The sequence below is a fragment of the Chryseobacterium sp. R2ACT005 genome (assembly GCF_049949215.1).
In the GTDB taxonomy this organism is placed as follows: domain Bacteria; phylum Bacteroidota; class Bacteroidia; order Flavobacteriales; family Weeksellaceae; genus Chryseobacterium.
The window spans coordinates 2,881,942-2,939,612 of record NZ_CP188192.1; the positions used below are offsets into that span (position 1 = coordinate 2,881,942).

Consider the following 57,671-nt stretch of genomic DNA (forward strand, 5'->3'; position numbering starts at 1 on the left):
GAATCACTTCGGTTCAATATTTGGTATTTACTATAATGGCTATCTTAGGATACCTCAATTGGAAAAAAAGTTTTAAAGAAAAAAAAGTACAATAAAGTCATGAAAAATTTATTCAAAATAGCAGTCAGTATTTTTGCTATTACCAGCTTAACCTCTTGTTTAGCATATACCGACGGATACGGAAGCAATGGAAACTATGGATATGGAGATCCCTATTATAACAACGGATATTACTATGCGCCTTCCGGATATTACGGAAATGGAGGATATTATGGTAATGACGGCTATTATTACAGAAACAACGTTAATTACTACTATGATAATGGAATTCCTTATTACTATGACAATTATAATAACTCCAGAAGAAAAGTCTATGTAGAAAGAAGATCTTCTTCTTCATCGAGACCTCAAAACGGATTCCAGAATACCCGTACAACGAATAGTAACGGTTCGTACAATAATAACGGAGGATTCAATAATAATAGAAACTCCAATAGTAACAGTGGATTCAGAAACCAGAACAATGGTAATCAGAACAATCAGGGTAACCAAAACAACAGCGGATTCAGAAATTCCAACAGTAACAGCGGATTCAGAAACCAAAGCAGCGGTAACCAGAATAGTCAGAGTACCCAAAATAACAGTGGATTCAGAAACCAAAACAGCGGCAGCCAAAACAGCACCAGATCAGAATCTTCCGGCGGTGGATTCAGAAACAGTTCCAGCGGCCAAAGCAGTGGTTCAAACAGACAACAGAGCGGCGGAGGCGGCTTTAGATAAAACGATTATAAATAAGGAAACGAACAGTTAACACTGTTCGTTTTTCATTTTAAATATATTAATTTTGCTTCTTCATTTAGACAAAAAAATATGGAATTTTATAAATATCAGGGAACAGGAAATGATTTCGTAATGGTAGACAACCGTGATCTGCAGTTTACTAAAGATAAAAACAGTATTGAAAAATTATGTGACAGACGTTTTGGAATAGGTGCTGACGGCCTTATTCTATTGGAAAACGATCCGAACTATGATTTCAAAATGGTTTACTACAATTCTGACGGAGGAGAAAGTACCATGTGCGGAAACGGAGGAAGATGTCTTGTAGCTTTTGCTTTTTTCCTTGACATCTTTGAAGATAAATGCAAATTCATTGCAACAGACGGAGAGCATGAAGCTGAAATCCATAACGGGATCATTAAATTGAAAATGATTAATGTGAATACCATTTCACAAGACGGAAATGACTTTGTTCTGAATACAGGATCTCCACATTACGTAAAATATGTAGAAAATCTTCCCGATTACAACGTGTATACTGAAGGAAACGGGATCAGAAATTCAGAAAATTATAAAGAAAAAGGAATCAATGTAAACTTTGTAGAAAAAATTTCTGATGATGAAATTTTTGTAAGAACCTATGAACGAGGCGTTGAGGACGAAACTTACAGTTGCGGAACAGGGGTTACTGCTTCTGCTTTAACTTTTCTTCAAAAACACAATCTAACCTCTGTAAAAGTTAAAACTTTAGGCGGAAACCTTAAGGTATATGCTGAAAAAAGCGGAGATACATTCCAGAATATTTGGCTGGAAGGTCCTGCAAAGCAAGTTTTTAGAGGTAAAACAGATCTTCTTTAAAAACAAAAACTTTTAATCAACATTTAATAAGAATGAAAAAAGCTATTCTCATTATCATTCTGCTGGTTTTTGTAGCCGCAGGATTTTTTGGTTTGAGATTTTATAATAAATATTTAGGAAATAACGTAGAAAAAGACGGTTATGTTCTGATTCCTCATAGAGCAGGTTTTAAACAGATCCTCGATTCTATTGCTCCTTATATTAAAGACAGGGAATCTTTTGAAGCTGTGGCTAAAGAAAAAGGTCTTGATTCTAATTTTAAAGCGGGACGTTATCATATCCAGAGCGGAACAGGAAATAAGAACCTTGTCAATATGATCAAAGCAGGTAACCAAACGGCAAATTCTTACAGAATCGGGGATTTTGGAGATATGTATCAGATGATTGGTAAGGTGACCAAAAAAACGGAAATTGATTCGTTACATTTTATAAATGATCTGGATGCTGTGGCACAGGAGAAAGGCTATAAAAATGTTGAAGACTTAAAAAAATATTTCTTCATTGATACTTATAATTTCTTCTGGACTGTAAGCCCACGAGAATTTTTTGCAAAGTTTGAAAATCAGTACAATGATTTCTGGACGAGTGAAAGAAAAAACAAAGAACAGCAGTCTGGCCTTACAAGAGATCAGATCTATGCACTGGCTTCTATTGTTTATAAGGAATCAGGAGGAAAAAAGGATGAAATGAAAACCATTGCCGGATTGTATTTAAACCGTTACAGGAAAGGAATGAAACTTCAGTCTGACCCTACGGTGATCTACGCAATTAATAAGCAGACTAATTTTAAAGAATCTATTAAAAGAGTATTATATAAGCATTTGTCTACACCATCACCTTACAACACTTATGCAAACGCAGGTATTCCTCCGGGCCCCATCTGTGTAGTGGATAAAAATTCGATTGATGCTGTTTTAAATGCAGAAAACAACAATTATATATTTATGTGTGCTGATCCGGCAAGATTTGGATACCATAAGTTTACGGCAAGTGCTGAAGAACATGCTGTAAATGCAAAGGCTTACCAGGACTGGCTCAACTCAAAAAATATAAAATAAGTTTAGAAAAGCACCTAAAAATTTATACAGTTAGAAAAACAATAAACAATCATAATATTTTGAAAATCAAATTGATATAGATATTCGAAATATTATGGGTTATCCTTTTACGATTTTATACAAAAAAATAACCTATGAAGAATAAGACAGAAATTGTCAATATTTTCACCAGAAAAACTTTAGGACTTACGTTAGTACTTTCAGCCGCGGCGATGGCTTTTGCACAGGAGAAGGCTGGAGTTTCAGGAATCATTGTCAACAAAAAAAACCAACCGGTTCCCTATGCCTCTGTAACATTCAGCAATAAAGTAAACAAGGCATTAAGCGATGCTGTACTGACAGATGAAAAGGGGCAGTATAAACTTGAACTTATACCGGGAGATTATGATATCACCGTAGAAGCTATTGATTACAAAAAGAGTGTAGTCAGCAAAAATATTGCAATAGCGGGTAATATCGGGGCATTATCTATAGAGCCAGAAGCGGCTACAACCATTGATGGAAAAACAAAAGAAATCCAGGGTGTTGTAATCACCGCTTCAGCAGCTAAGCCTTATAAAGTAGAACTTGATAAGAAAACATATGATCCTTCACAGGATATCGTGAGTAAAGGAGGAAGTCTTCAGGATGTATTGACCAACGTTCCTTCAGTTTCTGTAGATACAGACGGAACGGTTTCTATGAGGGGAAGTACCAATGTAAAATTTCTGATCAACGGAAAACCTTCTGCTCTTCTGGGAATAGATGATGGTGCCAATGCCTTACAAAGTATCCCGGCTGATCAGATTGAAAGAATTGAAGTCATTACCAACCCTTCTTCTAAATTTGAAGCAAGCGGAACTTCCGGTATCCTTAATATCATCCTTAAAAAGAACAAAAAAATAGGATTTAACGGTAGTGTTGTAGGGTCATTAGGATATTTCCCAAGAACCTCGCTTAATACCAATCTGAGCTGGAGAAAAAATAACTGGACATGGTTTGTAAACGGCGGAGGAGGCTACACGGAAAACAAAACTAAAAATAATTCAGAAACGACTTATCACAATATTACTTTTCCTAAGATTTTTCCTAATACCCAGCCAAATGATGTTCTTGTACATCAGCTGCAAAATTCTACCAGTAAAACCTATAATAAAAATTATAATGTAAGCGCGGGTTTTGTGTATGATCTGTCTGACAAAACATCGATTAATGTAACAGGATTGGTCAGAACATTTGAAGGAGATGGCAATGAACTTTTGCAGACTTATGATAGTTTTCACAGATTTTTCAAAGACCCGTCAGATCCAAATGGAACTGCAGGAACATGGCAATTATTAAACCCTTACGGACAAAGAGATTCTAAAACGATATTTAATAATCTTGCCTTCCAGGGAGATGTAGGTTTAGACCACAAATTTGATGATAATGGTCAGAATTTATCCGTATCATTAAGTTTACAGAGAAACAGAAGTAATAATAATGCAAATATTCTTGAGACCAATGACCTGCTTCCTGATGTACAGGATATTACCAGAAGACATTCTGTAAGTAAAACGATTATTGGTAAAGCTGATTATGAATTACCAATAGGAGAAAAATCTAAACTTGAAGCAGGATACAGATTGGATGTGAATGATAATACTTATAATAATTTTGTAAGCAGTACTTCCAATAATCCTTATATCCCGAACTATAATAACGATACGGATTACAGAGAGATCTTCAATGCTTTCTATTTACAGTTTAAAAGTAAAATCGGAGAAAAATTTGCTTATCAGCTTGGTTTAAGAGATGAGCTTTCCAATGTAAAGATCAATTACATCAATCAAAATCCTAATGATCCACAATTAAATAAAACAAAGAACTACAACAATTTATTTCCGAGTATATTCTTAAGCTATGATGTATCTAAGAACAATCAGATTTTGGTTAATTATTCCCGTAGAATAGACAGGCCAAGATCTTTCTTCATGGTTCCTTTCCCGAATTACAGCAACAGTCAGAATATTTTTGAAGGAAACATAGATCTTAACCCATCATATGTAGATTCATTTGAAGTAGGGTATAATATTACAAGAAAAAAGTTTACTATTAATCCTACCCTATACTACAGACACGCCACTGATGATACTAAAATGTTAGTGTACAGACCTGATGAAAGTCTGGGAGTATTCTATACAAAACCTATCAACCTTGGAAATGATGAACGTTATGGTTTGGATCTTAACTTTACCTATGATCCTTTTGCGTGGCTAAAAATAATGGGTAGCTTAGACATGTTCGGCTATAAAACCACCGGAATTGCTTATTATGATGCTCTTGATAAAAATAAGTTGCAGCAAACCCGAAATATGGATTTTACAGGAAATGGTTTTTCTACCAGAGCACGTCTTAATACAACCTTTAAACTTGATAAAACATTAAGTGTACAGTTACAGGGATTCTATAGAGGAGCACAGAAATCTGCCAACCAGAATACTCAGGATATGTACGCGCTGAACCTTGGTGCTTCCAAAACGATCTGGAAAGGAGACGGAACCATTTCCTTCAATATTCAGGATATTTTCAATACGAGAAGCAGAGAAGTACTTAGTTTCAATGAGGATTACACAAGAAGAAACTATATGCAGTGGCAGCCAAGACAGTTTTCTATTTCTCTAACCTACAGATTTAAGCAGGGTGAAAAAGTAGATCAGCCTAAAAAGAAAAAGGATATCAATTCCAATGCAGCCGGAGACGACCAGCAAGGCGGTCCGATGTAATACAACAAAAATCCCGAAAATTACTTTTCGGGATTTTTTATTATTGTTATTTTACAGGTTCAGCTTTGGAATCTTTTTCTTTTTCAGCTTCATAGATCCTTCTTCTCAGATCACTGGTGGAAAACCTATGGTCTCTTTTGTTGTAAAAGATCTCAATTCCTTTTTCTTCACAGTATTTCTTACCTGTAAAGTCTCTGTCCATATAATCATCCCCGATGATTCTTACATCAATCACAAATGACTTTAAAATATCCAGCAGATCTTCTTCTGTATAATAAGGAATGATCTCATCCACAGCATTTACTGCTTTCAGCTGAATATACCTTTCAACGATAGTCTGGCTTGGCTTATTTTTGTTGGGGCGATCGTGGGAAGGGTCGATCTGAAGTCCAACGATTAAATAGTCACATACCGTTTTAGCTTCTTCAAGCATTTTGATATGCCCGGCATGTAATAAGTCAAATGAGGAAAATGTAATCCCTATTCTCTGTGTCTTCATATTAATTTTGAATTAAAACTTCACTGAAATAAATGTTCTTTTTAAAAAGATAAAACAAAAGATTCAGGGAAGACGTTTTGTAATTTGTTTATATAATTCGTTTTAAATTGTTCTTTTCTATAGTCAATAAATCTTCATAACCATAGAAATACTATACATTCCTTGTATTCAAATACTTCTGCCATTCCCAAACCGTTCTTAAAGCTTCTTCCAGAGAGGTTTCAGACTTCCAGTTGAGTTCTTTCTCAGCTTTTTCAGCATTGGCATACGCGATCGTAATATCTCCTTCTCTTCTGGCACAGATCTGATATGGCACTTCTACATTATTGGCCTTTTCAAATGCTTTCACCACTTCCAACACAGATGAACCTTTTCCTGTTCCCAGGTTGTAGGTATCAATCACAGCTTCAGATGAAGAGTCTTCCATCAGTTTTTTTAATGCTGCAACGTGTGCTTTCGCCAGGTCAACAACATAAATATAATCACGAACGGCTGTCCCGTCCTCTGTAGCATAATCATCTCCCCAAATACTCAGTTTCTCACGTACTCCTGAAGCCGTCTGCATCACATAAGGCACCAGGTTATTAGGAATTCCTATCGGCAGTTCTCCGAGTTTTGCAGAAGGATGGGCTCCGATCGGGTTAAAATATCTTAATAACGAAATTTTACGGTGATAGGCATTTGCAAAATCAATCAGGATCTGTTCTCCCATTTGTTTTGTTTTCCCATACACACTTTCAGGTACTTTTAAAGGGGTATTTTCATCAATCGGCATTACATCTGCCTGCCCGTATACTGTACAGGATGAACTGAAAATAAAGTTGGAGATTTCTCTTTCTTTAAATTCCTGAAGAATATTAATCAGTGAGAACAAATTATTCTCATAATAGTCCACAGGTTTTATCTGGCTCTCTCCTACTGCTTTAGAAGCTGCAAAGTTGATACAGCCATCAATCAGATAGGCATCAAAAACCTGAGTAAGAAGTTCTCTTCTTTTTAGATCAAAAGGATAAAAAGCCACCTTTTTACCTGTAATTTCTTCTATATTTTTTAAAATAAACCTTTCCGTATTGGATAAATCATCTACGATAACTACTTCAAAGCCGCTATTGATAAGTTCCACTACTGTGTGAGAACCAATATATCCAAGTCCTCCTGTAACAAGTATTGCCATTTTATTTTTTAATCTTCGTGTTTGCCTATATTTTCTATTTCGTTTTTCTTTACCTCTTTCTCTTTATCCATATTGTTCAGATAAAGAAGATAAAAAATAATAAAACCTATAACTATTGTATTAAAAGCAATTACAAAGTTGTAATATGAATTATTGGTATAAGTTTTAATGAGGGTATATTCTGCATAACAAACTAAAATAAAGATCATTACTGCAATAAAATTGAGAATAATCTTTGTATACTTCATTTTAAAATAAATAATCCCCCCTGAAATTAAATTTACAATAATGTAAAAAGAGTATTTCAAAATATTTTCAAAAATACTTTCTTTATAGTATTCTGAGTAAGATGAGGAATTATAGGAATTCAATGTATTTATTACATAGATTGAATATAATCCTACGATAAAAAGATGAAACCCTAAAAAGAATTTATATTTCCTTCCTTTTAAAAAAAATTCCGTCATAGTTATTTTTATCCCATAAACTCAAGAACAGCATCCGTAATATACTTCAGTTGTTCTTCGTCTAATTCTGTATGCATTGGTAAAGAAATTACCTGATCCAGCAGCTTATCTGTATTCACAAAGTCTGCATCATTGCTCTCCTGGAAGTACGCTTTCTGCTTTCTTAGGGCCACCGGATAATAGATCATTGCAGGGATTTCTTTTTCCGTTAAAAACTTCTGAAGTTCATTACGTTTTCCGTTCAGAATTCTTAAAGTATACTGGTGGAATACGTGAGTAGAGTTCTCAGCTCTTTTTGGAGTCAGAATATTTGGGTTTCCTTCAAATGCTTCATCATAAAAATCTGCTGCTCTTTTTCTTGCTTCATTGTAAGAATCAAGGTGAGGAAGTTTTTTTCTTAATACCGCAGCCTGAATGCTATCCAAACGGGAGTTTACTCCTACCTCATCATGATAATATCTTTCGTACATTCCGTGGTTTACAATTCCTCTCAAACGGTGTGCTAATTCATCGTTGTTGGTAAAAATAGCTCCGCCATCTCCGTAGCATCCTAGGTTTTTTGAAGGGAAGAAAGAAGTTGTCCCTACAGTAGACATTGTTCCTGCCTGCTTTACACTTCCGTCAGAGAATGTATATTCTGAACCGATTGCCTGAGCGTTGTCTTCAATAACATATAGGTTGTGCTCTTCAGCAATTTTCAAAATTTCTTCCATATTCGCACACTGTCCGAAAATGTGTACCGGAATGATCGCTTTTGTTCTTGGCGTAATCGCTTTTTTTATCTGCTCTGTAGAAATAGTGAATGTATCATAATCTACATCTACCAATACAGATTTTAGCTTAAGCAGGTGAATTACTTCTACCGTTGCAGCAAAAGTAAAATCAGCGGTGATGATCTCATCTCCTTCTTTCAGGTCCAGGGCCATTAAGGCAATCTGTAATGCATCTGTACCATTGGCACATGGAATCACATGTTTTACTTCTAAATAAGACTCCAATTCATTCTGGAAAGACTTTACTTCAGGTCCGTTAATAAACGCTGCAGAGTCCATTACATTCAAAACAGCATTGTCTACATCATTCTTTATTTTGTAATACTGACTTTGCAAGTCAACCATCTGAATTTTTTTCATATAATAAATATTTCTGTAAAAATAAGGAATTTAATATCCTATCAAAAATTTTATTGATTTTGTTTTTATCTTTATACAAAATAATCTTATGAAAAAACTTTTACTCTTTTGTTTCCTAACGGGTTATCTTAATGTATCTGCCCAAACAGAACTTGTGTTTGTTTTCTTTACTGATAAGCCCAACAAAGCTGCATTTTATGCAAATCCGCTTTCTGAACTCAGTCAGAAATCACTCAACAGGCGTACAACGCTGGGAATTCCTCTCAACGATCAGGATGCCCCCATTGAACAGTCTTATCTTCAGAATCTCCAAAATTTAGGATTTACCGTTACAGATTATTCAAAATGGCTCAACGGAGCGGCAGTGAATGCTACTCCTGCCCAAAAAACACTGCTGCAGGCTCAGTCTTTTGTCTTGTCTGTTGAAAGTTTTGCCAGAAACAGTTCAACTACCGTAAAAACAGCACCTGTAAAATGGCAAGATGATGCAAGTCTCAATAAAATACTTACCAACTTTAATTATGGTTCCGGTGCCGGCCAAATCGATCAGGTCAATATACGGCCACTTCACCTGGCAGGTTACACTGGAACAGGGATTTCTATAGCCGTCATTGATGCCGGATTTCCAACTGTGAATACAGGAACTGCTTTTTCAAGATTATGGAACGGTAATCATATAAAAGCGGCCTATGATTTTGTCACCAAAACCGGAAACATTTATAATACAACGCTCAGTCCTCATGGTTCTGTTGTTTTAGGAGCTATCGGCGGATATCTGGAAAACATATTTGTTGGCGCTGCTCCTGATGCTGATTTCTATCTCTACCGAAGTGAAAATGCCACTGTAGAAGTTCCTGAAGAAGAGCTATACTGGATTGAAGCAGCTGAGGAAGCAGACAGGAAAGGGGTAGAAATCATCACCTCATCACTGGGATACAATGTGTTTGATGAGAGCCGTTACAATTATACTTATGCCAATATGAACGGAAGTACTTCTTTCATTGCCCGGGGAGCAGGTATTGCTGCTGAAAAAGGAATTTTTGTTCTGGCTGCTGCCGGAAATTCCGGGCTGCAGCCATGGCATTATCTGATGACACCATCTGACAATGCTAAAGTATTCTCCATCGGTTCTGTAGATTCGGCAGGGAATGCATCCGGATTTTCTTCTTTTGGGCCGAACTCTCTTGGAGTGGTAAAACCTGACGGAAGTACTCAAGGAACTGCTACTACCACAGTGTATGATAATGCAACTACAGTTGTGAATGGAACATCCATTTCTACTCCTATTGCTGCAGGAGGTGTGGCATGTCTTATTCAGGCATTTCCAACGATGGACAGGGAGCAGATGAGAACAAAGCTAAGACAAACAGCTTCACTTTATCCTGCCCATTCAGATCAGACAGGATTTGGCATTCTCAACTTCGGAAGTCTGTACAATATCGTTCTGAATACTTCTGAAACGGTAAAAAAGGAAAAGTTTTCTATATTCCCGAATCCTGCTAAAAACATTCTGAACATAGCATCAGAGCAGGAAGTCCTGTCTTTGGAAATCTATGATAATCTGGGAAGGCTGATCAGAAAAAGCAGCCAGCAGAAATCTATAAAAGTGGAGGATTTTGCCAAAGGAACTTATTATCTGAAAATTCAGATGAAGGATAAGGTTTACTATGAGAAATTCTTAAAGGAATAATTTTTTTGTCTCTCGCGGATTAAACAGATTGAGCAGATTTTGATATGGTGTTTAATTTTGTTGAATGTGCGAGAGATATTCTTCTACAACAGCTATATTTCGGCTAAAGCGGATGGATTGATTAATAAAAAAAGAATGGGCTAAAGCCCATTCCTGTTGATATATTATTGTACACTATGTACAAAACGTTTGTTTAAAACAACTTAAGCAGAGTTTCTGCTCGCGTTAATATTTCCAAACAGTGATCTCGTCACCAATTTTTCATAGGCTTCTTTATTGCCCTCTCCTTTCTGTATTTTCATCAAGGCATATTGTTGAATGCTCAATAATGGAAGCACAATCTTTTCGCGGATCTTCACCGATTTTCTAGACAGTGGATCTTCTTCCTGAAGCATTTTGAAACCGGTCAGCTCCAGCATTATTTCTCTTGAAAGCTCATACTCATCAAAAAGAATATTCCAGAAGGCACCAAACTTCGGGTTGCTTTTAATATAATAAGTCAACGGGAAATAAGATTTGTTCATACTCATCATGGAGTTCAATACTAAAGTCTTAAAGAAATCTGAACCCTTATACAGTTCTCTTACTTCTTCAAACCTTCCCTGCTCTTTCATCTTTTGCATGGCATACCCAAAGCCAAAGAATCCGGGAACATTCTGCTTCAATTGGGACCATGAACCTACAAACGGAATAGCTCTCAGGTCTTCAAATTTAAGTTCGCTTCCGTTTCCTCTTTTTGAAGGACGGCTTCCGATATTTGTTTTTCCGTAATATTCAAGGGTGCTCATCTCCTGAAGGTAGGGAACAAACATAGGATGGGCCTTTAAATCTGAATATTTTCCATAGCTGATATCCGCCAATTCAATGATCAAGGCTCTTTCTTTTTCCGTAAGCTCTTTTTTTGCATTTTTAAATACATCGTTTTCCACACCGGCTGTCAGAAGCTGTTCAAAATTGTATTTTGCCTGTTCTTTATTTCCAAAAATACTGGTAATGGTCTGCCCCTGGATTGTAAGTTCAATTTTATTATTGGCAATAGTTTTTCCCTGAGAAGCATAGAAATCGTGGGTTTTTCCTCCTCCTCTGGCTGGCGGTCCTCCTCTGCCATCAAAGAATACAACTTTAATATTCTTCTGCTCAGAAAGTTTAGTCAATACTTCTTTTGTTTTATAAATTTCCCAGTTGGCTTTTAAATACCCGCCATCTTTGGTTCCGTCAGAAAATCCAAGCATAATGGTCTGCTGGTTTCCTCTTTTTTCCAGATGTTTTTTGTAGACAGGATTATGATACAGTTCATTCATCACATTTTCGGCGTTGGCAAGACCTTCCATCGTTTCAAAAAGTGGCACAATATCCATATTGATATCTTCATCTTTATATCCGCAAACTTTAAAGAATGCATAAACATTCATTACATCTTTCACCGCATCGGAATTGGAAATAATATAGCGGTTCATTCCCCTTAATCCATTCAGATTCTGAATGTCTGTAACCTGTGAAACTGTTAACAATGTATCTTTCACAATATCTTCAAAATCTTCAGCATTTACCGTTTCTGAAGCCTGAATCAGCGTATTGAATTTCCGTTCGTAATCAGCCTCTTCATTTCCAGATACTTTTGCAAAAACATCATCAATCACTTTCTGATGGATTCTGCTGTCCTGGCGGATATCCAACGTCGCAAAGTGAGTTCCGAAGATCATTACACGATCTCTGAAATTGGCCAGAAGATCTAAAAACAAAGAGTTGTGTTCATTAACTAATATTTTTTCCGCTTCTGCAGCTTTCTTTAAAATATCTTCAGCTGTAATACTTTTCCCATCAAAAATGGCAGCATACAGTTCTTCACTTAATTGGGCTAAAACTTCAGAAACGCCTCTGAAACTTAATCTTCTTCTGATATATTTCAAATGGCTGTAATAGGACTTCAGAATTGCCGAACGAAGTTCTTCTGCTACCCTTTTTGTTACATCTGCTGTTACAAACGGATTTCCATCCCTGTCTCCTCCAGGCCAGAATCCAAGCTGGATAATATCTTCATGAAGATGAAAATGCCCGTTTCCGAAAGTCTTTTTGATCTTCGTAAACAATTCGCCAATGGTATCGTAATATACGTATCTCAGGTATGAAATGATACTCAAAGCTTCATCTATAGGAGTAGGTTTTTCTTTGTTGACAAAAGGGGTCTTCCCCAGCTGCTGCAGAAGCGTATCAATCTGAGTAACGGAATCACTGGTAATAGCTCCTCTTAAGTCCTGAATGATCCTTTGTACTGAACTTGGATAAAACTGTGTAGGGTGCGCTGTAAACACGACCTTTACACTAAAATCTTTTAATTTTTCACGTACTTTTTCAATTTTATGATCCTGAAAAGAGCGTTCAAAAAGATTGGTTACGGTACCACTGTCACTTTCGGAGTGAAGATTAGGAAAAGCAGCATCTTCAATACTGTCAAACAAAACTACCTGTCTTTCTATATACTGAATGATCTTGAAAAGCAGTTCGAGTTTCTGTTCCTCAGTCTGAAGATCGGTATGGTTTTTAAAAAATTCTTCGACGATGTTCTCGGGGGTTTTTCCTGCTTCATAGCCGGTTCTGCTTTCCTCATAAAGAAACGGAAGCAGCATTCCGATATTCGTCATTTTATCATAAGGCAGGCTCATAAATAATGAATTGTAGATCTGGAACTTATTTTCCACGATCTGCCTGAATTTTTCTGCGCGTTGGTCGTGTATCATAATAACAAATGTAAGTGATTTTGGAATGAGTTGGGTTGACAAATGACAAAAAAGTAAAGGATTAAAAGCAAAAAAACATATTAATTTTTATTCAAGAATTCCTTAGTTTTGAAAGCTATTTAAATGAACCATGATTAAATTCAATTTTAACGCCAATGTGAATATTAAAAACAATGGAACCCAGCTTGACAAAAAGGGACTGAAAACTATTTTAATCATATTTGGAGTGTTTATGCTGGTCTTTGCTTTTTCAGCAATAGCTTTTAGCTCTTTTGCTTTTGGCAGTATGGAATCAATGCAGGAAAGAGTTGATGAGTACAATAAGCAGGTAGATGTCGTCCACTCATTACCCGTTCTTAAATGCACCGTTTATACAGACCAAACGATCTCAACTCCTCTATCAGGAAAAGATGCGGCATTCTATCTGCTGCGTGTGGGTACCGTCAAACGAAACAAACGATATAAAGAAATTTACGAAAAATTCGATTACGCCATGGCAGCAGGCTATCCCAAAGGAGCTCAACTTTTAATCAATGGGCAATTATATCCTATTGATTTTAATATGTGTATCATAAAAAATTCAGATCAAAGAAATATGCCTTTTGTCTACGAAACTTATACTACCAGCGATAGAACACCCTACTATCTGCAAGATTATAAACCCAGAGGAACTCAAAAAATTTCCTTATTAAAAAATCTGCATCCCTGGATTCAGTCTTTTTTTGAACCTAGCGGGTTAAACAACCTTCTTGTCAATGAATACATTTTCAAGAATGGCGATTCTGTTTATATCAAAGGAAAAATTGAGAATAACAGGATTGTTCCTTTTGTAGAGCATATGGTCAACTAATTCTTTGAGATATATGTAAGAGTCCGTTTAATATAATTTTCATTAATTTTACTCTTACAACATCCATAATCCATGAAAAAAATATTTACTTTTCTACTCATAACAATTCTGTTTATCTCTTGTGAAAAAGATTGTTACAATGCACCTCTACCCATCATTTTTGAGTTCGTAAACTCCAACAATGAGAATCTTATTGCCAATGGAACATTGACCACGTATTCAGTTCAGGATGAAAACAATGTTAATATACAATTAACCAAAACCTCCGACAACAAGGTTATTGTAGAAAATGTAGGCGCCTATAACGGAACAAAAAATTATAAATTTTATTCTAATATTAAAAACCTTGATTTTGCAATACAGTCATCAGAATTTAAAGGAGCTTGTGATGGTTATCAAATCAATAAACTGACTTTTACAGGAATAGATATTGATGTAACTGATGAAAAAGGATATTATAAAATTGTATTGGAATAATTCTCTTTAAATTTGCACTGAAAACACTTTCTCTATGAAACTCATCATCGCTTTTTTCCTGATCCTTTCCAATCTGTTTTTTGGCCAGATCAAGGTTTCCGATGATTACAAGAAAATTCCTGATATCCTTGATACGGTAGATTATCTCTATCCTTTCATTGTTCCTGATAAAGACTATGCCTACTGGCGGGTGCTCAGCAATGATACTGATTATGAAAAAGCAGTGGTCTATGAAAGCCAGGCTCCCGATTTTATGACCATCAATGAGCCTGTTCCGGAAAGAGGTTTTTTCCAGAAATGTATAGGCAACAACTGCTTTTCATACATTCTTGCATGCAAAAATGAAAGATCAGTTTATTTTTCCAATGAACAGCAGTTAAGAGACTTTATCGGAACTGTAGACAACCTTCCTGAAGCTATTTTGCTCGCAAAAACGTATGGTTATTCGGTAGATACAAGCAACCGTTTTACCGGAGCTTATAAAATTGAGGACCGTCATATCTCTATGTATCTTATGCAGTCTAAGGGCTGTCCGGCTGTAAAAGAGTCTTTTTTGGTGAAGATCAACAGAAAAACCGGAAAGTTGGAAGCGAAAAGCAATGGAATCTATGCAAAGGATGAAAACTGCAGTCCATTATAACTTAGTTGGAAAACGCTAAGCCACAAGGATTCTTTATCCTTAATCTGGAAAAACGACTGAATGATATAAAAAGGAATAATATCAATAGTTCAAAAACCATTAACTGCAATAGCTTTCATAAAATATAATAATAGCAATTTTAAAATTTCGTTAACTCAATTTTCCTTTTCCATTCCGTAAATTTGGGTTAAAATAAATTTAGAACAATGCTTAATTTCGAGTTTAAAAATCCAACAAAAATACTTTTCGGGAAAGGTGAAATTGCTAAAATTTCAAAAGAAATCCCTAAAGATGCAAGAATATTAATGATTTACGGAGGTGGAAGCATCAAAAACAATGGTGTTTACGACCAGGTAAAAGAGGCCTTGAAGGATCATAAAGTATATGAATTTGGTGGGGTTCCTGCCAATCCTGAATATGAAGTCTTACTCAATGCCTTAAGCTTTATTAAAGAAAAAAATATCACTTATCTCCTTGCTGTTGGTGGCGGATCTGTGATTGACGGAACGAAATTTATCTCCGCAGCAGCTAATTATGCTGGCGAACCGTGGGACATTCTGAGAAATTCAGTAAGAACTTTTGAAGGAGAAGGAATGCCGTTCGGAAGTATTTTAACGCTGCCTGCAACCGGTTCAGAAATGAATTCAGGGTATGTAATCTCAAGAAGAGAAACTAATGAAAAATTGTCTTCCGGAGGACCGGGACTTTTCCCACAGTTTTCTGTATTGGATCCGGAGGTGATCAGATCTATTCCAAAAAACCAAATTGTGAATGGAATTACAGATGCCTACACCCACGTTTTGGAACAATACATGACTGCGCCTTCTTCTGCTGATCTTCAGGAAAGAATTGCAGAAAGCATTCTGATCAGTCTTCAGGAAACGGCTCCAAAAGTATTGGCTGATGATTTCAACTATGATGCTGCCGGAAACTTTATGTGGTGCTGTACAATGGCGCTGAACGGACTGATCCAGAAAGGAGTCATTACAGACTGGGCAGTACACGCAATGGGACACGAGCTGACTGCTTATTTCGGTATTGATCATGCAAGAACGCTGGCAATTATCGCTCCATCCCACTATCGTTACAATTTTGATGATAAAAAAGGAAAGCTGGCACAATATGCCGAGAGAGTCTGGGGAATCAAAGACGGAAGTGTAGAAGAAAAAGCAGAACAGGGAATCAAAAAAATGGAAGAATTCTTCCACAGCCTTCATATCAAAACCAAACTTTCTGAGTATACAGAAGACTTTAAAGGAACAGCTGAAAAGGTTGAAAAAGCCTTTACAGACAGAAAATGGTTAGGCCTTGGAGAGTATAAAAAACTAACTCCGCAGGATGCTTATAAGATTGTAGAGATGAGCTACTAGAAATTCAAAATTTAAAGTTTAAGGTTTAAGATTATACTGAGCCTTTAATTTTTGACTGGAAGAGTGGCAATTAATTCATATTGAAGCGGGATTTAGCCCGCTTCTTTTGATTTTATATGATCTTGACTAATTAGTTGTATATTCTTTAAATCAATTTCTTATGTTTTAGCGGCTTTTAGACGCCTGAAAATACTGATTACCCTCTCAAAATTATTCAATTTACAAACATTCGTTTAAAAAATCATTATTTCATTATAGATATTTCAAATTTATTTATATTTTAGCATATTCTTAAATTTGTGAAAATGAAAAAACAGCTACTTTTATTTGCCTTTTCTGCCCTGGCACTTACTTCTTGTAAAGATGACAATCTTGAAGCTTACGATATGGATATCATGAAGGGAGATTGGAAGGAAGTTAAAAGGGAAGTAATTTCCGGAAAAGATAATAAAACAGTGCTTTATACTGAGACATTAACTGGATGTGCAGCCAAAAACACTCTTTTCTTAAGAACAGACTATTATGTGAGCTATACAGCCTATACAGGAGAAGGTGCTGACTGTACTCCATCTCCAAAAACTGAAGGAAGATATACTTATGATGCAGATTCAAAAGTTATAGGAATTAAGTTTGGTGAGGAAGAATCACCTATCACCTACAGAGTTGATGTTTTGACGGGTAAAGATTTTAAACTTGCTCAGCAATCCGGAATTTTTGATATGGATGGAGATAAAATTCCTGATATCCCCTATGTTACTTACAAAAGATAAATTATAAAACTCCCGCTAATCGGGAGTTTTTTATTATTTTTATATCTAATTTAAAACTGAATATAATGAAGAAGATTCTATCAGCATTCCTATTGCTGTGTTTTGTTATTGCCTTTTCTCAGGAAAAAAAACCAATGTTCTGGCAGGACATTCAGGAATTCAAAAAGCAAGATCAGCAAAACCCACCACCAAAGGATGCCATTCTATTTCTGGGAAGCTCGTCATTCACAAAATGGACTGATATAGCAGATTATTTCCCTAATCAAAAAATTATCAACAGAGGGTTCGGAGGGTCCAGACTTACAGACCTTAATGATTTTGCGAATGATCTTTTAGCTCCCTATCAGCCTAAGCAGATCATTATTTACTGTGGCGAAAATGATTTTGCAGACAACCATCAGCTAAAAGCAAAAGTAGTGGTTGACAGATATAAAGCTTTTTATAAAAAAATACGTGAAAAATTTCCCAATATTGAAGTTGATTATATCTCTATCAAGTACTCTCCAAGCAGAGAAGTGATCTGGCCGCAGATGAAAATTGCCAACAAGAAGATCGCTGCATTTATGAAGAAAGAGCCCAATGCTGAGTATATTGATGTTACTAAAGCGATGGAAGATGCTAATGGAAATGTAAGAAAAGATATTTTTGTGGAAGATATGCTTCATTTTAAGCCGGAGGGATATAAAATCTGGACCAAAGTGATCACTCCTTACCTGAAATAAACTATAACCCATGATAAAAAAAACAATAACCATTTTATTTTTCGTTTTATTCTACTCTCTTTCATTTTCTCAGGAGAAACCCAATGAAAAAACAGTTCTTCAGGAGCTCTCAGAAAATGCCTGTAAATGTGCTGATTCTATTCATTTGGCAAACAGGAAGAAGGAAGATATCATAAAAGATGTTCATGAATGTATTGACAAATACACGGGAGCACTTCAGATCTCAACACTTTTGAAAGGAGCAGAAAAAGAATCTGAAAAAGCACCTAAAGTAGACGGGAAAAAGCAGATTAACCTGACTTTTAATACGAATAAGAATTCACAGCAATACAAGGACAGCTATAATGAGCTTGAACGTTATCTGATGCAAAACTGCGAGAGCGTGCAAAGAGCTACCAAAACTACTGAAACCAGTTATGACAAGTTCTCAAAAAATGATACGGCTGTTGATTTCTATGAAAAAGGCGTTGATGCAGGAAAAGCGGAAAACTGGAAAGAAGCTATTCAAAATTATGAACAAGCAGTAAAAATTGATCCAAAATTCATTTATGCCTGGGATAATCTGGGAATTTCCTATAGAAGAATAGGGGAATATGATAAAGCTCTTAACGCTTATAAACAGTCATTGGCTGCTGATCCAAAAGGTAAAATGCCTTTACAGAATATAGCAATAACGTATGTTTATAAAAAGGAATATCAGAAAGCTATTGATGCCTATAACGATTTTGATAAAGTATATCCCGGTGATCCGGAAGTTTATTATGGAATGGGACAGGTCTACTTTACTCATCTGAAGAATAATGAAAAAGGTCTTGATAATATTTGTAAAGCATACAGGATTTATTCTGAACAAAAATCGCCTTACCGATCGGATGCTGAAAAAATGATAGGATATATTTATAAGAGTATGAAAGAAGAAGGTAAAACAGATAAGTTTAAAGAAATTTTAAAAAGCAACAATATTCAATTCGATTAAAAATAAAAAACGATTCCCGTATAAGGAATCGTTTTTTATTTTATTTCTTTCTTTTCGATTTTGATATTGCTTTCTGTTGGGACCTGTTAGCTCCAAACTTCTTAGGTGCTTTTCTTTTGGAAGGACCACCCCAGTTTTCTTTAGTATTTTTAGCTTTCTTATCATGGAATGCTCCTCCTCCATCATTCAGTTTTACCTGTGCAGGATTTTTCATAACAATCTGATCTTCTTCATCAGCGATCTTTTTAGGATTGATCTTAACTCCTTCCGGGAATTCATTAAATTTCAGATCTTTATCCATCAATAGCTCAATATCAAGAATCAAAGGTTCTTCTTTTTTAGTTACAAAAGTAACCGCTTTTCCTTCTTTGTCTGCTCTACCCGTTCTACCGATTCTGTGAATGTACTGCTCAGGAATATCCGGTGTCTCAAAGTTGATAACATGCGTAACATTGGAAATATCAAGACCTCTTGCCATTACATCTGTAGTAATCAAACCTCTCACTTCTTCATTCTCAAAGCTTTTCATAGCCTTAAGTCTGTAGTTCTGAGACTTATTAGAGTGAATCACGTCAAACTGTCCAGGGAAAAGCTCATCAATTTTAGTAAAGAGCATGTCGGCATGTCTTTTATTATTATTAAAAATCAAGACCTTGGACATATCTGTATCGTTCTTCAGTAAATATTCAAGTAAGTTGATCTTAGTATTAAAGTTTTCTACTTTATAAGCAGTCTGTTCAATTTTCTCAAGCGGCGTTCCTGATTTTGCCAATGAAATTTCAATCGGGCTTGCAAAGTATACATCCAGCATTTCATCTACTGCTTCCGTCATGGTTGCAGAGAAAAGGATGTTCTGTCTCTTTGCTTTCATCATTTCAAAGATATGAGTAAGCTGCGGTCTGAAACCTAAGTTAAGCATCTCATCAAATTCATCAATGACCAATTTCTGAACTTCTTTAAGAGAAATAGCATTGTCTATGGAAAGGTCCATCACTCTTCCGGGCGTTCCTACCAAAATATCACAACCATCGTTGAACAATAGTTTTTGAGTATTGATATTTTTTCCTCCGTATATTCCGATTACTCTTGCAGTAATATTTTCTGTCAGTTTCTCAATGATTTCAGTTACCTGTACCACCAATTCTCTTGTAGGAACAAGCACCAAAACAGTTGGATTTCCTGTTTTGCTGTATTTCCATGTTTTCAGAACGGGCAAAAGGTAAGCTAATGTTTTTCCGGTTCCGGTCTGCGCAATTCCCATCACATCTCTTCCTGAAAGAATAGGCTTTAAGCTCTTCTCCTGAATGGGTGTGGGTTCAAATAATTCCAAATCTGCTAAAACATCAAGAATTTTAACCGGCAGGTCAAAATCTGCAAAAGTGAGTTTTTCCATTTTGCAAAGATAGGTATTTAATTAGAAGTTAAAAATTAGAGGTAAGGAATTGGTCAATAGTGAATTTTGCTTCTCAAGTGAATTGCCAATTTTCTCGAAGATAAAAAACAAAAAAACTTGAGCTATCCGGAAAAATAACTGATTAACCAGCAACCAGCAACAACTTAACTCTTTAATTTACTTTCACACTTTTACTGATAGTTTTAATATCGTCGTCTTCCCATTTGCTGGAGGTAACGATAACGTATCCTTTCTTTTTCGGATCTTTTTTGATGGGGAATTTATCTTCTTCCCATTGATTACAGTGAGTTGAAATAGAGGGCAATAACGGTTGCCATCCAGTTTTACTTAAAGTATAAACATAAAACGGATGCCAGCAGCTGGTACACCAGTTGGGATAAAAACCAATCTCCTCTTTTCCGTCCCCATTAAGGTCTCCCAGATTATACAGGCTTCCTTGATTGGCTGGTGAAATTGTTATAGGCTTTATATTTTTATCACTGAAGTAAATAGTTGTTTCACACTTTCCTTCACATTCGTCACCACAGTCACTGACTTTTGTATAGACATATTCTTTGGTTCCGTTTCCGTCAAAATCTCCCTGAATATTCTCTGCACTGGCTTCCTGAGCCATACAAAATGAACTGAATAAGGTGATTGCTGTTATAATAATTGTTTTCATGGTAGGTTTTGGTTTTAGTTGTGAGATCCGTGATTCGGGTTTTATGGTGCGGAATAGAAGAATTGTAATTCTTTCATTTTTAGTTTGTGTATCACTTCCTTGTCACTCTCAGTAAAAGTATTAAGACCAGAATAATTGAAAATACAAAACCTAAGACTGCCACTAAAGATAATTCTCCTATTCTCGGACCGGATTCTGAGCTAAAAACGATGGCTGTTGCAATTATATTTGCGCCTAAGACCATAGCCAGAATCAAATTGACAACACTGGATTTAATCAGCTGGTTGGTTTTGTCTATATTCTTGATCTCACTGGATACCGTAAATTTATTTTCATCCAGTTTTTGAAGAACAGAACGGAGTTCTTTTGGGATTTCATCTACATTATCTGTAAAATTCATCATCCGGTCCATACCTGTTTTTAAAAGATTTTTAGGATTTATTTTCTTGGTGAAAATCTTTTTCGTGTAAGGATGAAGACTTTTAACGATGTCCAGATCTGGGTTTATGCTCCTTCCAACACCTTCTATTAAGCTGATACCTTTGAATAAAAGATAGAAATAATCCGGCATATAGAGCCTGTTATCCTTTAAAATATCCTTCATCTTGTTGATGATCACCTGTACATTGATATCCTGCAGTGATGAGCTGTGAACAAAATTCAAAATATCTTCTACGTCATTTTCAAACCTCCTTTCATCAGGTATTTCATAGCTTATGGCCATTTTTTTGAGTGACCGTACTATTTTATGAGAGTTTTTGGCAACAAAACTTACGATAAGATTTTCAAGAATTTCTTTATCATTAGGCTGAATTTTGCCCACTGCCCCAAAATCTATGAAAACTATTTTACCATCTTTTTTCACCAAAATATTGCCGGCATGAGGATCAGCATGGAAGAATCCATAGTCTAAGATCTGCGATACAAACAGCCTTAATCCTGCTTCGGAAACTTTTACAGGACTAATATCATTAGCCAGAAGTACCGATTTGTCTGTTACCTTTATCCCGTCGATGAATTCCATGCAAAGAATATTGTTGTTGGAAAATTCTTCGTAGACTTTGGGAACATATGTTTCTTTATTGTTCTTAAAATTCAGACGGAACTGCAGTATATTATTCCTTTCATTAGTCAAAGAAACCTCTTCAAGCAATGATCTTTCAAAGGTAGAAATGGCCTGTTTCAGATTAAGTTTTTCTCCTATTTCGGAATAGGCAGAGATCAGCTTTTCAATGTCTTTGATCAAAAGTAGATCATCTTCAATAACTGACTGCACATCAGGCTTTCTCAATTTTAAAATCACCGGACTGCCATCCAGCAAAATTGCTTTATACACTTGTGCTATAGAAGCTGTAGCCAGAGGTTGTTTCTGGATTTCACGGAAACAGTCTTTCACGGAAATATTGAATTCACTTTCCAGCGCTTCTTCTACGTCCATATCTACTGTTTCCACTTTGTCCTGAAGTTTCTGCAGCTCCTGAATCAATTCCGGTGGTAATAAATCTTCTCTGTTACTGAATGTCTGACCCAATTTTACAAAAGTAGGCCCAAGCTCTTCAAGAGCCAGTCTTATTCTTTCGTAAACGGTTCCTTTTGAAATAATCTCGTCTGAACCGGAAGTTTCTTCCTGCTTATTTCCTCCATTCATCCTTGCCAGCATATCTTTGAAACCATATTTACTCAATACGGAAATCAGTCTTGCGGATCTTTTCAGTTTTCTTTGCTGTTTGTCAAACATAGTCTATCAATAGTAGGTGCAATTTACTCCAAAAATTGTTCCTTTATAAAAAGAATTATTACAACAACATCAACATGGAAAGTTAAAAACAACAACACGTAATCAACCTTTTAAAGAATAAAATACATCAATAACAACAAAAACCATCATATATCATAAAAATTAATATATTTACAGCGTACAAATAAAACAAACCAAAAGTATTACAACATGAAAAATTTACGTAACAACAAACTTTCAAGAGAGCAATTAAAAGGGATTGCAGGAAGCGGAATCATTATCGGAAACTGCTCCAACCAATGCTGCCCTACAGACGGAAGACCAAGATGTCCAAAATTGATCTGCCCTGCTGTAGTATGTCCTCAGTACATGTAATCAGCCCACTCAAAGAAAATTTTAGGTAAAATAAAAACAGAATGCTAATGCATTCTGTTTTGTTATTTAAGATAAGTTTCATACAGGTCTTTCCTACGGTCTTTCATCACCTGAACCGAGCCGTTATGATGAAGATCCTTCAATAAGTTCAGGTCTACATCAACAATCAGGGTCATTTCTGTATTGGGAGTAGCCTCACCTTTTACACCATTAGAAGGGAAAGCAAAATCTGAAGGGGTAAATACGGCAGCCTGTCCGAACTGAATATCCATATTGTTTACTCCCGGTAAGTTACCTACACAACCCGCAATAGCTACATAACATTCATTTTCAATCGCTCTCGCAGCAGCACAGTGACGCACTCTGATATAAGCATTCTGGGTATCTGTAAGGTAAGGAACAAAAAGAATCTTCATCCCCTGATCAGCCAGAATTCTTGGTAATTCCGGAAATTCTACATCATAGCAAATTACAAGTCCTATTTTCCCACAATCGGTATCAAAAACCCGGATTTCGTTTCCTCCTTTCATTCCATAATACTTTTTTTCATTTGGAGTGATATGGATTTTTCGGTATTCATCAATACGTCCATCACGATGCAACAGATAGCTGACATTATATAAATCATTATTATCATGATCAAAAACAGGCATGCTTCCGGAAATAATATTGACATTGTAACTGATCGCCAGTTCAGAGATTTTATTTTTTATTTCCTCACTTAATTTAGCCAGCTCAATCATACTGTCTCTTTCTGAAAGCTTATTGAAGGGTGCTAAAAGCGGAGTATTAAAAAGTTCGGGGAAAAGAACAAAGTCTGACTTATAGTCTCCCATTACATTAACAAAGAATTCTACCTGCTCATAAAAAGCATCGATATTTTTAAAATGCCTCATCTGCCATTGTACCAATCCTAAGCGGATGATACTATCCTGCATTGTATTGGGCTTTTTGCTGTAATAGATATTGTTCCACTGCAGCAAAACAGCGTTTTCCAGTGATGATTCATCTTCGGGAAGATATTTTTTCAGAATCTTTATGGGAAGGAAGTTATTGGAAAGCTGGAAAGACAATACCGGATCATAAATTTCCTTATCTCTTACTCTTCGGATATACTCTCTTGGAGAAATCTCATCACTATATTTATGATAGTTCGGAATTCTTCCACCCAGAATAATTGATTTTAGATTGAGCAGCTCACACAATTCTTTTCTGGCATCATACAATCTTCTTCCCAGGCGCAGTTCCCGAAATTCAGGATCAACAAAAACTTCTATCCCATACAATACATTTCCTGTTGACAAATGGGTATTGAATGTATAATTTCCTGTAATATCAACATAGGTATGGTCGTCCCCAAATTCATCATAATTCACAATAATGGACAGTGCTACGGCAGCCAATTTCCCGTCTACGGTGATACAAATCTGACCTTTAGGAAATATTCTCGTAAGTTTATCTATACTTTTTTTAGACCAGATAGATTCAGACATCTGAGGATACGCCCTTTTCATTGTCACTACCAATTCATCATAATCCTGAACAGTCAGGGGTCTCGTTTCTATTTGCATTTGATATAATTTTACTTAAATTTAGTGAAAATATTTTACTTAAATCCTTATAGAAAAGTACTTTCCAACTATTTACACAAAATTTAACAGTGGATATCACCGAAACTTTACGAAAAGCAATTTATTCAAATAATTACTGGAAACATTCTGATTTCAGCTCCGTAATGGAGGTACTTTCATTTCATTATGGCATTAATATAGAAATGGATACAGAAAAAATTACGGCTCTTCACTTAGGAAATAAAACCATCGGATATATCTGTTTGAATTATCCTCTGATTTTTATAGAAAGTCAATATGCTTTACAAGTAAAAAATCTTCTTCATACTTTTCATGATATAGAATACATTATGGTCAATACTCTATCTAATCCATATCTGTCTGTAGATCCTGATATTTATAATACTTATTTTGATTTTATGGAAAATTTGAATGCTTTTTCTGCTGAAGATTTTTATTTTTACAACGTAAATTAAAAAGAAAAACAATATTAATATTTTATTAGCTGATGAAGCCATACGCAGTAACCTTACTCATAAGTATCTCAATTATCTTTATTTTAAGAATTTTTTATGCAGACACATCAGTCAATATTTCACATAATTTAAACTTGTTTTCAGCATCTGAAATAGATCCTCAAGAAGCAAAAACTTTCATTTACTTTTATTTAATGATCACTATGTTAGTGAATTATGCTATTTTCCATAAGCATATACTATTCAAGCTGATATATTGTGTATTAATTATGATAAATATTATACTTATCATTTTTTCATTGAAACAGTTTTAGTAGAAAATACCGCCTGAAAAGACAGGATTTTATTATAAATTATGGAAGAATTGCTTTATCAAAAAATTCAGGAGTACGATACTGAAATGAAAAACTTTGAAATTTCATTTACTAATCGTCCTCTATTACTAGATAACTTAATTAGTTTATATAGGTTCAGAAATGAAATAGCCAGAAGTGAAGATGTAAAAAAACTAACACAACAAATTCATGATGATTTCTGTCTAATCAAACAGCAATCTCATGAAAATATTAAGTTTGTCATTGCAAGGTATAATGAAGTAAGTAGAATGTTCTTTTTCAGTGAGGATTATTCTAAAATTTTCTCAGATTTTATATTTTAACAAAAAAATCCCACCCAAAACGGGCAGGATTTATATTTTAAATTCAAGTCAAAGATTATTCCCACTCAATCGTTGCAGGTGGTTTGCTTGAAATATCGTAAGCTACTCTGTTGATTCCTCTTACTTCGTTGATGATTCTGCTGGAAACAGTATCTAAGAACTCGTAAGGAAGTCTGCTCCATGTTGCCGTCATAAAGTCGATGGTATTGGCAGAACGAACTACAGCAGTGTATTCGTAAGTTCTTTCATCTCCCATTACTCCTACAGATTTTACCGGAAGAAGTACTACAAATGCCTGAGATACTTTTTCGTAAAGATCATTTTTGTATAATTCTTCGATGAAGATATCATCAGCTTCCTGAAGGATTCTTACTTTCTCAGCATCTACAGCTCCCAATACTCTGATTCCTAATCCAGGACCTGGAAAAGGGTGTCTGTATACCATGTGGTGAGGAATACCTAATTCTTCTCCTACTCTTCTTACTTCGTCCTTGAAAAGCTCTCTTAAGGGCTCTAATAACTCGAATTCCATATCTTCAGGAAGTCCTCCAACATTGTGGTGAGACTTGATTACTGCAGATGGTCCGTTTACAGACTGGCTCTCGATAACGTCGGGGTAAATAGTACCTTGTGCAAGGAATTTAGCGCCTTCAATTTTATGAGATTCTTCGTCAAATACGTGGATAAATTCGTTTCCGATGATTTTTCTTTTTGCTTCAGGATCATCAACACCGGCTAATTTTGTAAGGAATCTTTCCTGAGCATCCACCATTTTAATGTTCATATGGAAATGCTCTCCATATTGATCCATTACTTTTTTGCCTTCATCCTTTCTCAATAATCCCGTATCTACGAAGATACAAGTCAACTGATCACCGATTGCTTTGTGGATCAAAACTGCCGCTACAGAAGAATCTACACCACCTGAAAGACCAAGGATTACTTTGTTGTCTCCTACTTTCTCACGGATTTCCTCAACTGTTTTTTCAATATAGTTAGTCAGTTTCCAGTTTTTCTCTGAGTTACAGATTCCAAAAACGAAATTTTCAAGCATTTTTCCTCCTTCTTCAGTATGAGATACTTCCGGGTGGAACTGAACACAGTAGATTTTACTTTCTTCGTTAGAGATAGAAGCAATTACTCCTGATTTTGCGTTCAATTCAAAACCTGCAGGCAATTCTCCTACTTCGTCAAAGTGGCTCATCCAAACTACAGAGTTCTGAGTCACCCCTTTCAATAAAGAGCTTTCTTTTACGATCTCAAGGTTTGCTTTACCATACTCTCCCTTTTCTCCTTTATTTACTTTTCCTCCTAAAAGGTGAGCTGTCATCTGCATTCCGTAGCAGATTCCCAATACAGGAACTCCTTGTTCGTATAATTCTTTTTCAACCAGGTGAGCGTTTTCTGCATTCACAGAGCTTGGTCCACCGGAAAGAATAATTCCTTTTGGCTGTTTTGCTAAAATATCTTGTAATGGTGTATTGTAAGGTAAGATTTCAGAGTATACACCCATCTCACGGATTCTTCTTCCGATAAGCTGGTTGTACTGGGATCCGAAATCTAAAATAATAATACCGTTGTTCATTTTGAATTATGATTTATAAATTATAAATAATGAGGATTCTTTTGATTGTTTAATTGTATTAGAGTTTCACGATACTTTTGAGATTCCTACGGAATGACAAAGCCTGTATCATATCTATTAATCAAAATATTCACTCAAAAACTGTTTCAGCAATTTATTTAGGTCTGGGCTAAAGCCATTTCTATCGCTATTTTTTTATAATCAATCGGGCTAAAGCTCGATTCTATTGATAGAATATAAAACTTAGAAAATCTACGGCTTATTGCTACAGCCTACTGCTTATTCAACCGTTTTACAAAAAAAGACTTGGAATGGCTCCAAATCTTTTTTCGTGATTTTATTAAAACTTTCCGATGTCGTCTCTGTAGAAGCCGTAATCGAAATGTACATGACTTGCGTCTTCGTAAACCTTTTTGCGGGCATCTTCGAAAGTAGCACCTGTAGCTACAATGTTCAGAACTCTACCCCCGTTGGAAACCACTTTGTCTCCTTTGCTGATAGCTCCTGCATATAAAAGTTTACTATGTTTCAGCTTATCTTCCCCTGTAATTTCGAAACCTGTTTCGATGTTTCTTGGATAACCTCCTGAACACATTACAAGGCAAATTGCTTTTTCGTCTTTAAACTTAAGCTCAATGTCTTTTCCTTCCATACAATCCTGGATCACATCCAAAAGATTGTTTTCCATAAGCGCCATCAATACCTGAGTTTCAGGATCTCCGAATCTCATGTTGTATTCAAGAAGGTAAGCTCCGTTTTTCGTAACCATCAATCCGAAGAAGATGATTCCTTTAAATCCGAAACCTTCGGCTTTAAGACCTTTAATAGTTGGTTCTAGGATATTTTTCTCAAAATCTGCATAATGCTCCTGAGTAAATTCCGGGCTTGGTGCTATTGAACCCATACCTCCTGTATTAGGCCCTGTATCTCCGTTTCCAGCTTTTTTATAGTCTTTTGCTGCTACACATGGGAACAATTTTTCCCCATTAGAGAAAGCAATGATAGACGCTTCAAAACCTTGTAAATATTCTTCAATAACTAAACGGATTCCTGCATCTCCATAGATTCTTCTGATCATGAAGTCGTGGATAGTAGCTTCAGCTTCTTCAAGATTGTCACAAATAACAACACCTTTTCCACCTGCTAAACCACTAGCTTTGATCACCAAAGGATATTGCTGTGTCTGCACATATTCTTTAGCATCGTTGTATGAATCAAATACTACCGCCTTAGCTGTTTTGATATCATAGGTCTGCATAAATTTCTTAGAGAAAGCTTTACTCCCTTCAAGGCTTGCCACTTTCTGAGTAGGACCGAAAACTTTAAGATCGTGTTTTTTAAATTCGTCCTTGATACCCGCTACAAGAGGAGCTTCCGGACCTACGATCGTAAGATCAATCTTTTCTTTAATTGCGAAATCTCTAAGTTCTTTAATTTCCGATAAATGAACATTTTTCCCTATTACATCGGTAGTAGCATTCCCGTTGGCAAAAAACATTTTAGAAATTCTTGAGTCATTCTGAAGCTTTGCCGCTAAAGCAGATTCTCTACCGCCTTCACCTATGATTAATATTCTCATACTTTTTTATTATCTAGTCTTATTTTACAAATATATAATTTTGAATGCTAAAAATACAATCCCTAATTATTTTTTAATTCTATTTTAATTAGTGGAAAAAGTGTCTAACACCTGTAAACATCATTGGGATACCGTGCTCATTTGCAGCTTCCACACTATCCTGATCTTTTACACTTCCACCTGGCTGAATAATCGCCTTGATACCTTCCTGAGCGCAGAAATCTACCACATCACGGAAAGGGAAAAATGCATCTGAAGCCAATACCAAATCTCCGGAGAATTTTTCTTTTGCTCTTTCGATAGCCTGCTGAGTTGCCCAGATTCTGTTTACCTGTCCGCCGCCGATACCGAATGCCTGAATTCCGTTGGAAACTACAATAGCATTTGATTTCACATATTTTACAACTCTCTGAGAGAAAAGTAAAGCTTTTTTCTGCTCTTCTGTAGGCTGTACTTCTGTAACGACTTTGATATCGTCAGAGAAGTAAGTATCATTATCCTGAACCAGAATACCACCATCTACTTTCACCCAAGTCTGTTTGTCAGAAACAGGGTTTACGATTTTGATAATTCTTAAGTTTTTCTTTTTTCTTAAAACTTCAAGAGCTTCTTCATCAAATTCAGGAGCCATTACAATCTCAAGGAATGTTTTGTTCAGTTCTTCCGCTGTCGCTGCATCAATTTTATAGTTCATTGCAACAATTCCGCCAAAGATGGAAACCGGATCACATTCAAATGTTTTCTGGTAAGTTTCCAATGCTGAAGTTCCGATAGCAACTCCACAAGGAGTAGAGTGTTTTACAGCACAACAAGCCATTTCTTCTTTGAACTCCGTTACAACTTTCCAGCAAAGGTCCATATCACGAAGATTGTTGAAAGAAAGTTCTTTACCACCAAGCTGTTCAAAGTCTTTCATCGCTCCATTCTCGAAAGTAGAAACATAGTAAGCTGCAGTCTGGTGAGGGTTTTCTCCGTATCTTAAGTCAGCAACTTTTTTATAAGAAGCATTTAAATACGTAGGATATTCTTCGTCTAAAAGCATTCTTGAAATAGCTGCATCATATGCAGAGGTAAGGTTGAATACTTTTCCTGCAAGCTTTTTACGGGTCTCAATGTACGTATCACCGTTTTGTTCCATTTCCAGTTTTACAGTTGTGTAATCTTCCACATCTGTAATTACGGTAACAGAATCAAAGTTTTTCGCTGCAGAACGAAGCATTGAAGGACCTCCGATATCAATAAATTCTACCTTTTCGTGTAAAGAAATGTTTTTGTTCACATTTTCAAAGAAAGGGTAAAGGTTTACGATCACCATGTCAATCAGACCAATTCCGTGTTCCTGAACGGTTTTCATGTGCTCTTCATTGTTACGAACAGCCAGCAATCCACCGTGAACTTTCGGGTGTAAAGTTTTCACTCTTCCATCCAACATTTCAGGGAAATTGGTTACCTCATCAATCTGAATAGGATTTAAACCAGCGTCTTTCAAATGTTTGAACGTTCCTCCTGTAGAGATCAACTCATAATTCTGAGCTTCCAAAAACTGCGCGAATTCTATTAATCCACTTTTGTCAGAAACACTGATTAAAACTCTCTTTTTACTCATTTTACTTTCAATTTTTTACTTTTTACAGCTATTTCAAACTGTATCCGGGTCTTTCACCTCCGAATTTACTTTATTTACTTAGATTTCTTTTTTATTAAATGTAACGATTAAATGATCGCCCAATTGTTACATTATCAGTTTCCCAGGACCTTATTGATCGCTATTGGAAATATTTCATATTCAATCTTGTGAACTTTCTGAGCCAATGTTTCCGGAGTATCGTCAGCGGTTACTTCAAAAGATTTCTGAAGAATAGCTTCTCCTTCATCAATGCCCGGCGTTACAAAATGTACAGTGGCCCCACTCTCTGCTTCTTTAGCTTCAATAACTGCATTATGAACGTTCATTCCCCACATTCCTTTTCCTCCGAATTTCGGAAGCAAAGCAGGATGAATATTGATTATTTTACCATTCCAGTTTTCGCAGAATTCAGATTTTAAGATGGATAAAAATCCTGCCAATACAATAAGATCTGTATTTTCAGGGATTACTTTAGCCAGTTCACTGCTGAAATTCTTTCCTCTTGGAATGAGTATGCTTTCTATATTGTGATTCTTTGCTCTTTCCAGTCCGAAACACTCTCTGTCAGCCACTACCAAAGATACTTTTGCATTCTGGATTTCTCCAGCGTCAATGGTATCAATGATTCTCTGCAGATTGGTTCCTGAACCGGATACAAGTACAACGATGTTCTTCATATTTTTTTGGCAGCCTTGTCAAGGTCTAGAACCTTGACAAGGCTTTGAATATTGTTAACTAGCCCCGATTGCAGCGACATCCTTTTTTCGTTGCGGCCGCAGCGAAGCGGAGGCCGTGACGAAAAAGATACAGCGGAAAGCGGGATTAAGCTCCTAAAATTTTAAATCTATCTTTTCGCTTCCTTCTGTGATTTCTCCGATTTCGTAAGCATCATCTAAAAGGTGTAAGATTTTTTCAGCATGATCCGCATTCACTACAATGATCATCCCTACCCCCATATTGAATGTTCCGTACATTTCCTCACGGGCTACTTCACCTCTCTTTTCCAATTCAAGCATTACACTAGGAATTCTGATTTTCGATTCGTCAATAGAAGCACAAAGTCCTTCTGGAATAATTCTTGGAACGTTTTCGTAAAGACCGCCTCCTGTGATGTGAGCAATTCCTTCTACTTTCACTTCTTCCAATACTTTATGAATATCTTTATAGTATAGTCTTGTAGGAACTAAAAGTGTTTCATATAAAGGTTTTCCTTCAAATTCTTCTTCAAAGTTCGGGAATACCTTTCTTACTAAAGAGAATCCGTTTGAGTGGAATCCAGAGCTTGGTAATGCAATAATTTTATTACCTGCCTGAATCTTAGAACCATCAATAATCTGATCTTTTTCTACGATTCCTACGCAGAATCCTGCAACATCATAATCTCCAGGCTGATACATTCCCGGCATTTCAGCAGTCTCTCCACCAATCAATGCACAGTTGTTATCTTTACAAGCTGCTACCATTCCTAAAACAATTTCTGCCGCAATTTCTGAATCAAGCTTTCCGCAAGCCAGATAATCAAGGAAAAATAAAGGTTTTGCTCCGTGGCAAAGAATATCATTGGCACACATTGCGAAACAATCTACACCAATAGAATCATATTTTTTAGTATCTAAAGCTACTTTCAGCTTTGTTCCTACTCCATCTGTTCCTGATACAAGAACAGGATTTTTGTATCCACCGATCTCATAGAAAGCACCAAAACTTCCCAAGTGGTTCAGTACATTGGAATTGTGGGTTTCACCGACCGCTTTTTTGATCTTGTCAACCGTTTTGTATCCTTCTTCTTTGTCTACTCCTGCTGATTTGTAAGTGTTGCTCATGTCTGCTTAGATTTTTAGATATCGGATTCAGATTTCAGATGATTACTTGTCTTGCATCTGATGTCTTATGTCTTTTTATCTTTTAATATTTCAATTACTTTTATACTTGATTTTAGAAAACAAAAAAGCCGACAATCTTTTCAGATTATCGGCCGTTATTTTATCTCAGAATTTCAGAGCCCACAATTTTCCCTTTATGAGAAAAACATTGTTTATAGGAGGTCTGAATTTTCATCTCTTTTCTTTTTGCAAAAATAGTAATTTTAAATGAATATTCAAATTCTATTTTTCAAGGATGGTTTCAATAGCCGCAATCTTGTTTATTTTTTCTTTTAACTCATTGATTTTCTCTTCATTAGAAATTTTTTGAGTTCCTTTGTCAAAATTATCATTAAAGAAAGGAAGTGAAAAAGTTTCCACCACATTTCCTCCATGGAAAGGAAAACGCTTTGATGCAGCTTCCAAAACTCCTGCTCCCCCTCTACCTCCCGGAGCTGTAGACATCAATAGCATTGGCACTTCATTCCAAACCGTTCTGTCTTTGATTCTTGATACCCAGTCGAACACATTTTTGAATGCTGTAGAATAGGTTCCGTTATGTTCTGCTAAAGCCACCAATAGTACGTTGGCACCGTCAATTTTGGCAGCAAAGTCATGAGCTTCCTGAGGAACTCCACTTGCTAATTCTCTTTCATGCTTATAGATTGGCATTTCAAAAGGATTCAGATCTACTACTTCTACTTCTGCATTTTCAAATAATGTGGATGCATAGGCAACCAACTGCTTGTTCATTGAAACTTCCGAGTTGCTTCCTGCTATTGCTAAAATTTTCATAGGTGAGATTTATTTTTTAAGATTACAAATTTAGTTTTTTATTTAAGATATGACGGCAGTTCCATTGGTACTTCCATTAATAATACTTCAGTGTCTTCCACCGCTTCGATGTTAAAGCTCTGAGTATCCCAGATTCCCAATCCGTCTCTTTCATTCAGAACACGGTCTCCTATTTTTGCGCTTCCTTTCAACACAAACGCATAAACTCCGTTTCCTTTTTTGTTAAGCATATAATTTTTGCCGTTTCCTTTTGTAAAATTGGCTAAATTAAACCATGCATCCTGATGAATCCAAACTCCTTCATCATTTTTATTAGGAGATAAAATCTGTTGGAATCCGTTAATCTTTTCACCTTCCTTGATACTTTTTTGATCATATCTCGGTTCAACATCCAGTTCTTTTGGGAAAACCCAGATCTGTAGAAACTTTACCTCTTCATCTTTATTTTTATTATATTCACTGTGCTTAACACCTGTTCCGGCACTCATCACCTGGATTTCTCCTTTTTTGATCACAGCTGTAGTTCCCATTGAATCTTTATGTTCCAAATCTCCTTCCAAAGGAATGGAAATAATTTCCATATCCCTGTGCGGGTGCGTTCCGAATCCCATTCCCTGAGAAACGGTGTCATCGTTTAATACTCTTAAAACACCAAAATTCGTTCTGTCTCTGTTTTGATAGTTGGCAAAACTGAATGTATGGTAGGAATTTAACCATCCGTGATTGGCATGGCCTCTTGAATCTGCTTTATGATATACTGTTTTCATTTCTGTGATTATTTATGGTACAAATGTAAGACATGCAGGCAGTTTAAAAGTTGATGTAGGGTAAGAAAGGAAGTTTATGGGGTAAAAGAGTTGAGAAAGTAAAAATGGTGGATGGGTTGGAAACGCTAAGGCGCAAAGATTTTTATATTCCATATGTTTTAGGGCGCAAGGATTTTATCTGCGATAAAATTTCAAACTGTATACTATTTACTTCTTACTTCATAATTGAATGGACTAAATAGATTATATAAGTAAACGCAAACCTCTGTGTCATTTGTGAAATCTGTGGGAGACTATTACATTCTGTTATTTATTATAAATATGTGTTTCGGCTAAAGCCAATTAATAAACACCTTAAAAGAAAAGCGGGCTAAAGCCCGCTCCTATTGATATTTTGAATTTAAATTTATTCAATTTTTAAAAATGTACCTGCTTGATTTCTTCTTCAATTTCCTTAGGGGTTTCATCTTCTGATTTAACAAAAATCATGGTCACTACAGCTCCTATCAGCATGCAAACACCACCTACAACGACATAATCCATCGCTTGTTTTCCGAAAACACCACTTACAACCGGACCTCCGAATAGTCCATTGATGATCTGCGGAATCACAATAAAGAAATTGAATATTCCCATATAGACCCCCATTTTTCTTTGTGGAATGACTTCAATAAGCATAGCATAAGGCATTGCCAGGATACTTGCCCAAGCAAATCCTAAACCGATCATAGAGATCCATAGGTTATTGACATCTTTAATGAAATACATTGAAACAAGTCCAACACCTCCACACAATAAAGCTAAGGCATGAGTCTGCTTTTTACCGATCAGTTTCGCTATGGGTGTCAATAGAAATGCAAACGGAATTGCCCACAGATTGTACATTCCGAAAAGCTTCCCTGTTAAATCCCCTGCATCATTAAATGCTTTGGAGTGGGTATCTTCCGGAGAAAGTCCAAAATGATGTGTTGCCAGTGCACTGGTCGTAAATACCCACATGGTAAATAATGCAAACCAGGAAAAGAACTGAACGATTCCCAGCTTTTTCATCTGTGTAGGAATTGCAGCAAAATCTTTGAAGATATCTGAAAACTTAGACTCCTGTTGTTCTACCTCTTTTCCATCTTCAAAATCAGCGAATTCCTGTGGAGAATACTCTCTGGTTGTCATGATGGTGTACAAAATTGAGATGATAAGCAATCCTGCCCCTATATAAAAGGAGTAAATAACGTTATCTGCCACAAATCCCGCCGGGGCTTCGTTGGAAATTCCCATTTTCGTTAACCAATCCGGCAGATAAGAGCCCAATACAGCTCCGATTCCAATCAGAATGGTCTGCACCGAAAATCCTATTGTCCCCTGATGTTTCGGAAGCATATCTCCTACCAAAGCACGGAAAGGCTCCATTGCAATATTTACGGAAGCATCCATCATGGCGAGGAATATTACAGCTAACAAAAGCGCATTGGCGGCAAACATTTGAGTAACGGAAGCTGCATTAGGAAGTAGAACCAATCCTATTGCACACAAAACAGCTCCAATCAGGAAATAAGGTTTTCTTCTTCCCAATGGACTCCAGGTATTGTCTCCCATATGCCCGATGATAGGCTGAACAATCAAACCTGTAACGGGAGCAACGAGCCAGAACCAGGATAACTCATGAACATCGGCTCCTAAATTACCAAGAATACGGCTTGCATTTCCATTTTGTAATCCGAACGCCATTTGAATTCCAAGGAATCCCATACTCATGTTAATAATCTGGAGCATGGATAAGTTTGGTTTTTTTCTTTTTCCAAATGGCCCCGAATCATATCTCCCTACCATTTCTGCCATTATGACCTCAGTTTTTGAATTAATGCATCTTCGATAGGTGTTTTTTCAACCACCACTTTATCTACCACCTCATTAGGAACAGTCACAGAAAGAACGTATTGTTTTACCTTCCAGCTTCCGTTGATTTTTTCTACCACTCCGGAACCTCTGCATATTTTCATCTGGGTATCCAATAGTTCATCGAACCACGCCAGTTTTCCATCTTTGCTGAAGTAAATATTTCTTTTAAGGGCTTTAAAATTCCAGGTTTTCTTTTTGTCGAAATAAGGTTTTGCCCATACCATGAATTCTTTTTTATTCCATATTTCGGTAGCGTCTGTTCCAATGAAGGTAGATTCATCCGCAAAGAAATTAAAATATGCATTGTAATCTGCTTTTGCCGCAGCTACGTTGAATGCATCCAGCATAGTACTGATTTCCGATTTTTCTTTTTCAAATACGGTCTTCGACTGAGCATTCAATAAAGAAAATCCCAGTACAAAAAGGATTAATGTATAAGCAGTCGTTAGTTTTTTCATATGTATTAATTATTTTTCAAGTTCAATGATGAATGGAGTTTTTGCAGAAACATTTATAGTATTTTGCAACATAAATTCTTTTCCTGAAATAACTTCTTTTCCTTTTGTAAATCCATTAAGCGATTCGGCAAATCTTTTCAAGTCTAACGTCTGATCTTTTTCATTATTGTTGATGACCACCATTACACTTTCTTTTTCATTGTATCTGAAGTATACAAAAACTCCATCCTGAGGAACGAAATTTTTAGTTTTCCCATTATGGATTACGTCTTTGCCTTTTCTCCAGTTTAATAATTTTTGAGTAAACTGGAAAAATTCTTTTTGCTCCTGAGTCTGAGCAGATGGATTGAAGGCATTCTGAGAATCAGACTTCCAGCCTCCCGGAAAATCTCTCCGGATATCTGCATCACCTCCTTTCGTCTTATCTCCTCTCATTCCTATTTCTGATCCGTAATAGATCTGTGGAGTTCCCCTTACTGTTGAGATCAGAGTAAGTCCTATTTTGTAAGCATCAGGATTTGCATTAAAGATTTCATTCCATCTTTCTGTGTCATGATTTTCAAAGAAAACCAGGAGATTATTGATATCCCGATAAAGGAAATCACTGGTAAAGGAATCGTAAATCCGGATCATGCCTTTATCCCAACCTTCTTTTTCTTTAAGAGCTTTAGGCATATTTTCAAACAGCATAAAATCCATTACCGAGGGCAAATTTGAATTGTATCCTTCTATTTCTCCTATTTTCGAATTTTTCTGCCATGCTGCAATTTGTGCTGCCGTATAAAGCCAGGTTTCTCCAACGATATTGAATTTCGGATATTCATCGGTAATGGCCTTAGCCCATTTTGACATGGCATCTTTATCGTTATAAGGATAGGTATCCACACGGAACCCTCCCAATTCTGCATATTCTATCCACCAGATTGCATTTTGAATGAGATATTTCAGAACCAGTGGATTTTTTTGATTAATATCCGGCATGGTGGTGTCAAACCATCCGTCCAGCGCATATTTTTTATCAATATCTGAAGCATTGGTATCGAATTGCGTTGTCGTTTTATAATTGGAACGTTTAAATCCTTTCTCGCCTTCATCAAACCAATGTATCCAGTCTTTTGAAGGAAGGTCTTTGATCATCCAGTGTGAGCCACCCCAATGATTGGTCACATAATCCATCACCAGCATCATATTTCGTTTATTCAGCTCTTTGGATAAAGTTTTATAATCCTCATTCGTTCCGTATCGGCCATCAATTTTATACAGATCTGTCTGGGCATATCCGTGATAAGAATACACTTTTTCATTGTCTTCATTTACCGGAGTCAGCCAGACTGCTGTAGCTCCCAGATTCTGAATATAGTCAAGATGATTGATGATACCGCTGAGATCTCCGCCATGTCTTCCATTAGGCAGAGTGCGATCTGCTTTTTCTGTAAGTTCCGGTCTTGAATCATTTTTTTCATTGCCATTGGCAAAGCGATCCGGCATGATAAGATACATAACATCTTTTGAGGTAAACGATTCGCGGTTGGCAGATCCGGGATTCCTTTGCTTCAGTTCATAGGCATAGGAACTTAGATTTTTATTGCCTTTTTTAATCGTAATAGTAAACTTCGGAACATTTATTTCGTTGGTGTTTACAGTAATAAAAACATAATTCGGATTATCAACTTTCCGGATGTCTTTGATCTGTATTCCATCTGAAAGTGCAATCTCGTTATGGGCAACGTTTTTTCCATACACAAGAATCTGAAGTTCGGGATTTTTCATTCCTTTCCACCAGAAAGCCGGCTCTATTTTTTCCAACACTTTTTGGGAAAAGGCTGCAGAAGCTATTGAAAGGGCTAATGCTGCAAATATTGTCTTCATATTAGTGTTCAATTTAGCATTTAATTTTCATATAAACATTCAAAATATAGTAGAATGTCCCTTTTTTTCATCCTGACAACTGCAATTTTTCAAAATTTGGCATTCATTTTTTAACTTTTAGAGAAAAAACTTAAATTTTTCATAAAAAATTCATCCTAAAAGTTAATTTATCCCCCTTTTTATTTTTAGTTTTACAGAAAAAATGTTTGATTTCAGTAGTATGTTCCAAGCTGAGGGGCCAGATGTTGTTTACACATGGACCATCCCTGTGTTTGCTGTGATTATTTTTGTAGAAATGGCTTACAGCCACTTTAATAAAGAGAAAATTTACGAAACTAAAGATGTAGCAACCAATGTTCTTTTTGCTTTGCTCAACTATGGGTTAGATATCATCATGAAAGGGTTCTCTTTGTTTGTCATGATGTTTTTTTATCATCACCGTATTTTCGACTGGCAAGAGGGAATCTGGTATTGGATTGCTGTATTTCTCGCTCAGGATTTCGCTTATTATGTTCATCATTATGTAGATCATCACTCGCGTGTCTTCTGGGCTGTACATATTACCCATCACAATTCTGATTATTTTAACATCAGTACGGGATTCAGAAGTCCTGTTTTTCAACCTTTGTACAGGTATTTGTTTTTCTCTCCATTAGCATTTATGGGCTTTCATCCATGGCATATTCTGGTTGCGTATTCTGCTATACAGATTTATGGCACTTTTGTTCATACACAATCTATTAAAAGCATGGGATTTTTAGAATATATCCTGGTTACTCCTTCTCATCATAGAGTACATCATGCTTGTAATATCAAATATCTGGACCGTAATATGGGAATGGGGCTCATTATCTGGGATAAGATTTTTGGAACATTCGAAAAGGAGGATCCTGAGGTTCCTGTGAAATATGGCATTTATCCTAAGATGGAGTCTAAAGATCCGGCAACAACTCTATTCTATGAATGGCGAAGAATAGGAAAAGATATCAGGCAGCCGGGACTTTCCTTCAAAGACCGTGTTAAGTATCTTTTTAACTCCCCGGGATGGAGGCATGACGGTACAGGTAAAACAGTAAAGCAGTTTCAAAAGGAATATCTTGAGAAAATAAAAAATAAGACTTCTGCGGTAAAAAAAGAGCCAGTTCCAGAAACAGAATATGAATATACTGAAGCATTGGATAAGTAAAAAAGATAACCCCGGATCCTGAAAATTCAATGATCCGGGGCACCTTAGTGTATCTTCAAATTATTTTACAGGCTTAATAGAAATTGCGAAACCGCCGCTTCTTACCATTTTAAAATTAATTTTTGACTTGGCTGTAATTTCTTTCTTATAGATATTATAGCTTTGAGGATTATCAATATAATCAGCATCTTTTCCATCTTCATAGATCGTTGCTTCATATTTCTTTCCTTTATCCAGGAATGAGAAGTCTACCGTATATTCACGTTTGTTTTCATCGGTAATACCTCCTACAAACCAGTTTTCAGTTCCTTTTGCTTTTCTTGCTGTAATCACATAATCACCAGGTTCAGCGGATAAGATTTTTGTATCATCCCAATCTGCTGCTACATCCTTGATAAACTGGAATGCATCCATATGCTTTTTGTAGTTTTCAGGAAGATCTGCAGCCATCTGAAGCGGCATATACATGGTTACATAAAGAGCCAATTGTTTTACCAGAGTAGTTTTTACGAAACGGTTATCTCCAGGGAAATAATAGTCTAACTTCGTCTGGAAAATACCTGGTGTATAATCCATAGAACCTCCCATCCATCTTGTAAACGGAAGAACTGTCTGGTGATCAGGCTTGTTTCCTCCGAATGCTTCATATTCTGTTCCACGTGCTGCTTCTGCAGAGATGTAGTTCGGGTAGGTACGGCTTTCTCCTGTAGGACGTACGGATTCGTGAGAATTCACCATGATTTTATAGTCGTTTGCTTTTTCTGCAATTCTATAATAATGATTAATGGTCCATTGAGAGTAATGGTGTTCTCCTCTAGGAATGATATCTCCTACATATCCTGTTTTCACAGCATCATAACCGTATTTATTCATCGTTTGGAATGCTTTATCTGCCCATCTTTCGTAGTTTGTTGCAGAACCTGAAGTTTCATGGTGCATGATCAGCTTAATTCCTTTTGAATGCGCATATTCATTCAACATTTTGATATCGAAATCCGGGTAAGGGGTAATGAAATCGAAAACAAATTCTTTTGAGTGTCCGAACCAGTCTTCCCAGCCGATATTCCAGCCTTCAATCAATAATCCCTGGAATCCGTTTTCTGCAGCAAAGTCAATATATTCTTTAACTTTTGTATTGTTTGCAGCGTGTTTTCCGTTTGGAGTCAATTTAGCAAAATCTGTTTTACCTAAATGAACATTTTCAGCAGTAGAATATGCCCACTGAGATTTCCCGATGATCATTTCCCACCAGACCCCCATGTATTTTGTAGGGTGAATGTAAGAAGTATCGGTGTATTTTGTAGGCTCATTAAGGTTAAAGATCATTTTAGAATCCATTACCTGCTCTGCTTTCGGAGCTACAATAATTGTTCTCCAAGGGGTTACTGACGGCGTTTGAATATATCCTTTTGCTCCCTGTCTGTCAGCCGTCAAATGCGTTTTGAATTTATAATTCTGAGCATCTACTTCCAGGTGTGAAGCCGGATAATCTAATACCGCAGCTTCAGCAACGTTGATATATAAAGGCTCTTTTCCTTCTTTTTTAAGCATCAGCGGAGACTGAACTGCATTTTTCACCAATGACTGTGAAGCATTCGCATCAAATGCTTTGTCCCATTTTGAAGGAATTTCAGAAACTTTTGTTTCCTGATACTGGTATTCCTGAGAGTCATAATCTGCTACCATCCACCATGCTTTCATGTCGGTAGGGAAATCGATTTCAGAGTCTTCTTCTCTGATCACAAAATAATTAAGGTTCTTTTGCTGTGGGAATTCATATCGGAATCCTAATCCATCATTAAACAATCTGAACTTTACCACAATACTTCTGTCTGTAGAAGCCTGATTAAGGGTAACCGCCAGCTCGTTGTAATGATTGATATAGTTTTTCTTTTCTCCTAAAACCGGCTGCCAGGTTTCATTTTTGGAGTCTCTTTTTTCATCTGTTTTTGCAAAACCGTTATTCAGATCGTATTTTGCATCTTCTGATTTGGCTATTTCAGAAGCAAATTTTATGGCTGTGTCTTTAAATAATCTCAATCCCAATTTAGAATCTTCAACTACTACTGCACCGTTGTATTTCAGGTTATAGTAAGGTACTCCTTCTTTCAGCTGAAAACTCATTTCAAACTTCCCGTCCGGAGATTTTAAAGATTGGGCTTTCACACCTGTAAACATCATTGAGAGCAAAAGCGCTCCAACTGTAATTTTCTTCATAATGACTATTTATTAACTTTAAAAATAGATAAAGTGCTGCGATAAAGCAGCACTTTGCTTTATTATCAGATTAATTTATTATAATGGTTTTATTGTATAAACTCCTAGTTTAACATCTACTGTAATTTTATAATTTCCTCCTGTACCGTCAAACTTGATATTTCCATTACTTCCTTTTGGCCCCAAGTATCCTGTATTTCCATCAGCTGTTATATTACCCCAGTCTAAATCGCCGAAACTCTGCTGACCAAGAAATTTAAATTCAGAAGCTGCCGGAAGAGCAATTGTATGTTCAAATTTTCCATTTCCTAAACTATTCATTGGAATTGCAGTAGCAGCATTCCATCCGTTAATAGTGCCTACCAGATACATATTTGCAGGATTCCAATTATTAACAGGTGATGGAGTTACAGTAATTGATTTTTGTGTAGCGTCTGCATCAATAACTATTTTATACATTCCTGTTGTTCCAGTAAACTGAATATTTTCAGCTGGTGATGCCAATAAATTGTTTGACCAGGTTTTAAAATACTTATAACTCATCCCTGCAGCATCTAAACTATAATTGAGAGGACTCCAATCCTGTTGTCCCAAAAATCTAAATGATTTTCCATTTTCCAGATAAGTATATATTGTAGAATAATTGTCTTTTTTATAAAGAAGCTGTGCTGTAGCTGCATTCCAGCCCACAGCAGAGGCATCACCTACAAGATAAAATGACGGATAAGCAGTCGTATAAGGTGTTACTGTAATGGTAACAGCGTTAGAAGTAATTGCTGTATTCTCTCCTAGTTTTGAAGAAAGTCTCACTTCCACATCAGCTGCTGTTTCAGGAATCAAACCTGCATCTAATACATAGTTATTAAAATCAGCTACTGTAAATGTTACTTTAGTTGCCCCATCATTCATATCTACATTTTTAGGATTAGCAAAGTTAGTTCCTTTAACAGCAATCTGAAGCTGATTCTTCTGAGCAACCGCAACGCCATAATCTGGAGCTTTCCAATTGAATGTAACTGCAGGCTGTGAAGCATTATCTTTAAGTAAAACCAAGCTTGTTTTATCTGAAGTAAGACTAGACGCGGAAGGATTTCCCAATACTGCTCTATCTTCATCTTTCTCACAGGAAACAACTAAAAATCCTAAAACAAGAAGTGTAAATATTTTAAATAAATTTTTCATTGTAATCAATTTTTTTAAATTAATATCCAGGATTTTGAACCAGGTTTGGATTAGCAATAATATCTTTTGCAGGAATAGGATAAAGATTTCTATAGTCTTCTACACTTTTTCCGTCTTTAACACCTCCTTTCCAAGGCCATAAATATGAAGCAGTCGTAAATTTACCATAACGGATAAGGTCTGTTCTTCTTGTCATTTCCCATCCAAGTTCTCTTCCTCTCTCATCCAGTATATAATCTGTATTAATTGAAGCAACGGTTCCGGCGCCTGCACGTGTTCTTAGAGCGTTTACATATCCAAGGGCTGTAGCAGCATTTCCACCACTTCCACCTCTTAAAGTAGCTTCTGCATACATTAAATAAACATCAGCCAGCCTGAATAATGGAACATCTGTATCGCAGAAGTTACCTGCAGCATCAGATCCTGGTTTTCCTGCGCTTGTCAGGTTTTTGTATTTAACAAAACCATACCCATCAGTAAAGACTCCTAGGTCATTGATTTCAAGATTTTGTCCATCCGTATAGAAATTACCTCTCTGATCCGAAGGAGATCCTGCAAATAAATTCACATAAGCTTTTGTAGTTCTTAGACCTCCCCAGCCTCCACTGATCCCGAAGCTTGAAGCAGGCATACTTCCTCCTACTCCGGCATGAATCAGATAAGTGGTACCCCCTGATGTCTGAATATGAACACCGTCGAATGCAATTGGAAGAATAACTTCAGGATTATTTTTATCATTATCCGCAAGGAATAAATCTGCAAATTTTGTTTTCAAAGAATACCCTGACTGAATTATTTTATTACAATACGTAATACAGTCTGTATAATGATTAGATCCATTATAAACCTGAGAATTAAGATACAGACGAGCCAATAAAGCCCATGCAGCAGCTTTATCAACTCTTGCGTAAACATTTGCTTTAGGGTCTTTCAGGTCTCCGGATACTGCAAGCAATTCACTTTCTATAAAGTTAAATAACTCTGCCCTGGTAATTCTTTTAGGGGGAGTAACTGAGCCCGGCAAATAACTTTCGTCTACAAAAGGTACATTTCCAAACAAATCCAGTGCATAATAATATGATAATGCACGAAGATATCTTGCTTCCGCCCGCATATATTTTGCTTCCGTCAAATTAGTTCCAGTAATATTATTCGATGCTAATTTTTCATCAGTCACGTTTCTTAAAAACTCATTACTGGTAGCAATTTGCGTAAAAATTCTATAATAAGCTCCCTCCACAAACTCACTGGAAGAATCCCAGGTCATTTTATGAATAGTTTGTAAAGAACCATCATTCCATGCGATCACAGCTTCATCTGTTGGCAGTGTCTGCAGTGTATATAAAACTCTGGTATATTGTGAAAAGTTACCATCAATTCCGTTAATATCTGAGTTCCCTCCATTTGTATTCTGTCCTCCGTTTGCAAATCCCCCATAAATTTTTGCTAAAGCTAAGGGGTAATTTGCAAAATCAGTAAATACACTGGCAGAAGTAACATCCGTAATTGGCTGCTGCTCCAAATCATTCACACAAGATGTTGCAGTAAGAATACTGAATAAGGCTGCAACAGCTATTATATTTGTTTTAAATTGTTTCATTTTTCTCTTAAAATTGAAAGTTAAACCCTAAAGAATACACTTTTGGCATCTGATAATATCCATTGTCTATATTTCCAAATACTTCCGGATCTATCCCTGAATATTTGGTAATTACAAATACATTTTGAAGCATTGCATAAACTCTGATATTACTACCCTTATAGAAAACATCTTTAAAATTATACCCAGCATTAATATTATCTAATCTCAAGAAAGAAGCATTCTCTACAAAAATATCGGAGAAATATTGTGGGCTTGAAAATCTGTAATCTGCTGCAGTAGAATACACATTCTGCAGATAATTATTAGTTGTTAATGATTGAATAGAACTGTTGGAAGCCGCATTATTATATACATAATTTCCTAATACGGCTCTTGCACTTAAGCCAATATCCCAGTTATTGTGGGAAAATTTAGTATTAAATCCTATGATAGCATCCGGCTGTGTTGATTTATAATAATATCTGTCATTAACATCAATTTTACCGTCTCCGTTTCTATCCACATAGACCCCATCCAATGGTTTCCCACTGGCGTCATACACTTGTTGGAATACATAGAATGCATTAGGCTGACGTCCTACGGTGTGAGCTTGAATTGTATTATTCACTCCACCATCAATTCCTCCTACCAGAATTCTATATGAAGAATCTGCTCCGTTAATAAGCTTGGTAATTTTGGATTTATAATGTGTTGCATTAAAAGATACTTCCCATGTTGTATTTTCTTTTTTTACAGGAACAAATGCAACTGAAGCTTCTATACCTTTTGTCTGCATGTTACCAACATTCAAAAGGTTATGATTACTTAAATCTCCTGCTGCAATTGGTGAATCTACTATAAGGTCCTTCGTGTCTTTCTGATAAATATCAATGGAACCTGTGATTCTGTTTTTTGCAAAACCAAAATCAATACCAGCATTTTTTGTTGTCGTTATCTCCCAACCTAGATTTGGATTGTAAATTTCAGGTCTCATCATGAAAAAGAATTGATCCCCAAACTGGTATTCTGCTCCACTAAAACTCAAATTATAAGCAGCATAAGATGGATAGTTTCTCGGCTTATTTGTATCCAGTGTAGGAAGTTCCTGCTGTCCGGTTTTACCCCAGCCTGCTCTCAATTTTAAAACGTTGATCCCAGTATCTTTCAGGAAGTTTTCTTCATTAATTTTCCATGCAACAGAAACTCCTGGGAAGTTCCCCCAGACATTACTGCTGGTACCATTATAGAATCTTGAAGATCCATCTCTTCTTATGGAAGCTGAAATAATATATTTATTAGCTATCGTAAAAATACCTCTACCATAGAATGATAATAATACACTTTTCGTTTCAAAATCATTGGTAAATGTATTTTGCCCTCTTCCTTTAAAAGTAGTTGATCCCGGGATGATTGTATGAAAATCCTGATAAGCATATCCAGCAGTAAGATCAACAGTAGTAGAAATAGAAGAAATTGTTTTAAGATAATTTAAATAAGTTTCAAGCAACTTATTCTTTTTCTCCATAGTGTATTGATTATAGGTACCTAAATCACCAATTCCTGCTCTATATAAAGGGCTTACTGTTTTTGCACCATTACTTTTAGAATAGTCATAACCTGCATTTACATTAACATGCAAATCGGGTAAAAAGTGTAACTTATAATCTAATTGAATATTTCCTAATCCTCTCCAAAGAGAAGACACATCATGTACACCATTTAAAAGACCAACTGGGTTGGAGGTCCCATTTACATTAAGACCAGTAATATCATTATTAGGATCTGTCCATTCATAAAACCCTCCGTATTTTGTATTTCCCGAATAAACAGGTTGGGTAGGATCAAAATATGTAGCAGCCTTAATTACTTTATCATCCGTAAATCTATTGTCAGTGAAAGTACCTTTTGCATTTACATTTACGCTCAAATGATTATCAAAAAATTTAGGATTCAAATTTAATCCTACAGAAGTTCTTTTAAAAGAATTCGTTTTTACGATACCATTTTGATCATTATATCCAATTGATAGACGATATGGCAACCATTTAACACCTCCTGAAAATGCTAGATTATTATCTGTTCCCCATGCATTCTGATAAATAAGATCCTGCCAATTGGTATTAGCCGTACCCATTCTTGATGCATTATTGGCAACCGCAGCATTTGTTTTTGCAACATCATTTACAAATGATCTGTATTCATTAGCATCAAGGACATTCACATTATCCATTTTTGTAGAAACAGTGGTAAGAGTTGAAAAGTTAACTTTTAATCTACCTGCAGTTCCTTTTTTAGTCGTAATTAAGATAACACCATTAGATGCCCTGTTACCATAAATTGCCGTAGCCGAGGCGTCTTTAAGGATATCAAAACTTTCAATATCATTTGGGTTAATAAGCGATAAAGGATCCGATGCTCCGTTTATCCCTGTAAAATCCTGTGGCACACCATCAATCACAATTAATGGTGAATTCTCACCATTCAAGGAAGATGTTCCCCTTATCCGGATCTTGGTTCCGGATCCTGGTGCTCCACTGTTATTGGTAATCTGTACCCCTGGTGTTTTACCTTGGATCAGCTGCCCTGCAGAAGTTGCTCCTCCGTTGAAGTCTTTTGCTGTGACTGAAGTTATAGAACCGGTAAGATCAGATTTTTTCTGCTTTCCATACCCGATTAATACAACTTCCTCAATTTTCTTCTCCTGAAGAACAGAGTCTTTAGTCTGCGCATGCATTATTGTGCTGGCCAATAAAAAAGCGGGCGCAATTTTCAATACTGTTGTAAAATTATTCACAATCATATTTTTTTATAGTTTCGTTTTTTCAGTCTTAATTCGGCTTGTAGCCAGACTCGCAATTTAAAAAAAAAATAGAATTATCGTAATTTTAATATAATTTTAGTTAAAATTATGTATATTACGAAACACTTTTTAGTTAGTTTTTTAAATTTCAATAATTTGCACCGTCTTATGTATTGCATAGTATTTGTGTTAAATTAATATTTAGTTAAACAACCGTTTAACTTAAATTCATATTTAACCTTATAAAATTGCATTCTGCGTCATAATAACACCATCAATAGCGGTATTCAACAGATATTCCTTATCTTTGCAGTTAAAACTTTACTATAAATGTCAAACAGAAAGATGATTACGGCAGCTTTGCCTTATGCAAACGGGCCGGTTCATATAGGACATTTGGCAGGTGTTTATATTCCTGCGGATGTTTACGCAAGATTTCAGAGAAGATTAGGAAAAGATGTAGCGTTTATCTGTGGTTCAGATGAGCACGGAATTCCTATTACCATAAGAGCTAAAAAAGAAGGAGTTACTCCTCAGGATATTGTTGACAAATATCACGAGATCATAAAAAAATCTTTTGCTGATCTGGGAATTTCATTTGATGAATATTCAAGAACAACGTCTAAAAACCATTATGAAACCAGTCAGGATTTCTTTAAGGTATTATACGAAAAAGGAAAATTCACAGAAGAAATTTCTGAGCAGTATTTTGATGAGCAGGCGGGAGAATTCCTTGCTGACCGTTATATTGTAGGAACATGCCCTAATTGTGGTAACGAAAATGCTTACGGAGACCAGTGTGAGAAATGTGGTTCTACCCTTTCTCCTTCCGAGCTGATCAATCCGAAATCTATGCTTAGCGGAAATGTTCCTATTCTTAAAGAAACAAAGAACTGGTATCTGCCATTAAACGAATACGAAGGCTTCTTAAATGAGTGGATCATTGAAGGCCATAAAGACGACTGGAAACCTAACGTATACGGACAGGTTAAATCATGGCTGAATGACGGCCTTAAGCCTCGTGCGATGACCAGAGATCTGAACTGGGGTGTTCCGGTTCCGCTTCCGAATGCAGAAGGAAAAGTATTGTACGTATGGTTTGATGCTCCAATTGGTTATATTTCTTTCACCAAAGAATGGGCTGAGAAAAACGGAAAAGACTGGAAAGATTACTGGCAGAGCGAAAACAGTGATCTGGTACACTTTATCGGAAAGGATAATATTGTATTCCACTGTATTATTTTCCCTGCGATGATGAAGGCTCACGGAGATTATATCATGCCTAAAAATGTTCCTGCTTTTGAATTCCTGAACCTTGAGAACGACAAGATCTCTACTTCAAGAAACTGGGCAGTATGGGCTCATGAATATGTGGAAGACTTCCCTGGCCAACAGGATGTATTAAGATATGCTCTTCTTTCATCTGCTCCGGAAACAAAAGATAATAACTTTACATGGAAGGACTTCCAGACTAAGAATAATTCTGAATTGGTAGGTATCTTCGGAAACTTCATCAACAGAGTCGCTGTTCTTATTCATAAATATTATGACGGTGTTGTTCCGCAAGGAGATGTAAACAGTCCCGAATTGCAGGAAATAAATAAATCAGCAAAAGAAATCTCAGGATTCCTTGAAAATTATGAGTTCAGAAATTCACTAACTGCATTGATGAATCTTGCCCGTTTTGGAAACCAGTACCTTCAAACAGAAGAACCTTGGAAAACCATTAAGGACAACCCGGAAAAAGCAGCTCAGTCTTTATTCGTGGGAGCACAAATAGCTGTTGCTTTAGCTCAGTTATGTGAACCTTTCATGCCTTTCAGCTCTGAAAAGCTATTGAACATGTTCAACGTTGAAAAGAAAGACTGGAATACGATTGAAAGTCAAGCAGTTTTAATTGAAACAGGACATAAAATCAACGAATCATCTCTTCTTTTTACAAAAATTGAAGACAGCGTAATTGAAGCTCAAATCCAAAAACTGGAAGACACAAAACAAAACAATAAAAAAACAAACCCTAACGCAAACCCTATGAAAGAAGAGATCACGTTTGATGACTTTACTAAAATAGACCTTAGAACAGCAACCATTATAGAGGCTGAAAAAGTAGAAAAAGCAGATAAATTATTAAAACTTACTGTAGATACAGGGGTAGATGTAAGAACTGTTGTTTCTGGAATTGCAGAGAGCTTCACTCCTGAAGAAGTAATCGGTAAGCAGGTAATGATCCTGTTGAACCTTGCTCCTAGAAAAATCAGAGGAATTGAATCTCAGGGAATGTTATTATTAACAACAAAATCAGACGGAAAATTATCTTTCGTAACACCGGATGACAGCAATGTTGAGAACGGTATTGAGATCGGATAATTAAAATCCTTATAAAGACCACAGGCTGTTTCATTAGAGACAGCCTTTCTTTTAAATAATACTTATGGTCAATAAAAGTGTTTTAAGAAAGCTTTCCAATCAGGAATTAGAGGGATATTTAAAAGAAGGCAGCCGCTTTGTTCCGGAAGCCGTTCAGATTGCTTTTGAAATTCTGGAAGAAAGAGGACGTGTTTTCAGTGAAATGGAAAAAACAGCCGTTCAGCAATTGATTCAGAATAAAAAAGAAGAAGAGGAAGCAAAACGTACAGAAGAGGTAGAAGTCTGGAAAGACCATATCACAGAAGATCCGGAGGCTGTTAAGCTTTATTCTCGAAGGACTGTTTTTGTCAGCTCCGTTTTTTTCTCTCCAATTCCGGGGTCTATTTTATTGTTCCTTAATTTAGTCAAACTAAAAAAATACCATGCAAGCTTCTTAGCACTGGCATTTGGTTTTCTTTTTTTATGTTTCAAAAATATGTTCTGGTTTCCCATTTTGACTTTGGCACCACTTCCAGATACAGTCCCGAAATTGGAGTCGTTGCAGTAGGTGCTTTGGGCTTACTTGTCATCAGCGTTTTAGCAACTCCAAAAAAACTTCCTTACCGTGAATAATCTTATATTCTTCCAGTGATTTTATGTGCCGGAACCACTGTTCTGATGTATTTTTATTTTCAGGAATGGTTTTCTTTCTATCCGTTTGCAAGAGCCATCCATCTGTTCAGACAATAATAAGGAGCTGTTTCCCGCTATCCACTTTTACTCCTCGCCCCTGGCAAAGAGCCAACCGCATGCTGTGGGGTAACCGTTCCTATCGGGGCTAGCGAGAAGTACAAAAACAAAAATTGCCATCCTGCTCAGAGAATGACAATGTATTATTTGTTGAGATTGCTTCGCTTTCAGCTCGCAATGACTTATTATCAATTATTTCTTAGTGAGCTTTGCCAGGTAAGAATCTTCGTCTTTTAAAACTCTTTCTATTTTGAAGCCGTTATTTTCAGCCGCATTTTTCAAAGTATTGAAATCAAGGTACAGCCAGGTAATCGGTTCTTCAGATTCGCCTTTATAATGAACTATGTAATCCAGTTCTCCGTAATATCCACCTGCAGGAATATACACTCCGCCATCTTTATCGCGGTCGAACATATAAAGAATATCCGTACTGTCAATGAGAATCTGCCCTTTATCATTTAATAAAGTATGCAGCTTCTGAAGATAGGTATCTATTTTAGCAAGCTTTTCAAAAACTCCTGTACCGTTCATCAATAATAAAATCGTATCAAAAGTCTCTCCTGAAAACTCAAGCATATTTTTGGAAACTGCTTTCTTAATTCCTCTCAGCTGGCAGACTTCAATAGATTTTGGTGAAATATCCAATGCGATTACCTCAAGATTTCTTTCATTTTGAAGATATAAAGAATGAGAACCTGCACCCGCTCCGATATCCAGAACCTTTCCTTCGGATAAGTCCAGTGCTTTCTGTTCAATATCATTCATTTCTTCAAAATCTCTGAATAAATAATCCACCGGAAGTTCATCCAGCTCAGAAATTGATGTTTCAGTCTGCAGATCCTCCGGATTTTCATTGTGGTAATAATCCCAGATCGCTCTGCCCATTAAATCTTTCATAGTGCAAAGATAAGGGTTCGGGGTTCAATGTTCAAAGTTTTTAGTTGAATGTTGCTGGTTATGAGTTACTGGTTGCTGGTTGTTTTTGTTACTTGTCATTTCTTGGTCACCCGCAACTTTAAACTAAAAACTTTAAACTTTAAACTTTAAACCTTGAACCTTAAACTCTCTAATCCCTAAAACCTGCTATCTATCACCTATTTTCTGCCCCATCGAATCCTTCTCCCTATGTCTGTCCGCCTGCGATTCATTCTCTGCTACACCTGCTTTCCAGTAAGAATAAGCATATAATTCCTGTGAAGTCCAGTTTTTCTCTTTTCTCAGATAAGTACGGATTTCTTTTACGCTTGAAAATTCACAGGCAACGTAGCCAAATTTTTTAGTTTCGGGAAGATCAATGCTTTTTACGGCATTGGCAATTTCACTGCTGATCTGAGGTTGCGCATTGTGCAGCCATTTAAAATCAATCTGGGCTTTCGTTTCAAGCAGTTGTTCGTCTTCTTTTCCATGAACTTCGATGATACATATTCCTTTTGCTGTTTCAGGAAGAGTTTCCAGAATAGCACTGATCACCGGAATGGCAGTAGCGTCTCCCACCAACAGATACCAATCTGCAGCAGGATACAGTTCTTTTCCTTCCAAACGCATCATGACTCCAAGCTTTGAACCCGCTTCAGCTTCCCTCACCCATTTGGAGGCAGGCCCACCGTCTCCGTGATCTACAAAGTCGATGATCAATTCGTTTTTCTCCAGATCAATTCCTCTGTGGGTATAGGTTCTGATGGCTGGAGCCACTTCTTTAGGCGGGTATGTCCACTGATGATTTTCATCCAGTGTCGGGAAATGAATCTCATTCAAACCAACTGGAGGAACTGCAATCTTATTATTGTCTCCCACCATAGTATTTTTGAACAACTGAACTTCCGGTGAATACAAATACACTCTGATAAAATGGTCAGTAATGTATTCTTTTCTGGTTACTTCGGCAACAATCTGCCCTGTTGAAATTTTAGCCATAACTGATTTTTTTTTGAAATTAAAATCCGGTTTCCGATCAATTTCAGAAACTGGATTTGAAATACAATATGTTTTCAGATCAAGGCATTTTTACCTTCATCTTATATTTAAAATTCAAAAGTGTAAGAAAGGTTGAATGTTCTTCCTCTTCCTTTATAATTAAACAATTCAGGAAGTCCATATGTAGAATACAACACCTGGGAACGCTTGCTCCATATCGTCTGATAATCTGTATTAAATATATTCTGGATTCCTAAATTGAATTTCCCCCAGTTGAATCGGTATCCCATCATCAGGTCTGAAGTATTGTAACCTTCCACAACATTATTAAGCTCGTCTTTCTGCTTGAAATTCTGCAAAGACTGGAATCTGAATGACCAGTTTTTAATATTATATCCGATATAGGTCACCAATTTTGAAGGAGAAGCATTGTAAATTTCCTGTTTCTGCCACTCTCCTTTATTATCTACCTCAGATTTGATCAAAAGTCCGCTTGCTCCGAAATAAACCCCATTGTTTAAGGAATAAGAAACCTCAGCTTCGATTCCCATGTTTCTTAATTTTAAATCATTCACAAGAATCTGGAAGGTCTTTTTATCTACAGCTACCGTTTTATCAGAATTACTCAGGAAGCCAGCAATCTGAGCTCTTAAACCTCCTCTGTTAACGCGGTATCCTACTTCAAACTGATTGGTTTTGATAGCCTGCAGCGGCTGTTCTTTTACATTGATACTGGATACAACATCCCAGTTTGTCCCCACAAGCTTATATTGCCCGATACCATAGAACTTAGCAGGATCTGCTAAACTTGCTCCCTGGGAAAATGTTCCCCAAACCTGATGCTGTTCATTGAATTTATATAACAATCCGGCATTGGCCAGGGTCACATTATAAGAACTTTCACCTCCCGGAATTGCGGATGCTGAGCTTCCATACCCCATTGCAATCTGTGTCTGCTGTTCTGAGCCCACAAAGTCGTCCATTTTCACATTGATATGCTGATAACGGATTCCTGCATTTAGTTGTAATTTCGGCAGGATATTATATTTTGCCTGAACATATCCGGCGTAACTCTGTGAATGATTGGTTGGATATCTTCCCAGACTGTATTTTGTTTCGTTGACTAAGCCCCCGCTGGACATTGTTTTCGAAATATCATAAACAGATTGGGTTCCTTCAAACTTTTCAAAATCGAAGTCTGCTCCATACGTAACATTCAGTCCTCTCCATGATTTGGATAATAAAGCTTTAATCCCAGAATAATAAGTATCCTGCTGTGAGGAGGACATGTAAGGTATTTTTCCTGTCTGCAAAGTAACATTTCCCGGGAATGGATAGAATCCTAATTTTTCACCTCGGGTAGCCAATTGCACATACAGGTCCTGTCCGCCTAAAATTCCGTTTCCATTATAAGCTACAGTAGCCATATAACGCTCCGTCCCAACATTTTTATCGGATGAGAAACCATCTCTCATTTCGAGTAATGAAGCATTTTTTGTAGTAAATGCGCTTAGATTTTCACCTAAAAATAAACTTCTGTCTCCATTAAATTTAGAATTATAATACTGAACAGAGGCTGTTATTTTATGTTTATTATTAAACTGATATCCTCCAGTAGCAAGGATGTCAATTGACTGGTTATACTGAAGATCCGTCTGTGTAATATCTGTAAAAAGCTGTTTCTGATCAGCTCCATACACCCCACCATTCTGCTGATAGGCTACTCCCAATCTCCCGAAGAATTTGTCTCCTTTAGCTGCAATAGACTGAGCAACACGGAAATCATGGTCCTCTTTTCCCATAAATCCTGAACGTACACCCAATTCAGTCTCACCGCTAATTCCTTTTTTGGAAGGAATCTTTGTAATAATATTGATAATTCCACCGGTAGCGTTACCTCCATAAATTGAACTTGCTCCTGAAAGGACTTCAATTCTTTCGATATTAAAAGGATCTATTGCATCCAACTGACGGCTTATTGCACGGATACTATTCAGAGAAACTCCATCTATCATCACGAGCGCAGAACGTCCTCTCATATTCTGTCCGTAATTGGTTCTTCCCTGTGGACCAATATCCATAGAAGGAATCAGAATCGACAACATCTCTTTGATTGGAACTCCACTTTTGGCCTGTTCCTGGATCTTTTCTTTCTGTACTACCCAAACCGTTCCCGGAACTTCAGAGATTTTTGTAGGCTTTCTGGAGGCTACGATTACCACATCTTCAATACCTTTAGAGGCTATAGAATCTTTTACTGTCTGGGAAATCATCAACCCCGAAACCAAAAGACCTATGAATGCATACTGCTTTTTCATTCTTTCTACTTCAAATTTTTATAATCTCACAAAGATAATCCTTATTTAGAAAGAATAAAAATAACGAAATATATAATTTTAATTTTTTTAAAGATGGAAGCTGGAAGAAGGGAGCTGGAAGTTATTGATGATCTGTAATCAATACAAGTTATAATAGATTCTTTTGGAGTAAAGGTTTGAAATAAAACAAATAGTTATAAATCGTCTTTCATAACTTCCCTCTTCCAGCATCCAACTTCCCTACTAAAATGTAAAATCCCAGCCCAATAAAGGACCAGGATTTTACTAGTGAAAAACAAGGTATCTTTTATACTGCAGGTCCTGCAGCATCTTTTATTTCTTCTAATAATTTTTTTCTTTCCCGAAGTCTTCTTCTCGCAATGACAGATTTACCGCCAAGAACTCTCACAAATCTGAAATACTGAAAACGTTTTGCTCCAAAGTGATGCGTGGCAACATAAATCAATACTCCAAACCCGACTAAGATGATATATCCGAATATCTTTTTGGTGGCTATGATGATGGCATTAAGCTGAATCGGTTTCATATTGGCTGCTACATTCTGAGGAGTAACAGTCATTCCATCCATATAAACGGCGAGATCTCCTATTGCTATAATCTGGAAACGGTATTGAAACCAGGCATAGAGTGTTGAAAAAATACCTACTGCAAGGAAAGTTCTCCAAACCAGTACAAGCCCGATAGCAGCAAGCATTTCATCCATTTCAAGCTTATCCAGTGTATAAAACCATACGGAAATAAACAGAGAACACATTCCGTAGCCTTTTAAAAACATAGGCAGATACCAGTTGTCATAACTGAATTCCAATACCATAGAAAAGTACATGATGATGGCGTATCCAACCATTGCTGAAAAACCGGAAAAAATATACATTTTCAAAGGTTTTTCTTTTTTAAACCAGAAAATTGCAATGACTCCGGCTAAGATAATTCCGGGAATCATTAGTAAACTCAGTCTGGTATTTGTCAATTGGTCATACCCTAATACACCAACCGCAAAAGTATTCTGAATAGAAGCTGTTCCTAAAAACATTCCCAGCCAGAAAAGCATAAACAACCCATGCTGTACATTATTCTTTGTAAAAATTTTGAATGAAAGGTAGGGTCGTTTTAAGGTCAGCTGACGAATAGAAAGCAGTGCAAAGCTTACAAAAGCTGTAATACTTGCGTAAATAATATTCTTCGAATTGAACCAATCCTGCTGTCTTCCAAACGAATAAACATAGGCTGAAAACATAAAAGTTGAAATGAAAAGCAAAATACTCAACCAGTCAATATAATGCAGCGGAACTTTTAACGCAAAATATTTATTATGCATAAAAATCCAGTGTATTAAAGCTAAAATAAAGCATAAAACTGCTGTGAACAGATAAAACTGCTGCCAGTTGTAAAGAAGGGCAAACTCAGCTGCATAATAGGTAGCCACCTGATTCATCACAAGAACGAATGTATAGAAAGCCCCATAAAACACTCCGCGGTTTCCAATCATAACCATAAGTGGCAGGAAGAGTTCTATAGTTACCATCATCTTCATAAAACCAATAAGTAAAGAAGTAAATATGAAGATTACCGGCTGTAAAGTAGTCCCGTTCACATAACTAAGCAATCCTAAAAGAACAAGAAGCAAAACCATCTTATCCCTTACTTTGAATCTCATTTTAATTCTGAGAACAACAGGCATACAGGCTCCCATTCCAATGGTAGTTGCATAGTTAGCCCACATAAAATATTCTGTCATGGCACCGGTACCGCTTACCAGAGAGCTGATATTCCCGGTATACACCCCACCAATCGGCATTACCACAGCAAGCAGTAATACAATCAGCAGCAGCTGTACGGGTTTCGGTACCCAGTCGCTATATAATCCTTTGTTGTACATGATTCTTTTGGATAATAGATTTCAGATATCAGATGGCAGACTTTCAACATTCAACCTTAGCTTTCCCTACGCATAATGTCTGGAATCTGATATCTTCCATCTTTTAGTCTTTGTTAATATTCACATTCATATTCATTCCGGCACTCAGTTTATCCAGGTCTTCTTTTTTGTTGGAAGCTGTAAACTCTATTCTTACAGGAATTCTCTGCTGCACTTTAATAAAGTTTCCGGTAGAGTTATCTGTAGGTACACTCGAATATCGTGATCCTGTAGCCGCTGAAACAGCAGTGACAACTCCTTCAAATTTTTTCCCTCCCAAAGCATCAGCTGTCATAGAAATTTTTTCTCCTACTTTAATATTTGGCATCTGGCTTTCCAGGAAGTTGGCTGTTACCCATTTCTGACCATTCAGAACGATGGTTGCAACCTGCTGTCCCGGTTGAATCAATTGCCCCTCAGAGATAGTTCTTCTTCCCATTACTCCATCATAAGGCGCCGTAATAACAGTATACGAAAGATTGATTTTCGCCATATCCAAGGCAGATTTTGTTCTTTTGATTTCAGCATCATTAATTCCCAGTCTGCTTTTCACTTCTGTAGTGGAAAGGTTCGCTGACTGTTTTTGATTCACTAAAGTTTCATAAGCAGCTTTTTGTGCATCGTATTCTGTTTTTACCTGATCATATTGCTGTCTTGTAACTGCTTCTGCTGATAAAAGATTTTTATAACGGTTTAAATTCTGCTCAGCATTCCATAATCTCGCTTTTGCACCTGCAATATTGGACTGCATAACGTTGACATTGTTGGAAACAGTATTTACAGAAGAACTTGTGGCTGTCTTTTGAGCCATCGCATTCTGATAAGCGGCTTCTGCCTGTCCCAGCTGTGTAAGAATTTCACGTTCGTCAAGGACTACCAGTGTATCTCCTTTTTTTACATGCTGGTGTTCAATGAACTTAATTTCTTTGATATATGCCGAAACCCTTGTGTTAACAGGATTGATAAATTCTTCTACCTGTGCTGCTTCCGTATAGGTTTTGTTTCCGATATGGAAATATTCACGTATTAACCAGAATAATCCGAAACCGATCACCATAAAAACGATGATATTGGAAATGATGGCTCTGATTTTATTTGTTTTATTTTTCTTTTTTTTATTCTCTGCGCTTGGTGCAGCAGGAGTTGGTGTCGTATTTTGA

At 36.5% G+C, this 57,671-nt stretch carries 47 protein-coding genes (2 of these 47 only partly in view); 19 read left to right on the forward strand and 28 right to left on the reverse strand.

Annotated features, from left to right (window positions below):
• The 5 genes from pnuC to ACPF63_RS13230 form a co-directional block, all read left to right on the forward strand.
• On the forward strand, positions 1-95 hold the 3' portion of the coding sequence (gene pnuC, locus ACPF63_RS13210; protein ID WP_180565558.1) for a nicotinamide riboside transporter PnuC. Its footprint begins 577 nt before the window's first position; the window shows 95 of its 672 coding nt (coding positions 578-672); its start codon lies beyond the left edge, outside the window; the stop codon is at positions 93-95.
• A gap of 4 nt (positions 96-99) precedes the next feature.
• A complete protein-coding gene (locus tag ACPF63_RS13215; protein WP_047383550.1) occupies positions 100-780 on the forward strand; it encodes a hypothetical protein in 681 nt (226 codons plus the stop codon).
• A 90-nt stretch (positions 781-870) separates the two neighbouring features.
• Positions 871-1,638: a diaminopimelate epimerase gene (gene dapF / locus ACPF63_RS13220; protein ID WP_077414942.1), complete on the forward strand. Its 768-nt coding sequence runs from the start codon at positions 871-873 to the stop codon at positions 1,636-1,638.
• Positions 1,639-1,670: 32 nt separating this feature from the next.
• Positions 1,671-2,696: an endolytic transglycosylase MltG gene (gene mltG, locus ACPF63_RS13225; RefSeq protein ID WP_077414944.1), complete on the forward strand. Its 1,026-nt coding sequence runs from the start codon at positions 1,671-1,673 to the stop codon at positions 2,694-2,696.
• Positions 2,697-2,830: 134 nt separating this feature from the next.
• Positions 2,831-5,440 (forward strand): TonB-dependent receptor domain-containing protein, encoded by a 2,610-nt coding sequence (locus tag ACPF63_RS13230; RefSeq protein WP_077414946.1) that lies wholly within the window; start codon positions 2,831-2,833, stop codon positions 5,438-5,440.
• 46 nt (positions 5,441-5,486) lie between these two features.
• On the opposite strand, the gene ACPF63_RS13235 is transcribed toward ACPF63_RS13230, so the two are convergent.
• The 4 genes from ACPF63_RS13235 to ACPF63_RS13250 all read right to left on the reverse strand — a co-directional run bounded on the left by ACPF63_RS13235 (position 5,487) and on the right by ACPF63_RS13250 (position 8,713).
• Positions 5,487-5,939 (reverse strand): adenylyltransferase/cytidyltransferase family protein, encoded by a 453-nt coding sequence (locus ACPF63_RS13235; RefSeq protein ID WP_077414948.1) that lies wholly within the window; start codon positions 5,937-5,939, stop codon positions 5,487-5,489.
• 151 nt (positions 5,940-6,090) lie between these two features.
• Positions 6,091-7,113, reverse strand: coding sequence for a UDP-glucose 4-epimerase GalE (gene galE, locus ACPF63_RS13240; protein ID WP_426480232.1), 1,023 nt, complete (start codon positions 7,111-7,113; stop codon positions 6,091-6,093).
• An 8-nt stretch (positions 7,114-7,121) separates the two neighbouring features.
• Entirely contained in the window at positions 7,122-7,580 is a 459-nt protein-coding gene (locus tag ACPF63_RS13245; protein ID WP_426480233.1) for a hypothetical protein, read from the reverse strand.
• Between the two features lie 8 nt (positions 7,581-7,588).
• Positions 7,589-8,713, reverse strand: coding sequence for a DegT/DnrJ/EryC1/StrS family aminotransferase (locus tag ACPF63_RS13250; RefSeq protein WP_077414954.1), 1,125 nt, complete (start codon positions 8,711-8,713; stop codon positions 7,589-7,591).
• Between the two features lie 88 nt (positions 8,714-8,801).
• Between ACPF63_RS13250 and ACPF63_RS13255 the strand changes: the two genes are divergently transcribed.
• On the forward strand, positions 8,802-10,403 hold the full coding sequence (locus ACPF63_RS13255; protein WP_426480234.1) for a S8/S53 family peptidase: 1,602 nt from the start codon (positions 8,802-8,804) through the stop codon (positions 10,401-10,403).
• Between the two features lie 203 nt (positions 10,404-10,606).
• On the opposite strand, the gene ACPF63_RS13260 is transcribed toward ACPF63_RS13255, so the two are convergent.
• Positions 10,607-13,141, reverse strand: coding sequence for a phosphoenolpyruvate carboxylase (locus ACPF63_RS13260; protein WP_426480235.1), 2,535 nt, complete (start codon positions 13,139-13,141; stop codon positions 10,607-10,609).
• A gap of 130 nt (positions 13,142-13,271) precedes the next feature.
• Here ACPF63_RS13260 and ACPF63_RS13265 point away from each other — a divergent pair, with 130 nt between their 5' ends.
• From ACPF63_RS13265 to ACPF63_RS13295, 7 genes are all read left to right on the forward strand, one after another.
• Complete coding sequence (locus ACPF63_RS13265; protein WP_426480236.1) at positions 13,272-13,991, forward strand: hypothetical protein; 720 nt, start codon at positions 13,272-13,274, stop codon at positions 13,989-13,991.
• Positions 13,992-14,063: 72 nt separating this feature from the next.
• Positions 14,064-14,468 (forward strand): hypothetical protein, encoded by a 405-nt coding sequence (locus ACPF63_RS13270; RefSeq protein ID WP_077414962.1) that lies wholly within the window; start codon positions 14,064-14,066, stop codon positions 14,466-14,468.
• 34 nt (positions 14,469-14,502) lie between these two features.
• A complete protein-coding gene (locus ACPF63_RS13275) occupies positions 14,503-15,108 on the forward strand; it encodes a hypothetical protein (RefSeq protein ID WP_077414964.1) in 606 nt (201 codons plus the stop codon).
• Between the two features lie 206 nt (positions 15,109-15,314).
• Complete coding sequence (locus ACPF63_RS13280; RefSeq protein ID WP_426480237.1) at positions 15,315-16,478, forward strand: iron-containing alcohol dehydrogenase; 1,164 nt, start codon at positions 15,315-15,317, stop codon at positions 16,476-16,478.
• A 305-nt stretch (positions 16,479-16,783) separates the two neighbouring features.
• Positions 16,784-17,248, forward strand: a complete 465-nt coding sequence (locus ACPF63_RS13285) for a lipocalin family protein (RefSeq protein ID WP_047383521.1) — start codon at positions 16,784-16,786, stop codon at positions 17,246-17,248.
• 65 nt (positions 17,249-17,313) lie between these two features.
• Positions 17,314-17,970 (forward strand): GDSL-type esterase/lipase family protein, encoded by a 657-nt coding sequence (locus ACPF63_RS13290; protein WP_219072451.1) that lies wholly within the window; start codon positions 17,314-17,316, stop codon positions 17,968-17,970.
• Between the two features lie 10 nt (positions 17,971-17,980).
• Positions 17,981-18,946 (forward strand): tetratricopeptide repeat protein, encoded by a 966-nt coding sequence (locus tag ACPF63_RS13295; protein WP_426480238.1) that lies wholly within the window; start codon positions 17,981-17,983, stop codon positions 18,944-18,946.
• A 40-nt stretch (positions 18,947-18,986) separates the two neighbouring features.
• Here the strand turns inward: ACPF63_RS13295 and ACPF63_RS13300 are convergent, their stop codons facing one another.
• The 3 genes from ACPF63_RS13300 to ACPF63_RS13310 form a co-directional block, all read right to left on the reverse strand.
• Positions 18,987-20,339 (reverse strand): DEAD/DEAH box helicase, encoded by a 1,353-nt coding sequence (locus ACPF63_RS13300; RefSeq protein WP_426480239.1) that lies wholly within the window; start codon positions 20,337-20,339, stop codon positions 18,987-18,989.
• A gap of 172 nt (positions 20,340-20,511) precedes the next feature.
• Positions 20,512-21,021, reverse strand: coding sequence for a hypothetical protein (locus ACPF63_RS13305; protein WP_228408707.1), 510 nt, complete (start codon positions 21,019-21,021; stop codon positions 20,512-20,514).
• Between the two features lie 91 nt (positions 21,022-21,112).
• On the reverse strand, positions 21,113-22,759 hold the full coding sequence (locus ACPF63_RS13310; protein ID WP_426480240.1) for an ABC1 kinase family protein: 1,647 nt from the start codon (positions 22,757-22,759) through the stop codon (positions 21,113-21,115).
• Positions 22,760-22,969: 210 nt separating this feature from the next.
• On the opposite strand from ACPF63_RS13310, the gene ACPF63_RS13315 reads away from it, so the two are divergent.
• Complete coding sequence (locus tag ACPF63_RS13315; RefSeq protein ID WP_167510741.1) at positions 22,970-23,134, forward strand: hypothetical protein; 165 nt, start codon at positions 22,970-22,972, stop codon at positions 23,132-23,134.
• A 62-nt stretch (positions 23,135-23,196) separates the two neighbouring features.
• Here ACPF63_RS13315 and ACPF63_RS13320 read toward each other — a convergent pair whose 3' ends face one another.
• A complete protein-coding gene (locus ACPF63_RS13320; protein ID WP_077414978.1) occupies positions 23,197-24,705 on the reverse strand; it encodes a carbon-nitrogen hydrolase family protein in 1,509 nt (502 codons plus the stop codon).
• Between the two features lie 89 nt (positions 24,706-24,794).
• Here ACPF63_RS13320 and ACPF63_RS13325 point away from each other — a divergent pair, with 89 nt between their 5' ends.
• Positions 24,795-25,181, forward strand: coding sequence for a hypothetical protein (locus tag ACPF63_RS13325; protein WP_426480241.1), 387 nt, complete (start codon positions 24,795-24,797; stop codon positions 25,179-25,181).
• Between the two features lie 355 nt (positions 25,182-25,536).
• Positions 25,537-25,839, forward strand: a complete 303-nt coding sequence (locus ACPF63_RS13330; protein ID WP_149387942.1) for a hypothetical protein — start codon at positions 25,537-25,539, stop codon at positions 25,837-25,839.
• 55 nt (positions 25,840-25,894) lie between these two features.
• Here ACPF63_RS13330 and guaA read toward each other — a convergent pair whose 3' ends face one another.
• From guaA to ACPF63_RS13380, 10 genes are all read right to left on the reverse strand, one after another.
• Positions 25,895-27,424: a glutamine-hydrolyzing GMP synthase gene (guaA, locus tag ACPF63_RS13335; RefSeq protein WP_209785176.1), complete on the reverse strand. Its 1,530-nt coding sequence runs from the start codon at positions 27,422-27,424 to the stop codon at positions 25,895-25,897.
• 340 nt (positions 27,425-27,764) lie between these two features.
• The gene (gene purD / locus ACPF63_RS13340) at positions 27,765-29,003 is read right to left on the reverse strand and encodes a phosphoribosylamine--glycine ligase (RefSeq protein WP_047383501.1); all 1,239 of its coding nucleotides are present in this window, start codon (positions 29,001-29,003) and stop codon (positions 27,765-27,767) included.
• A gap of 88 nt (positions 29,004-29,091) precedes the next feature.
• Positions 29,092-30,609, reverse strand: coding sequence for a bifunctional phosphoribosylaminoimidazolecarboxamide formyltransferase/IMP cyclohydrolase (gene purH, locus ACPF63_RS13345; protein ID WP_426480242.1), 1,518 nt, complete (start codon positions 30,607-30,609; stop codon positions 29,092-29,094).
• 134 nt (positions 30,610-30,743) lie between these two features.
• On the reverse strand, positions 30,744-31,307 hold the full coding sequence (gene purN, locus ACPF63_RS13350) for a phosphoribosylglycinamide formyltransferase (RefSeq protein ID WP_426480243.1): 564 nt from the start codon (positions 31,305-31,307) through the stop codon (positions 30,744-30,746).
• 153 nt (positions 31,308-31,460) lie between these two features.
• Positions 31,461-32,453 carry a phosphoribosylformylglycinamidine cyclo-ligase gene (gene purM / locus ACPF63_RS13355; RefSeq protein WP_077414988.1) on the reverse strand — a complete coding sequence of 331 codons (993 nt, stop codon included), beginning with the start codon at positions 32,451-32,453 and terminating at the stop codon, positions 31,461-31,463.
• Between the two features lie 282 nt (positions 32,454-32,735).
• Positions 32,736-33,287 carry an NADPH-dependent FMN reductase gene (locus ACPF63_RS13360; RefSeq protein ID WP_426480244.1) on the reverse strand — a complete coding sequence of 184 codons (552 nt, stop codon included), beginning with the start codon at positions 33,285-33,287 and terminating at the stop codon, positions 32,736-32,738.
• Positions 33,288-33,325: 38 nt separating this feature from the next.
• Positions 33,326-34,054, reverse strand: coding sequence for a pirin family protein (locus tag ACPF63_RS13365; RefSeq protein ID WP_077414992.1), 729 nt, complete (start codon positions 34,052-34,054; stop codon positions 33,326-33,328).
• 417 nt (positions 34,055-34,471) lie between these two features.
• On the reverse strand, positions 34,472-35,890 hold the full coding sequence (locus tag ACPF63_RS13370; protein ID WP_077414994.1) for an MFS transporter: 1,419 nt from the start codon (positions 35,888-35,890) through the stop codon (positions 34,472-34,474).
• Positions 35,890-36,408, reverse strand: coding sequence for a nuclear transport factor 2 family protein (locus ACPF63_RS13375; protein ID WP_426480245.1), 519 nt, complete (start codon positions 36,406-36,408; stop codon positions 35,890-35,892). Before ACPF63_RS13375 ends, ACPF63_RS13370 begins: the two co-directional genes overlap by 1 nt.
• Before the next feature lie 9 nt (positions 36,409-36,417).
• On the reverse strand, positions 36,418-38,277 hold the full coding sequence (locus ACPF63_RS13380) for a glycoside hydrolase family 13 protein (RefSeq protein WP_426480246.1): 1,860 nt from the start codon (positions 38,275-38,277) through the stop codon (positions 36,418-36,420).
• Positions 38,278-38,479: 202 nt separating this feature from the next.
• Between ACPF63_RS13380 and ACPF63_RS13385 the strand changes: the two genes are divergently transcribed.
• Positions 38,480-39,463, forward strand: a complete 984-nt coding sequence (locus ACPF63_RS13385; RefSeq protein WP_077415000.1) for a sterol desaturase family protein — start codon at positions 38,480-38,482, stop codon at positions 39,461-39,463.
• 60 nt (positions 39,464-39,523) lie between these two features.
• On the opposite strand, the gene ACPF63_RS13390 is transcribed toward ACPF63_RS13385, so the two are convergent.
• From ACPF63_RS13390 to ACPF63_RS13405, 4 genes are all read right to left on the reverse strand, one after another.
• Positions 39,524-41,680 (reverse strand): glycoside hydrolase family 97 protein, encoded by a 2,157-nt coding sequence (locus ACPF63_RS13390; RefSeq protein WP_426480247.1) that lies wholly within the window; start codon positions 41,678-41,680, stop codon positions 39,524-39,526.
• A 78-nt stretch (positions 41,681-41,758) separates the two neighbouring features.
• A complete protein-coding gene (locus ACPF63_RS13395; RefSeq protein WP_426480248.1) occupies positions 41,759-42,862 on the reverse strand; it encodes a SusE domain-containing protein in 1,104 nt (367 codons plus the stop codon).
• A 19-nt stretch (positions 42,863-42,881) separates the two neighbouring features.
• Complete coding sequence (locus tag ACPF63_RS13400) at positions 42,882-44,462, reverse strand: RagB/SusD family nutrient uptake outer membrane protein (RefSeq protein WP_426480249.1); 1,581 nt, start codon at positions 44,460-44,462, stop codon at positions 42,882-42,884.
• A gap of 7 nt (positions 44,463-44,469) precedes the next feature.
• Positions 44,470-47,238, reverse strand: a complete 2,769-nt coding sequence (locus ACPF63_RS13405) for a SusC/RagA family TonB-linked outer membrane protein (protein ID WP_426480250.1) — start codon at positions 47,236-47,238, stop codon at positions 44,470-44,472.
• 336 nt (positions 47,239-47,574) lie between these two features.
• On the opposite strand from ACPF63_RS13405, the gene metG reads away from it, so the two are divergent.
• Positions 47,575-49,611, forward strand: a complete 2,037-nt coding sequence (gene metG, locus ACPF63_RS13410) for a methionine--tRNA ligase (protein WP_426480251.1) — start codon at positions 47,575-47,577, stop codon at positions 49,609-49,611.
• Positions 49,612-49,675: 64 nt separating this feature from the next.
• Entirely contained in the window at positions 49,676-50,158 is a 483-nt protein-coding gene (locus ACPF63_RS13415; protein WP_426480252.1) for a hypothetical protein, read from the forward strand.
• 374 nt (positions 50,159-50,532) lie between these two features.
• Here the strand turns inward: ACPF63_RS13415 and ACPF63_RS13420 are convergent, their stop codons facing one another.
• The 5 genes from ACPF63_RS13420 to ACPF63_RS13440 all read right to left on the reverse strand — a co-directional run.
• Positions 50,533-51,237, reverse strand: a complete 705-nt coding sequence (locus ACPF63_RS13420) for a class I SAM-dependent methyltransferase (RefSeq protein ID WP_077415014.1) — start codon at positions 51,235-51,237, stop codon at positions 50,533-50,535.
• 186 nt (positions 51,238-51,423) lie between these two features.
• Entirely contained in the window at positions 51,424-52,254 is an 831-nt protein-coding gene (locus ACPF63_RS13425) for a siderophore-interacting protein (protein ID WP_426480253.1), read from the reverse strand.
• A gap of 107 nt (positions 52,255-52,361) precedes the next feature.
• Positions 52,362-54,572 (reverse strand): TonB-dependent receptor, encoded by a 2,211-nt coding sequence (locus ACPF63_RS13430; protein WP_426480254.1) that lies wholly within the window; start codon positions 54,570-54,572, stop codon positions 52,362-52,364.
• A 307-nt stretch (positions 54,573-54,879) separates the two neighbouring features.
• Positions 54,880-56,472 carry an MFS transporter gene (locus tag ACPF63_RS13435; RefSeq protein WP_426480255.1) on the reverse strand — a complete coding sequence of 531 codons (1,593 nt, stop codon included), beginning with the start codon at positions 56,470-56,472 and terminating at the stop codon, positions 54,880-54,882.
• 103 nt (positions 56,473-56,575) lie between these two features.
• Positions 56,576-57,671, reverse strand: partial view of an HlyD family secretion protein gene (locus ACPF63_RS13440; protein ID WP_077415022.1) — the 3' portion only. It continues 23 nt past the right edge of the window; only the last 1,096 of its 1,119 coding nucleotides appear in the window; its start codon lies off the right edge, out of view; it ends in the stop codon at positions 56,576-56,578.

What these genes read in the sequence shown, in the direction of transcription:
- ACPF63_RS13215 (WP_047383550.1), top strand. Translation starts at nt 100, where the DNA reads ATGAAAAATTTATTCAAAATAGCAGTCAGTATTTTTGCTATTACCAGC.
- dapF (WP_077414942.1), top strand. Translation starts at nt 871, where the DNA reads ATGGAATTTTATAAATATCAGGGAACAGGAAATGATTTCGTAATGGTA.
- mltG (WP_077414944.1), top strand. Translation starts at nt 1,671, where the DNA reads ATGAAAAAAGCTATTCTCATTATCATTCTGCTGGTTTTTGTAGCCGCA.
- ACPF63_RS13230 (WP_077414946.1), top strand. Translation starts at nt 2,831, where the DNA reads ATGAAGAATAAGACAGAAATTGTCAATATTTTCACCAGAAAAACTTTA.
- ACPF63_RS13235 (WP_077414948.1), bottom strand. Translation starts at nt 5,939, where the DNA reads ATGAAGACACAGAGAATAGGGATTACATTTTCCTCATTTGACTTATTA.
- galE (WP_426480232.1), bottom strand. Translation starts at nt 7,113, where the DNA reads ATGGCAATACTTGTTACAGGAGGACTTGGATATATTGGTTCTCACACA.
- ACPF63_RS13245 (WP_426480233.1), bottom strand. Translation starts at nt 7,580, where the DNA reads ATGACGGAATTTTTTTTAAAAGGAAGGAAATATAAATTCTTTTTAGGG.
- ACPF63_RS13250 (WP_077414954.1), bottom strand. Translation starts at nt 8,713, where the DNA reads ATGAAAAAAATTCAGATGGTTGACTTGCAAAGTCAGTATTACAAAATA.
- ACPF63_RS13255 (WP_426480234.1), top strand. Translation starts at nt 8,802, where the DNA reads ATGAAAAAACTTTTACTCTTTTGTTTCCTAACGGGTTATCTTAATGTA.
- ACPF63_RS13260 (WP_426480235.1), bottom strand. Translation starts at nt 13,141, where the DNA reads ATGATACACGACCAACGCGCAGAAAAATTCAGGCAGATCGTGGAAAAT.
- ACPF63_RS13265 (WP_426480236.1), top strand. Translation starts at nt 13,272, where the DNA reads ATGATTAAATTCAATTTTAACGCCAATGTGAATATTAAAAACAATGGA.
- ACPF63_RS13270 (WP_077414962.1), top strand. Translation starts at nt 14,064, where the DNA reads ATGAAAAAAATATTTACTTTTCTACTCATAACAATTCTGTTTATCTCT.
- ACPF63_RS13275 (WP_077414964.1), top strand. Translation starts at nt 14,503, where the DNA reads ATGAAACTCATCATCGCTTTTTTCCTGATCCTTTCCAATCTGTTTTTT.
- ACPF63_RS13280 (WP_426480237.1), top strand. Translation starts at nt 15,315, where the DNA reads ATGCTTAATTTCGAGTTTAAAAATCCAACAAAAATACTTTTCGGGAAA.
- ACPF63_RS13285 (WP_047383521.1), top strand. Translation starts at nt 16,784, where the DNA reads ATGAAAAAACAGCTACTTTTATTTGCCTTTTCTGCCCTGGCACTTACT.
- ACPF63_RS13290 (WP_219072451.1), top strand. Translation starts at nt 17,314, where the DNA reads ATGAAGAAGATTCTATCAGCATTCCTATTGCTGTGTTTTGTTATTGCC.
- ACPF63_RS13295 (WP_426480238.1), top strand. Translation starts at nt 17,981, where the DNA reads ATGATAAAAAAAACAATAACCATTTTATTTTTCGTTTTATTCTACTCT.
- ACPF63_RS13300 (WP_426480239.1), bottom strand. Translation starts at nt 20,339, where the DNA reads ATGGAAAAACTCACTTTTGCAGATTTTGACCTGCCGGTTAAAATTCTT.
- ACPF63_RS13305 (WP_228408707.1), bottom strand. Translation starts at nt 21,021, where the DNA reads ATGAAAACAATTATTATAACAGCAATCACCTTATTCAGTTCATTTTGT.
- ACPF63_RS13310 (WP_426480240.1), bottom strand. Translation starts at nt 22,759, where the DNA reads ATGTTTGACAAACAGCAAAGAAAACTGAAAAGATCCGCAAGACTGATT.
- ACPF63_RS13315 (WP_167510741.1), top strand. Translation starts at nt 22,970, where the DNA reads ATGAAAAATTTACGTAACAACAAACTTTCAAGAGAGCAATTAAAAGGG.
- ACPF63_RS13320 (WP_077414978.1), bottom strand. Translation starts at nt 24,705, where the DNA reads ATGCAAATAGAAACGAGACCCCTGACTGTTCAGGATTATGATGAATTG.
- ACPF63_RS13330 (WP_149387942.1), top strand. Translation starts at nt 25,537, where the DNA reads ATGGAAGAATTGCTTTATCAAAAAATTCAGGAGTACGATACTGAAATG.
- guaA (WP_209785176.1), bottom strand. Translation starts at nt 27,424, where the DNA reads ATGAACAACGGTATTATTATTTTAGATTTCGGATCCCAGTACAACCAG.
- purD (WP_047383501.1), bottom strand. Translation starts at nt 29,003, where the DNA reads ATGAGAATATTAATCATAGGTGAAGGCGGTAGAGAATCTGCTTTAGCG.
- purH (WP_426480242.1), bottom strand. Translation starts at nt 30,609, where the DNA reads ATGAGTAAAAAGAGAGTTTTAATCAGTGTTTCTGACAAAAGTGGATTA.
- purN (WP_426480243.1), bottom strand. Translation starts at nt 31,307, where the DNA reads ATGAAGAACATCGTTGTACTTGTATCCGGTTCAGGAACCAATCTGCAG.
- purM (WP_077414988.1), bottom strand. Translation starts at nt 32,453, where the DNA reads ATGAGCAACACTTACAAATCAGCAGGAGTAGACAAAGAAGAAGGATAC.
- ACPF63_RS13360 (WP_426480244.1), bottom strand. Translation starts at nt 33,287, where the DNA reads ATGAAAATTTTAGCAATAGCAGGAAGCAACTCGGAAGTTTCAATGAAC.
- ACPF63_RS13365 (WP_077414992.1), bottom strand. Translation starts at nt 34,054, where the DNA reads ATGAAAACAGTATATCATAAAGCAGATTCAAGAGGCCATGCCAATCAC.
- ACPF63_RS13370 (WP_077414994.1), bottom strand. Translation starts at nt 35,890, where the DNA reads ATGGCAGAAATGGTAGGGAGATATGATTCGGGGCCATTTGGAAAAAGA.
- ACPF63_RS13375 (WP_426480245.1), bottom strand. Translation starts at nt 36,408, where the DNA reads ATGAAAAAACTAACGACTGCTTATACATTAATCCTTTTTGTACTGGGA.
- ACPF63_RS13380 (WP_426480246.1), bottom strand. Translation starts at nt 38,277, where the DNA reads ATGAAGACAATATTTGCAGCATTAGCCCTTTCAATAGCTTCTGCAGCC.
- ACPF63_RS13385 (WP_077415000.1), top strand. Translation starts at nt 38,480, where the DNA reads ATGTTTGATTTCAGTAGTATGTTCCAAGCTGAGGGGCCAGATGTTGTT.
- ACPF63_RS13390 (WP_426480247.1), bottom strand. Translation starts at nt 41,680, where the DNA reads ATGAAGAAAATTACAGTTGGAGCGCTTTTGCTCTCAATGATGTTTACA.
- ACPF63_RS13395 (WP_426480248.1), bottom strand. Translation starts at nt 42,862, where the DNA reads ATGAAAAATTTATTTAAAATATTTACACTTCTTGTTTTAGGATTTTTA.
- ACPF63_RS13400 (WP_426480249.1), bottom strand. Translation starts at nt 44,462, where the DNA reads ATGAAACAATTTAAAACAAATATAATAGCTGTTGCAGCCTTATTCAGT.
- metG (WP_426480251.1), top strand. Translation starts at nt 47,575, where the DNA reads ATGTCAAACAGAAAGATGATTACGGCAGCTTTGCCTTATGCAAACGGG.
- ACPF63_RS13415 (WP_426480252.1), top strand. Translation starts at nt 49,676, where the DNA reads ATGGTCAATAAAAGTGTTTTAAGAAAGCTTTCCAATCAGGAATTAGAG.
- ACPF63_RS13420 (WP_077415014.1), bottom strand. Translation starts at nt 51,237, where the DNA reads ATGAAAGATTTAATGGGCAGAGCGATCTGGGATTATTACCACAATGAA.
- ACPF63_RS13425 (WP_426480253.1), bottom strand. Translation starts at nt 52,254, where the DNA reads ATGGCTAAAATTTCAACAGGGCAGATTGTTGCCGAAGTAACCAGAAAA.
- ACPF63_RS13430 (WP_426480254.1), bottom strand. Translation starts at nt 54,572, where the DNA reads ATGAAAAAGCAGTATGCATTCATAGGTCTTTTGGTTTCGGGGTTGATG.
- ACPF63_RS13435 (WP_426480255.1), bottom strand. Translation starts at nt 56,472, where the DNA reads ATGTACAACAAAGGATTATATAGCGACTGGGTACCGAAACCCGTACAG.